Below are 57671 nucleotides of genomic sequence, written 5' to 3' on the forward strand. Positions count from 1 at the left end.
ACCGTATTACCGGCACTACCGATTACAGCGGTTTTAAACACATAGATTTAGTGATAGAAGCCGTATTTGAAGATTTAGAGCTTAAGCAAGGTATGGTTGCTGATGTAGAGCAGCATTGCCAAGCGAATACTATTTTCGCAAGTAATACTTCGTCATTACCTATTTCGCAAATTGCAGCTAAAGCAGCGCGTCCTGAAAATGTAATTGGTTTACATTATTTCTCACCAGTAGAGAAAATGCCACTGGTAGAAATTATTCCTCACGAAGGCACCTCAAAAGAAACGATTGCTCGTGTAGTTAACTTTGCGCGTAAGCAAGGTAAAACGCCAATTGTGGTAAAAGATATGGCTGGTTTTTATGTTAACCGTATTTTAGCGCCATACCTGAATGAGGCGGCAAACTTAATGCTTGCCGGTGAGCCAATTGAAAAAATTGACGCAGCCTTAATTGAGTTTGGTTTTCCAGTAGGGCCGTTGGCACTGCTTGATGAAGTCGGTATTGATATTGGTTCTAAAATCGCGCCAATTCTTGAAAAAGAACTCGGTGAGCGTTTTAAAGGCCCAGATGCTTTCTCGCGCATGATTGATTCAAAACGCTTAGGCCGTAAAACGGGTCGTGGTTTTTATGAATACGACAAGAAAGGCAAAAAGGTTGATGAGTCAGTCTATGAGCTACTAGGTGTAACCCCAGCTCCACGTTTAAATAAAAACGAAATTGCTAAGCGTTGTATCTCACAAATGCTTAATGAGGCCGTTCGCTGTTTAGATGACGGTATTATTGCCAGCCCGCGTGATGGTGATATTGGTGCTATTTTTGGTATTGGTTTCCCACCGTTCTTAGGTGGCCCGTTTAGCTATATGGATAAATTAGGAGCAGGTAAAATAAGCTCTGATATGTCTACTCTGGCTAACAACAACGCTATTTTTACACCTTGTGATACTTTACTTACAATGGCTGACAAGGGCGATAAGTTTTACACAACAGCCGCTAATAAAGCTGAAGTGGAGTTAGCGCAAGGTGATGATAAATCAACTGACACTCCAAATGAGACGACTGAACAGAAAGATTAATGTTTTAAGTTAACGTAAAAAAGCCGCAAATTATGCGGCTTTTTTGTGTTCGATAATCAACAATAATACTTAATCAATCGAATTGGTAAAAGTTGCGTCTGGACGCTTATTTACAGTAACGCTTCAATGGCCTTTTTATCTTTGTCAGGCATGTTGTCGACCACCAAATTAAACGAGTTATCAATCATACGCTCAATTTCACCCTGTGGTACTGAGCCATCTAAAATCACGGTATTCCAAAGGCGTTTATTCATATGATAACCAGGAATAACGGCAGGGAAAATATCTCGTAATGATTGCGCCTCATCAGGATCGCACTTTAAGTTTAGCCACCAAATAGGCTCGCCATTTTCGTCGGTTTCACCCTCATTGCTAAGTGCAAGAGTGGCAAACATTTTATGATTTACTTTATACACATCAACATCTTTAGCAAAAGGCTGGGTTAGTTTAACTAACGGCTTGTTCATTAAATAGGTATGTACAGTTTGTTGGTTCATGAGCCATTCCTTGAGGTCATAATCGATAACTTAACCATAGCAGCTTTTTGCCACTAGATAACACGAGTTTAAGTCTAAATTACAGATTTATGAGTCAGTACGAAGTAAGAAGCTAATCATATCACTTTATTGTTGAACAAAATCAGTTTCGTGGTATGTTTCTCGCAATCAAAAAAACAATAGGAATTCACCCATGCCAAAGGCAAGTGATGTTAAAAAAGGGACGGCTATTGACTTTAATGGCCGTGTATTAGTAGTAAAAGATATCGTACGTTCTGTACCACAAGGTCGTGCCGGTGGTAGTTTATACCGTATGCGTTTATACGATGTAGTAACGGGTAGTAAAGTTGACGAAACATTCAAAGACAGCGATATGCTTAACCTTGCAGATTTAACCCGTCGTGAAGCGATGCTGTCGTACATTGATGGCGATGAGTATGTCTTTATGGATAACGAAGATTACACGCCTTACAACTTGGCTAAAGACGCGATAGCTGAAGAGATTCAGTTTGTTAACGAAGAGACCCAAGGCGTGCATGTTATTGTGATTGATGGTGCGCCAGTTGGACTTGATCTTCCTTCAAGTGTTGAGCTTGTAGTTGAGGAAACCGACCCTTCAATTAAAGGTGCTTCAGCCAGCGCGCGTTCAAAGCCTGCTCGTTTATCAACCGGCTTAATTATTCAAGTGCCAGAGCATATTTCTACGGGCGATCGCATCCGTATTAATACCGCAGAGCATAAGTTTATGGGCCGTGCTGACAAGTAAGCCGCTATAAATCTATGATGATTAGCCGAGTATTTAAGTTGCTCGGCTTTTTTGTGTCTGATTTGCCCCTCAAATTGATTAAGCATTATTGCTGATTAGCAGCATGCGTTGCTTCAAATTTAGCCAGTTTAACGCTATTATACGCGCCTTATTTTTGAGCTGGTTGAGGTGGTGGTGTTATTTATTTTGCTTAGCGGTGTATTTATAGCGCTTATGTATTTAGAAACCATTAAAAAGGGCATGCCTGTTAAACGCTGGTTATTTTTAGGTGGCGTGTTTGGTCCTGTTGCTTGGTGCTTGTTTAATATGCATTATCGACGTGCATTGATACGCAATATAGGTGTAAATGCGTGTCTATGGCGTGCTTAACTGGTCGCTCTAATTAAACTGAGTTTTGATTGGCTTTGTTGTTGTTTTAAAAACGCAGTAAATTCATCTTTTGAGAGTGGTTTAGAGTAGTAATAACCCTGCAGTGTTTCACAGTTTAGCTCTTCAAGTATGCTTATTTGCGACGCTTGCTCCACCCCTTCGGCAACTACATGCAAATCAAGGTTATGCGCAATAGTGACGATAGAGTCCACCATATTGCGGCCACGTTCAGTCTTCATATCATCGATAAAGGCTTTATCTACCTTAAGCGTATTGAGTGGAAACTGCTTTAAATACGCAAGTGATGAATAGCCGGTACCAAAGTCATCCATTGCTAAGTGAATACCACGGGCACTTAAAGAGCGCATAATCGCAATGGCTTCTTGTGGATCGTCCATTACGGTGCCTTCAGTTATCTCAAGCTCTAAAAAGTACGAGGGCAGTTCATTTTTTTGTAAAATCACATCTATGCGCGAGGTTAGATCGGGTAGGCTAAATTGTTTTGCTGATAAGTTAACAGCAACACGGGCATTAAATAAGCCTGCATCTAACCACTGTTTTACATCGCGACAAGCTTTGTTTAAAACTACTTCACCAATTTCAATAATTTGCCCTGTTTCTTCGGCAATTGGAATAAATACCCCTGGGCTAATAACCCCCTTTTTCGGGGTAATAAAACGTACCAACGCTTCCATTCCAGCAAGCTTACCAGTACGAATATTCATTTTAGGCTGGTAATACACCTCAAAATGATCTTCTTTTAAGCCAAAGCGCATTAGGTTTTCTATTTGCAGTCGTTTTACTGCTTGGCGGTTCATGGTGTCATTAAAGAACAGGTAGCTATTGCCTTTCTTTTTAGCATGATACATCGCAGTATCGGCGTTCTTTAATAGTATTTCGGGGGTGTTACCATCTTCGGGGAACAACACTATACCAACGCTTGAGGTGATAGCAAGTTCATGGCCTGCCATTTTAAATGGTGTAGCTATGGCCGCCAAAAACTGTTTAGCCATGCGAGTGATAGTGAGAATATCGTTGGTGTTTGACATAACTAGCGCAAATTCGTCGCCGCCAAGGCGATAAAATACGTCATTTTCACGGGTGAGCTTATTTAAACGCATAGCAAGCTTTGCCAGTAAACTATCACCTAATTGATGGCCTAATGAGTCGTTTATTTTTTTAAAGTTATCTAAATCAAATACGAGTAATGCATGATGAGAGTGCTGCTTTGCGAGTTTTTGTAAGTCAGAAAAAAACAAATTACGGTTAGGTAAGCTGGTGGTGCGATCTCGGTTTGATAAATTATTCAGTTCAGATTCGGTCTTTTTACGTTCGGTTAAATCTGAATACACCACCACATAATTGGTTATTTGATTTTGTGCGTTTTTAATTTCATCTATTGAAATTTCAAAAGGCAGCAGAGCATGATCGCTATTGCGAAGCTTTACTTCTTCTTGAATATGTTCGTGCTTTCTAACGGTATTTTTTATGGATTCTATATAGCTTTTGTCGTAACCGGCTAAATGAAACTCTTTCTTTAGGTATTGCTCGCGTACGCCGCCAAACAAAGTTAAAAAGCTGGGATTAATATCCACAAGCCTAAAGTCTTTATCATAAATGGCCAGCGCATCAGTGAGTGACTCAACACATTTTGCAAATAAGTTAAGTCGATCTTCCGTTGATTTTAACTGCGAGATATCTCTGACTGTGCCAGTCATTCGCAGTGGGCTTAGGTTAGCGTCTTTTTCAATGATTTTTCCGCGGTCGAGCACCCAGTGCCATTTACCAAAGCTGTCTTTAATACGATAAGTTGCTTCAAAAAAAGTACTTTCTTCGGCAAAGTGTTTTTTTAGTAGGTAATCAACATGGGTTAAATCGCGGGGGTGGATCAAGCTTTTATTCGGTGGAAATTCTACTAGGTTATTACTATTCATCACGTATTTGTCATTGATACGAATAACTTTACCGGTTTTGATATTCCAATCCCATAGAGTATCACCACTGCCTTCTACGGTACTTTTTAATCGTTTTTCAGAAAGCTGTAATTGAGAGTGTGAACGCTTGAGTGAGTGAACAATCGTTAACAAATAAACCACAACTAACGACATTATTGCGCACACGCTCACGACCAACGCATTTAAATTCAAGTTAAACGATGACTCGAATGCACTCGCTGAGTAGGCTGTGGCCAAAGAGGCCAACAATAGAATGTATTTTATTATTTTTATTTTTTTCATTTATTTTTTCATTGTCTTACTTCTTATTAACAAAAGACAATCTAAATCAAGCGCGAGCAAGAGTCAAAGAGAATGCGAATAAAGTGGTAGTTTCTCAGACAAATTCACAGATTTGGCACTTAAAAGCTCATATCTTGGGCGATCTGCATTAAAAATTTCAGCGGCGTAGGCTTTTAAATGTTCAAGCGTTAATGCGTTTAAAGAATCCAGCAGGCGTTGCTGCATATTAAACCGATGATCGCCATTACCTATAGCAAGCCATAAACGTTGTGAACGTAAACGCAAATTTTTGTCTTTTTCAGCAATATGGGTTGTTAATCCATGTTTTTGTTGCAGCCAGTCTTGTTCTGTTAGTTCATTAATTGTTGCTAAATACTGGCTAATAAATAAATTATGCCTGTGCAGTAACGTGGTGGGCTCAAATTTTGGTGATTGTATATAAAAGGCAATACCAGCACGGGTATTAAAAGGAGCGTATCCCGCCCCTACTAAATAACCGAGTTGTTGCGTGGTTCTGAGTTCATTAAAGTAATCTTGATTAATTAAATGATTTAGCGCCATCATTTTCACTTTTTCATTAACGTCATCGCTTTGTGCTTGGTAGTAAATCACCATGGCATTATCGCTGCAGGCAAGTTCAAGCTCGTAGCGGGTCACTTTAGTAATTTCATAAAGTGGGCGCTTTAAATCGTCGATAACGGCTGATTTTTTAAGGTGCTGGGCGACCTTCTTTTGAAACTCAAGCGCATCATTCTGCTGCCAATTACCATGTAAAAAAGACTCAACATGAAGGGCATTAAAAAACGCTTGTCTAAATTCATTAAACTGATGGAAACAGGTGTCTTTGAGTGCATTTGCTAACTCGTCAGGCTGAGGATTCCACGGCATTATTTTAGCGCCTAAAATACTAAATAGCTCACTAACGGGTTTGTTTTGATTGCTATTACGCCAGTGTCTAACTAATTGCTTTTTATATTCTGCAAAGCGTTTGGCACAAATTTTTACGTTAAATAGTGCATCAATCAGCTGATCGACTAATTCGAGTTGGCTTGAAGAAAGCCCCGCAGTGTGAAGCGTTAAGCCACCTTGATGAGAGGTTAAGTGATAACTTAAGCCCGCAAGTTCCGCTGGGTAAAACTGTTCGCCAACACTGTCCATGAATAAATCTGAAAATAACCGCGTCAGTGCCATATGTTTCACATCTTTTACTGCAAAGTCAGAGTCCATGGCTAAATAAAAATGCCCTTTGGCGACTCTAAAGGTGGCGTCTTGTTTAAACCAAAAGTCAAAGCCTGCTTCTTTTACCAGTAATGTTGGATATCGTTGCTGTGATTCAACCGGATATAAAATGACATCTTTAGCTAAATAAGGATTAGCCGTGGGCAATAGCATTTCACTTTGTGGCTGGCTAATCTGTGCAAGTGCTTCGAGCCAATGAAGCGACAATTTTTCAATTTTATAGGGGGTATTATACCAAGCAGCTGTGTGTTCAGGCTCTACATCAGGATGAATAAGCACTAAACGCATGTTGTGCGGAGTTAACCACTGCATCGCCATTTCATGCGTGCTGGCTTTAAAGCCCTCCATTAAATAGTCACCCTGTAAGTAATTAACTTCATCGTAATGTTGCATGTTAATACTTAAATTACTGACCCAATCAATTAGGCGAGACTTTTCTTGGTTATCAAATGCGATTTGTAATAGCTTTTGCTTATCTTGATATAGGCGAGGTAGTTTACTGGTGTTGTTATTAATTAAACAAATGTATTCAAACACCATTTCAATAATATCTTCGTAGTATTCAATGCCTTCATCGGTCAGCGCCATACTAATATTAAAGTCTTTAAAATTACTGCCATTAATTCCGCCACCTGCAGAGAGGGCATTGATCCAACCTTGCTCTTTAAGCACAGAATACAACGAGCCTTGCCCCTCATAACCTAGTAAGTGCGCAATAAAGCTGACCGTTTTATGACGATAAAAATCGTCAATGTTTGGCATGGCAAAGCTAATAATCAGCTTTTGTACATGTTTGTGTGGTTCAATATGAAGCAACTTACTCAAGTCTTGGCTGCGATAAAGCGGCGCTTCTATAGGTGGCTTTAATTGGTGTTTATCTCCCTTTATCTGGGAGAAATACTGGGTTGCCCATGCCTCAAGTGTATCTAATGACTCATTGGCACAAATCACTAACGTCATCCACTGAGCTTGGTAATGCCTATTAAAAAAGTCACGTAATTCATCACTAATACAGCGCTTTCTATCTGCTAATGTTTGCAAGTTTCCCACTGAGAACTTGGCAAAAGGATGTTCTGGGTTAACCGTTTCTTTATGCACTTGATAAATTCGACGGCCATCGTCTTTAATTTTTAATTTAAACTCAGCCTCAATAGCATTACGTTCTTTTTCTGTTTCAGCGGGGTTTAGTGTGGGCGCTATAAAAAACCGACTAAATTGTGCTAATGCTGTTTCAATATGATGGTTATTAATATCAAAGAAATAGCAGGTATGCTCTGTGCCAGTCCACGCGTTGGTATTGCCACCAGACTGCGAGACAAAATTATTAAAACTTCCTGATTCAGGATAAAGGTCAGTGCCTAGAAACAACATATGCTCTAAAAAGTGCGCTAGGCCTTGTCTATCAAGCGGATCATCAAAGTGACCAGCGTTAACAGCCATGGATGCGGCAGCTTTTGCTGAGTCTTGATCGTGCACTAAAAGTACTTTTAGACCATTGTCCAGTGTTAGTGTGCGGTAAGCTCTGTTATCATTGGTGCTGATTTTCAAATGATGCTCCTGAAACTAAACGTATAATTGTTAACAACAGATGATAACTTCAGGAATGCAATGCTATTTACCTGAACATCATGAAAGAACTATTTTAAGAAAATAAATAGGTTTGAGTTATTAATATAGCGGAAATTCGAGCAAACTGGCTACTGTTTTATATTCTTTAATTGGTTGATTTTTTATGAAAACAATCTTGATAATGCGTCATGGTGAAGCAATACCGATGCACTCTGATGATGTCAGTAGAAATTTGACTCCTTTGGGCCATCAGCAGGTAGAAAAAATGGGGCTGTGGTTACAAAAAAAGCATGCTCCAACGGGGTTATTAGTGAGTCCTTATGTAAGAGCGCAGCAAACAGCTGAGGGTGTTAAAAAAAATAATACCTTTTTATTTGAAGAGACCTGCCAAGATATTATTCCTGAAGGTAACCCGCAGGTTGCTGCAGATTATTTAGAAACGTTAATCGCGCTTCATCCGGAATGCGATACTTGGCTTGTGGTTGCCCATATGCCTATGGTGAGCTATTTGGTTGATCAGTTGTGTGCTGGGCACATGCCTATTTTTAATACCGGCGCTGTTGCACAAATTAGTTATGATGAAACTCGCCATAAAAGTGATTATATCACCATCAATGCACCAGCGAATGTAGATGCATAGCGTGTAAACTAGCATTTAGCTAAGCCACTTTCTGTTAGATAAATGCCAATACTTTTAGGTATTTGTCTACAGTAGAATTGTTAACCACATACTAAAACTCACCACACTCAAAACTGTCGATAAAACAACCGCACTGGCTAACGTATCTTGATGTTGTTTTATTTGGCATGCAATTAAGTACGCATTAACTCCCAAGGGCGATGCGCTCAATAATACGAGTACTTTTAAGAGTGACTCATTAATAGCAAATACGTGTGTGCCTAACACTAATACTAAGGCGGGCAATATAACTAGCTTTAACAGGCTGGCAATAGCTGCCGCTTGCCAGTTATCGCTAATTTTATAAAAAGCTAAGTTTGCGCCTAAAACAAATAACGCACAGGCAATGGCAGGTTTAGCTAAAAGCGCTATGCCATTAGTTAAATCAGCAAATAAAGTAATCCCTGCTAAATTTACCAACAAACCCGTGCTAATACTCAATACGACAGGGTTGAGTAGCATATTTTTGGCAAATGTTGACCAAGAAAACGCATGACTGGCACTGTTTGCACTAATTAAAAAGGTAAGGGTGAACAATAGCGCGCTATGAAAGGTGATGATCATAAAAATAATGCCCATCATTTGCTCACCCATGGCGGCTATGATAATGGGCAAGCCCACCAATACGGTATTTGAATAACTACTGCCAAGGGCAAATACACTGTGACGTTCATATTGAGGATGTTTAGAGAGAGTGTAGCGGTCAATAATGAGCGCAAAAAAATAAATTAAAATAACGGGAATATAAAAGCTTAAAAAGCCATTCAAGCTCACGCTGGTTTTTAAGTCTGCCTGGGCCATATTTAAAAATAAAAAACTGGGTACACTAATGTAAAAAGTAAATTTACTGAGCCCTGTTATATGAATGCGTTCTAAAAACTGACTTCGGCTTGCTATGTAGCCGCATAACACAATAAAAATAAGCGGAAATATAATCGAAAATATATGCACTAAAAAAGACTCTTATTGATTGGCTCTAGTGCTCAGCGTCTAAACTCATCACTTTGCGGTAAGTTAATTAATATGAGTACCGCCCCTTTACCGCCATACTCAAGCGGAGCTTGGTGCATAGCAATTACATCGGGGTGTTGCACTAAATATTGCGGTACTTTATGCCTGAGGATATGGCCGCCAATTCCGTGTACAACACAGGCACAATAGTAATGCTTTTTTTTACACTCATGAATAAGCCCTGCGAGTTCATCTTTGGCTATCTCTTTATTTAAGCCATGCAGGTCGAGGGTTAAATCAGGAATAAAATCCCCTCGACGAAGTTGTTTGGCTAAAAAACGATCCTGACCCTGTTGTACATAATTAACGGTACCATGCGTGTCTATATCGGGTACATATTCATCAGAAAAGAAAAATTCTGACTGTTGTTGCTTTTTTTGCTGGGCAAATTGCTTCGCTTGTGACACTTTAGGTTTATTGCTAAAACGGTGAGTGTCTTGTTTAAATACACGCGCACCACTGATACTTTGACGAAACAAGTCAATGTCGTCAGGACTAATTAGGCTGTTTGAGTGGGGATCTTTTTTCATAGCGGCAGTCTAAACAAAAAAGCGGTAAAAATCGAGTAAAAAGGTGTGATACCCAAGCAGCTTTGAGGTGCATAGTACAGCGCCATTAGGGTTAGTTAAAAAGCGATTTATACTGCGTTATTGATTTGAACAATAGAGTGACTATTATTTGCAATCAAAGCCTTACCTAAATCGCTTTTAATACTAACTGCGCTCGCACCTAGAGGTGGCTTGGGTATACAATAGGGCAATCATGGGGCCAATGATGCGCCCCGATTGAGTTTATTTTTTTTGAAAGTAGCAGGCAGATAATACTGATGAGTGAATTACTAATAGAAGAAGCAACCCTAGATGAAGCTGTTGCAGAACTTTCAACCTTACACGATTGGCTTCGTTGGACAACTAGTCAATTTGCAAGTAGCGGTATTTTCTTTGGTCATGGCACCGATAACGCATGGGATGAAGCGGTAAGTTTGTTATTACCAGCGCTTAGTTTGCCTATCGATGCACCCAAAGAGCTGATGCATGCGCGTTTAACCAGTACTGAAAAAAATCGTTTAGCGGGCTTGATTGCCGAGCGCATTAACGATTTTACCCCAGTACCTTACCTTACCAACATTGCATGGTTTGCTAACATGCCATTTTATGTGGATGAACGCGTATTAATTCCTCGCTCGCCTTTTGCTGAGCTTATTAATAATCGCTTCACCCCTTGGTTAGAAAAACCAGAGTCAGTAGGGCGTATTTTAGATTTATGTACAGGCTCAGGTTGTATTGCTATTGCCTTGGCACAAGCGTTCGAAAATGCGCAAGTTGATGCGGTTGATATATCCTATGAAGCGCTTGAAGTGGCTGATATTAATATCACTGACTATCAACTAAGTGATCGCGTACTACCGATTCAGTCTGACGTATTCAGTGGTGTACCTGGGCAAAAATACGACTTAATCGTAGCAAACCCGCCGTACGTTGATGCTGAAGATATGGCTGATTTACCACGTGAATTCCACCATGAACCAGAACTAGGATTAGCATCGGGACACGATGGCCTTGATGTAACACGTACTATTTTAGATCAAGCTAGTGAGCATCTAACAGATAACGGTTTGTTATTTGTCGAAGTAGGTAACTCTATGGTACATATGGATGCACTGTATCCAGGCGCACCATTTGAATGGATTGAGTTTGAACAAGGCGGATTAGGGGTGTTTGTTATTAGCAAACAACAACTAGATACCTACTTTGTACAGTAACAATTAATACTAGCCATTCATCCGAAATGGCTGGGCAAAACAATAGCCGAGTTAATCCTCGGCTATAAGTCATTAGGAATGAGGAAAGTTAATGGCAGGTAATAGCATAGGGCAGTTATTTAAAGTGTCCACCTTTGGCGAAAGCCACGGCGTTGCATTAGGCGGCGTAGTGGATGGCACGCCCGCAGGCCTTGAAATCACTGAGGCCGACATACAACACGATTTAGACAGACGCAAACCTGGGCAAAGTCGCTATACCACGCAGCGCCGTGAGAGCGACCAAATCAAAATTTTAGCGGGCGTTTTTGAAGGTAAAACCACTGGTACTAGCATTGGTTTATTAATTGAAAATACCGATCAACGTTCACAAGATTATGGCAAAATTAAAGACGTATTTCGCCCAGGCCACGGTGACTATACCTACTGGCACAAATACGGCCTTCGCGATTACCGTGGTGGTGGCCGTTCATCTGCGCGCGAAACCGCTATTCGGGTTGCCGCAGGCGCTATTGCTAAAAAGTATTTAAAGCAATTTCATGGTATTGAAGTACGTGCGTGTTTGAGCCAATTAGGGCCAATTAAAGCCGAAAATTACGATTGGGATGAGGTGGAAAATAACTTATTCTTTTTCCCAGACGTTAGCAAGCTTGAAGCACTCGATGAATATATGCGCGAGCTTAAAAAGCAAGGTGATTCAGTGGGTGCCAAAGTAAAAGTAGTGGCTAAAAATGTGCCAGTTGGTTTAGGTGAGCCGGTATTTGATAGGCTAGATGCCGAACTTGCCCATTCATTAATGAGTATCAACGCTGTAAAAGGCGTTGAAATTGGCGATGGCTTTGATGTGGTTGAGCAAAAAGGCTCAGAGCACCGTGATGAGTTAACCCCTGATGGTTTTACCTCAAATCATGCCGGCGGCGTATTGGCAGGTATTTCTACAGGGCAAGATATAATCGCATCCATTGCGCTTAAGCCAACATCAAGCATTACCATTCCCGGTAATAGTATTAATACCGAAAATGAAGCGGTTGAGATGATCACCAAAGGTCGTCACGATCCTTGTGTAGGCATTCGTGCTATTCCGATTGCTGAGGCAATGATGGCCATTACTTTAATGGATCATTTACTACGTCAACGCGGTCAAAACCCACATGTTAACCACGAACATGGGCCAATTAAAGGCGCTATTTAAGCGCCTTTAATTAAAATAAATGCGGCTGATATTTGATGCCGCACTTACATAACTGACTATACTTAAATACGGTCAATGGCTTGTTTCGCAACCATATAGAGCTTTTTAATCATTAAACCTAACACCCAACGGATAAATTGAGTTGTGAGCTCTACTACCTCGTATGACGCTTTACCTACAAAAGCAAGCATATGGCCAATTAAACCCTTTAACTCTTCTGTGAGCTCTACAAACTTAACCACAGATTCATGTAAGCATCGCGCTAAAATATCATAAAAAGTTAACCCAACGCTAAGACCTGCTTGTGCAGAAATAAAGGCGTATTGGCCAGTTTTCTTTAAAAAAGTAATTAAGCCATCAGTAATAATTCGCTGCCATCTAAGTGAGAATGTCACGTTATAGCGCAGAGCATAGTTTAAAACTGTATGATTATAGTGAAGTGTTTTTAGTGAACTTTCCATACTTCCATAGTCTTTGTATGCTGTCACTGTATTAACATAACCTGGTGTATCTTCTTCCATTGAGTGTGCACCAATATTAAAAAAAGACCCTTCATTCATCGCCGTTTGGTATTCGCTTGAGGTATGACTAAACGGCCAAGCTGGTACGCAAGGTACAGGATCTGCACCGTGAGTTACACGGTACTGACCAATATTATGTGCAGCTGAATGCACCGAATGATTTAGCACAACCCTCGGCGCACCAAAGGTATATAAATTAGTGGGAATACCTTGCTCACTTGCCCATATTGCTGATAGTTGGGCAATCGCACCACCTAAGCTATGACCAACAAGGTGCAAACATTTAGGTTTATGTTGCTTGACATAACTTGCAAACATCGGCTTCATGCTGGTAAAGGCTTTCTCAAAACCAGAGTGCACCTCTAAGTTTTTAGGGCCATGGGTAATGGCTACGTTTAGGTTTGTTAGCCAATCGGCGCAGGAGGTAAATACGGTGCCACGTATACCAATAATATGGTGGCCTTTAAATTGTTGTGATGCACCTTCTGCAGTCAAAGCGAAACCTGTAGTTCGGTTTAGGAGTTGATTGATTAAGCCACCACTAACACCTTTGATTTGGTTGTTGGTGACTTTAAAGTTTAATGTGAAGTCGTCATGAAATGCACTTTTGAACTTCGCTGATTTTCTTATGTCATATACACGAGCTGCGATACTCGCAGCTGTGTTCGGTGAAATTTTAGGGTTCATATTGGACTTCCTTTCCTGTAAAGCGTTCTGTTAATTTATTAAAGTCACCATCATGTATGCGGTACTTTTCCTCGCCATCTTCCATGATCCAAGTTGGGATATAGTCTTCTGACCACCTACAAATACTAGAAGCCATATAATTCAAATGTTCGTTATTATTTTTTTTAAATTCAAATCGGACCCATTTATTAGTTAATTCACACTCTAGGAATGCTAATTTTTTACTATACTCGGGAATTTCTTTAATTCCTGATTGGTTTGCAACCCATAATGGAATTAAAGTGCTTTCGCTTTCAATAAATATTTCTTGGGAAATACGGTTTTCAACGATAAGTTTATTCGGAATTGAGGAAAAAATTGTTTTTTTTGGAAAATGAAAGCGGCCATCTTCATCGGTAATTGCAGTGTCACGACGGTCAATCTCATCTAAATACATTAATGATCGTATTATCTCTAAGTTGGCAATTGGTGCGCCATTTTTTGTAACAACACCATTGACTTCAGGGCTTAAAAATACTTCTTTTTTCTTTTTGAACCAGCTAAACATATCTCCTCCTTGACTAATGGCTGGGAAAATAATCACACAAACAAGAATTAATAAGATAATGAATCGAGGGCTATAGCTAGATTTATTCATAGGCAATCCTTGCGTATTTTTATGGAACTCTAATTGAGAATAAAACACATGTAAAGTGAAATGCCCACTTTTTTAACCTTTCAGAGAGCCTGTAATTTGAGCAGCCAGATTTAGAAGTTGATTGATTAAGCCACTACTAACACCTTTAATTTGGTTGTTGGTGATTTTAAAATCTCTGTCAAAACTTTGTCCTAATTCCTCTTTAAATGACGAAGAGGTTCTTATATCGTAAACTCTGGTCGCTATAGTGGCAGCTATATTTGGGGGTAATAATACTTGGACTTTTTCCATGTTAATCCTCCTTGATGTTACGTTCAGTTAAGTTATTAAAATCACCATTATTAATTCTATACTCTCTATCTCCGTCATATAACCAATATGGCATATAGTCTGTTTCCCAACGACAAATACTCGATGCTACATAATTTAAGTGTTCGTTATTATTTTTTTTAAATTCAAAAGCAACGCGTTTATTAGTTAATTCACACTCTAGGAATGCTAATTTTTCACTATACTCGGGGATTTCTTTAATTCCTGATTGGTTTGCAACCCATAATGGAATTAAAGTGCTTTCGCTTTCAATAAAAATTTCTTGCGAAACACGGTTTTCAACTATTAGCTTATTGGGTATTGAGGAAAGAATCGTTTTTTTAGGAAAGTGAAAACGTCCATTTTGATCTGTGCTTACAGTATCTCGGTGGACTTTTTCATCTATGTAGATTAATGAGCGAATTATTTCTAAGTTGGCAACTGGTGTGCCATTTTTTGTAACAATACCATTGACTTCAGGGCTTAAAAATACTTCTTTTTTCTTTTTGAACCAGCTAAACATATCTTCTCTTTGACTAATGGCTGGGAAAATAATCATACAAACAAAAATGAATAACGTAATGAATCGAGGGCTATAGCTAGATTTATTCATAGGCAATCCTTGCATATTATTGGACTTTAAAAGTGAGAGTACACGTATTTATAATGAATCAACAGTAAGCTTTTATATAACCTCGAACTTTGATACTTTTAGTGAGAATTAGCGCGTTTATTATGTACAGGCTATACATCTATATTGCCGCTCAATAATTTCCATGTGCTTAGCGCACCTAAAAATAAAGAGCAGTCATTATGCAAAAAAATAATCAATCTCACGTTACACAAGCTGAATATAAAGCCACCATAAAACGGCTTGAAGAGTTTAGCCGCTTTACCGACAGCAGCATTGGTATTCCGTTTACAAAATTTAGTTTCGGTGTCGAATCATTGATTGGGCTATTGCCAGTGGTAGGCGATTTAGCCGGGCTTATTTTATCTGGGTATGTACTAATTGAAGCGCAGCGATTAGGTGTTAGTAAGCGAGTAAAAAGCCGGATTATTTTAAACATGTTAGTTGATTTTGTAGGTGGGTTTATTCCATTTTTTGGAGATATTTTTGATGCCATGTTCAAAGCAAATACGCGCAATACCCGCATACTTAAAAAGCATTTAACCGATAAGCTAACCACAAATCCATAAACCATTTAAGTTATTAAATGTGTAATTAGCCCCGTTATTAACTATTTATTTGGTATCAAAGAAGTACTTAGCGATGACTTGTTTTTGTTGCCCAAACTGATCAGAAATTCCAATTCCAATCCCAATTATTTCACCTTGTGCTTGCGGTGGCTCAGCTTGCATGACTTTATTAAACGCAGCCAATGCAGGGTTTTGCTCATTTGCAAGTAGGGTTAAATGTGGCTGAAAGTTTTGAAACACATTTGGGCTACCATAACGCTCAAAGGCCACGAGTTTATTAGGGTAATGCTTTACCCAACTTGGTACTGGCGCTTGATGATCGCGAAGTGGCTCAAGTTTAAGTGTCACTTCATCGGCTAAGCGTTGTAACTGATAAGATTTTTCTAAGTCTATAAAGGCCCAATTACTGGCAGATATACTAAACCCATTGGCTTTAATTTCAAAAGGTTGATGTTTCTTTACAATACGCTCCACCACCTGCTTAATTTCATTTTGTGCCTCTTGCGGATAATCAGTCAAATATAATGTGGCATGCACGGGTAAGCCTTGCTGATAAAACGTGGTTATTTGCTGTTTGGCTAGTTCATTGCTGGTTGTAGCCATGAGCTCAACAATTGGCAAAGAGGGAATAGCAAACACGTTAATACTCACGCTTTTTGCATAACTATTGGCAGAGGCACTCAGTAGCGCTAAAAAAGTAAGAATGCTAATTGGCCATGCTTTAGTGGTGTGTTGTTTAACCATAAGAGTGTATTCATTTAGGTTTTTAGTTTGCATATGGTAAGCGCAATTAGATGTTCAGTAAATAAAGGCATAAAGTTTTTAAATTTCTGATTTTGTGACTAATATTATTTTAGCTCAAACAATTAATGATTAACTTACTTCATAGGCTTTGAATATTGCTAAATTGCAATTTTCAACGACGTATATTTACTGCTTTTAAAAGTGTCGCAAGGAACGTTCAATGATATTTAAAGCGCTTAAAAAGTTAACAAAAACAGTACGCTTTTCTATTCGTTTGACGGTTGTGGCAGTATTTGTGTTGGCAACGTCTATTACCGCTATTATAGCCACGAGCTTACAGTATTATTTCAGTGAAAAAATGGCGCTCGAGTCGAATGTGCAACACTTTAATATGACCACTCAATCGGTTGCTGATTACCTAACACGCATTAATGAAAAATCTGAAAATACTTTATATATGATGGTAAAAAACACCTCGTTAGTCGGTGAAAACCTTTCAGATAAAACAGAGCTACGAAATGTATTAAGTGAAATGATGGATTTGAACCCTTTGTTTTATGCTTTTTATATGGGCTATAACAATGGTGACTTTTTTGAGGTTATTAATCTTGAAAGTAGTGCGATGGTTCGTCAGCGCCTTGGTGCAACTGATAATGACCGCTGGGTCGTTATTCAAATAAAATCTGAAGAAGGGCAAAGAATACAGCAAACGCTTTATTTTGATGCGTCATTTAGCTTAAGAGAAAAAACCAAAAAACCGACGTATTTTGATCCCCGCGAGCAAGCATGGTTTAAGCAAGCAAACTCACAGCAAGTAAACAAAACCAAGCCTTATCTATTTACCCATTTACAAACCTCTGGGCAAACGTATTCGATTAAGATAGCAGGTAAAAACCATGTGCTTGGCTTAGGGATTATCGTTGATAACATGTCTAATTATTTAATCGAACAGCAACAGCGTTTGGAGATGCACAGCTCAACACAGTTACTTATTTATAACCGAGAAGGAGAAATTATTGCATCAAATCAGCCCTTTAGCTCAACGGTTGAGGCAAGGCTAAATCGGTTGGTACTGGATGAGCAACAGCAAAAAATAGTTGCCAAATATCCTACTATCACAGTTTCAAATGAAACCAATTGGGCACCTATGGATTTTAGTGTCAGTGGTAAGCCTAAAGGCTACAGTGTTGAATATATAAATGCGATTGCTGAACTGTTGGGTATTAAGGTTAATTATATTAATGGACTCAGTTGGCAAGAATTACTTAATTTATTTGAAAATAAGCAGATAGATGTGATTCATCCGGTACTTAATACAGCATCGAATAATGCATTGGGTATGCTCAGCACACCCATGGTAAGTTTGCCTTTGAGTATTGTTAATCAACAAAACAATCCACCAATTACCCATATGCAGCAACTTGCTGGTAAGTCAGTTGCGGTGGGAGAGGGCTGGTCAATTGTAAAAATATTACGAGCGCAATTTCCAGAAATTAACCTCGTGGAAGTTCCCAACACAAAGGCGTTGTTAATGCATGTTGCCAATGGTGATACTTATGCGGGAATAGACAGCAAAGCCGTATTGCAATATATACAGCAGCAATTTTTTATTGAGGGGATCCAGTACAATCCGCTTGATGAAGACAGTGCCGCGCTTTTTTCAAATGACTACCATTTATTGTTTCAAAACCAAGACGCACAATTAAAAGCTTTGTTTGATTACGCCGCCACGCAACTTCCTCTGCAATTTAAACAACAGCTTAGTGATAAATGGCTCAATACTAACTCAGGGAAAAAATCAAAAATTGTAGGCACTGTTCCTGATGAGCAATTAATCACTTTATTGGATGATGATAGTAACTTCTCTAAGCTACAGTTAGTGAACATTAATGGTAAAGAACAGTATGTTTTTATTAAGCCACTATCTGATTATTTAGCGCTAGCTAGTACGGGCTATTTAGCCATTATGGTTTCTAAAGAAGATGTATTGAGCTCCACAAGAGAAAAAATAAAGCTTTCAATAATAATTACGGTTGCCTGCTTAATTATGATGTTACCAGTGTCGTGGTTTTTTGCATCCCCCATTGTCGGTCCTATTAAAACGCTGGTGGGTGAAAACAATAAAATTAAAAATCGGCAGTTTAAACAAGTCTCGACTTTAAAAAGTCATATTAAAGAAATTAATACGTTAGCTTACTCTATGGTTGATATGAGTAAGTCGATACAGCAACATGAAGACAGTCAAAAAGCACTCATGGCGTCGTTTATCGAGTTAATAGCACAAGCCATTGATGATAAATCTCCCTATACAGCGGGGCATTGCGAGCGCGTACCTGAACTCGGTATTGAGCTTGCTAAGGCCGCTTCAGAGTCAGAGTTACCCGCTTTTAAAGGGTTTAAGTTTAAAAATGATGATGAGGTTGAAGAATTTAGTTTAGCCGCTTGGCTACATGATTGCGGTAAAATAACCACTCCAGAGCACATAGTTGATAAAGGCACTAAGCTGGAGACTATTTATAATCGTATTCATGAAATTAGAACGCGTTTTGAGGTACTTTGGCGAGATGCCGAACTTGATTACTATAAATCATTGCAACACAGTCCTCAAAATCAGCTCGACTTAACCAAGCAGTTGGCAGCTAAACAGCAACAGTTGCTGGACGACTTTGCTTTTATTGCACAATGTAATATTGGCGGCGAAAAAATCACAGAAGCTGCCCTTGAGCGTTTAACTGCGTTGAGTAATATTACTTGGCAGCGTCATTTTGACGATAAGTTGGGGCTTTCACCAGTAGAAATGTATCGCTATGAAGGGACGGGTGACACGCTTCCCATCACAGAAAAATTACTCAGTGATAAACCTTGGCACTTAATTCCTCATGATAAGCCGATTGAATATGATGAGCGTTTAGGGATTAAAATTGCCCCATGTAAATATAAATATAACCTAGGGGAGCTTTATAATTTAACAGTTTCAAGAGGCACTCTTACTAAAGAGGATAGGTTTAAAATTAATGAGCACATGATAAGTACGATACGTATGCTCGATACACTGCCGTTCCCTAAAGAGTTGGAGCGTGTCCCGCGTTATGCCTCTACCCATCACGAAACATTAATCGGCACAGGCTATCCGCGTAAACTCAATGCGGATGACTTATCGATACCAGAACGAGTATTGGTGCTAGCTGATATTTTTGAAGCCCTAACGGCGGCCGACAGGCCCTATAAAAAGGCAAAAACACTCAGCGAGTCGATGAGTATATTAGCCAAAATGGTGGCCGATCATCATGTTGATAAAGCCGTGTTTGAACTGTTTTTAAGTTCAGGTATTTATCTTGATTACGCTAAACGCTACCTCAGTGCTGAACAAATAGATGAGGTAGATATCTCTCAATACTTGTCATAACAACAATGAGCATGACTCAGCGTGTGTAAACTTAAAGAGATTTATGTGAACATCGCTTTAAATTGCTAGCTTTTTACTTTGTGCAGAAAAGTACGTACAATTCGCCTCGTTTTTAGTGCGCTTTATATTAGTTTTATATGGCTGTAAAGCATCGGGTTCAAACGAGTATACGAAATATTTATGCATCAAATAGCGGATTTAATTTCTATTTTCGAACACACTTTTTTCCAAAGCTATAATACGCGTTTGGTAAAAGGTGAGCACGAGCCTATCTACATTCCCGCAAATGATACAACGCCTTATCATCAAATTGTATTTGCCCATGGTTTTTACGCCAGTGCGCTGCACGAAATAGCCCATTGGTTAGTGGCAGGTTCTCAGCGCCGCTTAGTTGAAGATTATGGTTATTGGTATTGCCCCGACGGGCGCGATGCTTCACAGCAAGCAGAGTTTGAATCTGTAGAGGTAAAACCCCAAGCAATAGAGTGGGCGCTCAGTGTGGCCGCGGGATTTGATTTTAACGTATCGGTAGATAATTTAAATGGTGAACAAACCTGTCGATTTGCGTTTCAATCGCGTGTACATGCAAAGTTATTACAGCTGCTGCAAGACGAATTTAACCCACGTACTACAAGGTTACTAAAAACACTGTGTAAATTTTATAACACAACGTGGCCTTTAAATGCTGCGCAGTTTTCATGGCATTCTCCCGAGGAGCTAAAAGATGCAGTTTAAGTTAGGACTGATTGTAAACCCGGTTGCAGGATTGGGCGGTAGCGTGGCGTTAAAAGGCAGTGACGGCGAAGACACCGCCGCTAAAGCCATTGCATTAGGCGCTGAGCCTAAATCAAATAGCCGCACTAAAGCTGCACTTGAAGTGCTTGTACCTCATCAGTCAAATATTACTATTTATACTGTTAATAATGAAATGGGGGAGCAAACAGCAAAAGCGTTGGGCTTTAATACGCAAGTGGTTTATCAAAGTAACTCACCCACAACCAGTGACGATACCGAAGCGGCAGCTCGTTTATTACAGCAACAAGGTGTAGATTTAATCTTATTTGCTGGTGGTGATGGCACTGCACGTAATATTTGCCATGCGGTAGAAGACTCTGTACCTGTGTTGGGCATTCCTGCAGGGTGTAAAATTCACTCTGGAGTATATGCCATAACGCCAAAAGCCGCAGGCCGTGTAGTTGAAATGCTGGTAAAAGGTGAGCTGGTAACATTAAGCGATGCCGATGTCATGGACATTGATGAAGTGGCTTTTCGCCAAGGAACAGTAAAAGCAAAACGTTATGGCGAAATGCAAGTACCCAGTGAAGTGCGCTATGTACAAGCGGTTAAAAATGGCGGTAAAGAAACCGATGAATTGGTACTTGCTGATATTGCCGCTTATGTGGTCAGTGAAATGGATGCCGATACCCTCTATGTAATGGGCAGTGGCTCTACCGTTGGCGCGGTGATGGAAGAAATGGGGCTTGAGAATACGCTGCTCGGTGTTGATTTAGTTGAAGATCAAGCTTTAGTAGGCCAAGACTTAACAGCTCAACAATTACTTGAACTTACGACAGGGCGTGAGACAAAATTAGTGATCACTCTAATTGGCGGTCAAGGGCATATTTTTGGTCGAGGTAATCAACAACTCAGTCCTGCGTTAATTAAAGCGATAGGCCGCGATAATATTATTGTTGTGGCTACTAAAACAAAATTACAGGCTTTAAATGGCCGACCGCTAATTTGTGATACCGGCGATAGCGAGTTAGATGATGAATTAAGCGGTTATATCCGTGTAACCAGTGGGTTTAACGACCATATTATGTATGCAGTAGGTCATCAAGATGGGCTGCACCTTGAGGAGAAGTAACACATGAGTTTAGTAAATTACATAGATGCTGCGCAGCAATATTTTGATGACTTAGTGATTAAAGCCACTGATGATGAGCTATTTGCCGGCGGTTATTTACGTGGTCACTTTGATTTAGCGGTAGGGTATGCCCAAGTTGAGGAGCTAAATTTAGAAATTACTGAGCTAAACGACACCGTTGAAAAAAGCCTAGTAAAAGCCTATCGCAATGGCGAACTTAATGAAGACGATAAAGCACTCGTAGTAAGAATATGGGATGAAGTAAAAGCACTCGCATAAGCTTTTTTATTCATTTATAACTGCGCGGCCACTGAGCCGCGTTTTTTTGTGCCTAAAAAAGAACTTGTTTATTCAGTTAAAATTTACCTCATTCCTTAGATACGCTAAAGTAGCACAGTCTAAATTCTAGGGAACAAGTGAAATGAATAACAATAATGATGCGACAATGCCAACGGGCATAGTTGCGCGATTTTTAAATTTTGTTGAGCGGGTAGGTAATAAGCTGCCTGATCCAGCAATTATCTTTTTGTTTGCCATGTTATTAATCTGGTTTTTGTCTTGGTGGTTTTCAAGCGTCACATTTGATGCAATAGACCCTCGTACTGGCGAAGCCATTATCATTAATAACATGCTTGCCAGCGATTCGTTGGCCACTTTTTTATCTTCTATGGTAAAAACATTCACCGGTTTTGCACCACTGGGTGTAGTGCTGGTTGCAATGCTAGGTGTGGGCGTTGCAGAGCATTCGGGCTTTATTAATACCGGCCTTAAATTAATGCTCAAAGTAACGCCTAGAAAATTACTAACACCCTCAATTATTTTAGTGGCTATTGTGAGCCATACGGCTACCGATGCAGGGTATGTGCTGGTTATTCCACTTGCTGGGGTAATATTTTTTGCAGCAGGTCGTCATCCCCTTGCCGGTATTGCAGCGGCATTTGCCGGGGTAAGTGGTGGCTTTGGGGCTAACTTTATTCCATCTGGAATTGACCCATTACTGCAAAGCTTTACGCAAAGTGCAGCACAAATTATTAATCCAACAATGAGCATTAACCCGCTTAATAACTGGGGCTTTGCTTCAGCATCAAGTTTATTTATTGTGATGCTAGGTTGGTATATCACTGATAAAATTATTGAACCACGTTTAAAAAATTCACCCGTTGATGGCGAAACTCAAGACCTACCAGCATTTGAAGATGCGCGCAGTGACGAAAAGCGCGCCTTTTTTATTGCTAGTTCCGTAATGATTGCAGGTATTGCGTTATTAGCGTATGTATCTGCACCAGCTGATTCAGCGATGCGCAGCAGCGATGGCTCTTTAACAAACTTTAGCTCACCACTAATGCAATCAATAGTACCGCTGATATTTTTGTTATTTTGGATCCCAGGAGCAGTATATGGTTTTACCGTAGGCACCTTTAAAACCTCTAAAGACATGATAGATGCAATGAGCAAAGCCATGAATGGTATGGCGTATTACATTGTTATGGCATTCTTTTGTTCATTATTCATTGCTGCATTTAGTAAATCAAACCTAGGTGCATTGCTGGCAATTGAAGGGGCTCAAGTATTAAAAGCAATGGAGTTACCGAGCTCTGTAACGGTCGTAGGGATTATTTTCTTAACTGGTTTTGTAAACTTATTTGTTGGTTCAAGTTCGGCTAAGTGGGCACTATTAGGTCCGGTATTTGTGCCTATGCTAATGCAACTCGGTATTTCGCCAGACTTAACGCAAGCGGCGTACCGTGTGGGAGATTCTAGCTCTAATATTATCACCCCGCTCATGCCATACTTCCCACTAGTTGTGGTGTACTGTCAAAAATACGTTAAAGGCACAGGCATAGGTACGCTTATCGCGATGATGCTACCGTATTCAATCGCCTTTATGATTGGCTGGAGTATCTTCTTGCTAGGCTACTGGGCACTAGGTATCCCATTAGGGCTTGATGCCAGCTACGTGTACCCAGCAGTAGCGCCTTAACTTAAATCTTGATTCATAAACCTCACTCACTCGAGTGAGGTTTATATAAAAGTGCTGTAATATTCAAAGTAAGTCTAAGTTACCTTTCTAAATCTCTCACTATATAGCCAAACAAACTGGCCTCACCAAGAATATAAACATAATCGTTTTTGTTATTGATTATTGTAGACTTATCTTCGTACCATCTAAAATCATGAGTTTCGTTTGTTTTAGGATCTTTAAAATATAAACGAGTACAACTATCTTCATAATCAGAACCACACTTTTGTACATCAGTTAGGATATATTCATTATACCAATAGTCGCCTTGCGTGTAGTAAGCCCATAATTTAATGGGGGCAGAGAATAAAAAATAGAGACTTGCATAGATTAACAAAGGGATTAATGGGTACGCGAATATTAATGATAATTTCGTTTTTGTATCTGAAAAACTATATTTAAGATGCTCCCTGTATTTACTGCAGCGTCTATATTTATTGAATACAAGTATATTTAAATAGATGAATGATGCGCCACAAATAATAGGGAATGCTATAAAGAAAATAACGTCGTATATTTCATTTGTGATAAATGGTGGATCTGTAAAGTCCATTAAGATAGGAATAATGATACATAATAAAATAGGGAACATTATTGCTACAAAGAGTAAGTTGTCGTAATTTCTTTTCAATTTTTAATTCGTCCATGAATTATAGCCTTTACTTAGTTTACATAAATTTTATTGTTTTAAAAATCAAAGAAAACATGTTTATACACATTAAGTAATCTGAGTTATTGGGTAATAAAGCTATCTCAAGCAGCTTTTTCAACGCTCATTGCGTTGAATTTACTTACAATAGGCTAGTAATTGACGCGTAATTTCGCCTTGTTTTCACTGCAATCTCTGGTTAGAGAAAAAATATATTTTAATTCAATATGTTAGTTAAGTACCTAATACTGGCTTGCGGCTTCAAGTTAGGGAAATTAAGCTGATAGCTGAATTCCAGACACAAAAAAGCCTTGGCACTTTCATGCCAAGGCTTTTTTCTAAAGAGTCGTTGCTTACTTAGCGGTAAAGCTAACTGGGCGACGTTCTTTACGAGGGCCGCTACGCTTATCAGGGCGTTGACCATCTTTATTAAAGCTACGCTTCTTGTCACCAGCAGGGCGTTCAGAACGCTCGCCGCGTGGCTCAGAAGGGCCTTGATCTTGTGTTAATGTCATACCCATTGGGCGTTTACAAATAAACACTTTCTGGAAGTGATCAAGTACATCTTTAGGCATGTTTTGCGGTAATTGTACCGTACTGTGACTGTCGTGAAGACGAATGTCACCAATAAACTTGCTTGAAATGTCTGCTTCGTTAGCAATTGCGCCAACAATGTTCTTGACCTGAACACCATGCTCACGACCTACTTCGATACGGTATGTATCCATAGGGCCTGCATCACGGCTGTTACGCTCGCGTGGTTTACGCTCAGGGCGTTCACCACCGCGTTCAGGGCGTTCGTTACGACGACCACGGTCATTGCTACGAGGATTACGATCATTACGTTCGTTACGCTCACGCGGTTGAATCTTAACTTCTTCAACTTTAATTGGTGATTGTTGCTGTGCTAAACACAGTAACGCACCCGCTAAGTCTTCAGGAGCAAGCTCAAGTTTTTGTGCCATGTTAGCAGCCACTTCATTGAAGAAAGTAATATCTTTGTTTTCAAGAGCAAGCGTAAGCTTTTCTTGTAAGGCATTGATACGTTTTTCTTCAACAACTTTAGCTGTAGGTAATTCAACTTGTGCGATTTCAGATTTAGTATGACGAATGATATTTTTAAGTAAATAACGCTCGTTATGCTTAACGAAAAGAATCGCTTTACCAGTACGACCAGCACGACCTGTACGGCCGATACGGTGAACGTAGGCTTCAGAGTCTTGTGGAATGTCGTAGTTGATAACTAAGCTTAAACGGTCTACATCAAGACCACGTGCCGCTACGTCTGTTGCAATAACAACGTTTAGCATGCCGCTTTTTAAACGATCAACCGTGCGCTCACGCGCTTGCTGGTTCATGTCACCGTTAAGTGGCGCTGCAGAGAAACCTTCGCGCTCTAATAACTCAGCAAGTTGCACTGTGTCGTTACGCGTACGTACGAAAACAATAGCACCTTCATATTGTTCAGCTTCTAAGAAACGAACAATCGCTTTATTTTTATGAACATGGGCATTCCAAAACACTTGCTCAACTGATGATACAGTCGAGTTGCGCGCAGAAATATGAACCTGTTCAGGGTTATTCATATATTTGCTGCTGATGTTTTGAATTTGCTTAGGCATAGTCGCAGAGAAAAGACATGTTTGCTTTTCACGCGGTGTTTTTTCCATGATGCTTTCTACATCATCGATAAAGCCCATACGTAGCATTTCATCGGCTTCATCAAGTACAAGGGCTTGTAAAGCATCAAACTTGATAGTGCCACGGTTTATGTGATCGATTAAGCGACCTGGTGTAGCAACGATAATCTGTGCGCCACGACGAAGTGCGCTCAGCTGGATGCTGTAGCTCTGGCCACCATAAAGTGCCAATACTTCAACACCACGAGTGTGTTTTGCATATTGTTCAAATGCCTCAGCTACTTGGATCGCAAGCTCACGGGTAGGTGTGAGTACAAGGATCTGTGGCTGTTTCACAGACGGGTCAATATTATTTAGTAATGGCAGTGCAAATGCTGCTGTTTTACCTGTACCCGTTTGTGCTAGTCCCAGTACGTCCTTTCTTTCTAGCAATAACGGTATACATTGAGCTTGGATTTCAGATGGTGTCTTGTAACCCAACTCTTCAACTGCCTTTAAAATTGCAGGAGAAAGATTTAGAGATTCAAACGTGACTGGTTCTGACATTAATACGCCTCAACGAATTTAAAGAGGCGCGCATTGTATAGGAAATGCGAGGCAAATGCTTGTATAAATTACAACTAATTTATATGTGTTTGATGTTGGTCGAAATTTAACCAGCTTCAATTGTGCGTTAATTGAGCTGGTTAACACTCTGTCTACAAAATTACTGGTAAAGGCCTAGGTTTTCTTTAGCATAAGCTTCAAATTCAGTGAATCCACCAATATGAGTTTGGTCTACAAAAATCTGCGGTACGGTTGGGCATGGTTTGCCTGCAGACTTCTCTAAATCTTCCTTACTGATACCTTCTTTGATGATGTCGATGTAGCGGTATTTAAAATCATCGCGATCATTAGCAAGTTGCTCTGCAACATCTTTAGCGCGAACACAAAAAGGGCAGCCTTCACGGCCAAAAATTACTGTTAACATAACGCTCTCCTCAAATTAGTTAACCCTAGTGTAACTAATTTCATTTTTTATTACAGTGCAAAAAAACGATTATTGCGTTCGCTTTTTTTAGGGCCTGTAAAAAAATAAAAATATTTTATAAAAAAATCTTGAAATAAAATTGCCCGCCCATAAATAGTTATCTGAGGACGCCTGATGGGTCTTCAGTAAATCAGAACTATTTGAAAATTATATTATTAATTAACTTTTGCCGTTACTTGTTCAAACGAAAAGTAGCAGCAATATATCGCTTAAATATGAGGATATTATTATGCGTACAGTAGATTTATCACCCCTATACCGTTCATTCATTGGTTTCGATCATTTAGCATCATTAATGGATGCCGCTGCACGAACTGATAAGCAGCCAAGTTTTCCTCCTTATAACATCGAAGCGCTTGATAAAGACAAGTACCGTATCACTATGGCAGTCGCTGGATTTAGTGAAGACGAGTTAAGCTTGCAATCTGAAAACAACACTTTGGTTGTATCAGGCACTAAAGCAGGTAAAGAGCAAAATGATGAGCGCAAATTTATTCATCAAGGGATTGCCGAGCGTAACTTTGAGCGTAAGTTCCAGTTAGGCGACCACGTTAAAGTACTTGGTGCAGACTTAGCCAATGGCTTACTAAGCATCGACCTTGAACGTGAGATCCCAGAAGCCCTTAAGCCACGTAAAATCGAGATTGGCTCAGGCAATATGCTAGAAAGCAAATAGTTAAGCTAGCACACGTATTTTCCCTGTGAAAAGCCGCCATTTGGCGGCTTTTTGCGTTGTTAGTCTTTTAAGTTTATTTGCATTTGTTTTAAAGCGTTAATTTTATCTATCGCAACTTGCAGTTCTTCTTGTGAAAGCTTTTTTTGTCGGCCTTTAGCCAGTAATTCTTCAAGTTTTAATATTTTGGCTTGTGCAGCAATAATAAAACGTTGCTCTAGCTGTCTTTGCTGTTCCAGGTGGAAATCTTGATATGCCTGGTGATTATTTAAATCACCGCTGTACTGAGCAACTGGCTGAGTATTTTTTACTATGTTGGGTAAATAGGCAGGAGAGGTTATTGGTGGCAAAGGCTGAGGGCTCGTATTGTTAGTTGTAACCGTGTTTAATTGCGTGCTTTTCAGCTCTTGGGTCATGTCAGCAGTAGTCAGCTCAAGTGACGTTATTTGCTTAACACTTTTAGCTTGGTTAAGGGAATCAATATTCTTTATCGTTGGTTTACTAGTATATTGAGTAAAAAGTGCGTACATACCAACACAAGCTACAACAACAGAAACGAAAACTTTTTTGCTCATAAAATTACTCCTGTCTTATTTTGCCACTTGAGCCAAGTATCCTCATACTGTTGTACCGCTTTTTGTTTTGCGATGGCCTTTGTTGCTTGGTATCGAACGGTTTCATCTTCTGGCGAAAAGTACTCAAACTGATGCTCATAACTGTGTATCACCACCCATTCACCACTGGGTGTACGTATAATAGGAGAAATAGTGTTTTCTTTAGTTGTGAACGCAAGTTGTACAACCCAGCTACTTTTGTTTTTACGGTTTAATTCACTGTTGTATTGAGCATATATATCTTGTTTTCCTGATATTACTAATGCTTGTTTTAGCGTTTTGTTACCGGCCAACGTGCGAAAACTTACAGCATTGGCTCGATGAGCAAATTGAGCTCCATGGGCTTTTACGTGGCTTAAAAATTTAAACTGCGATTTATTGGCTTGATAAAACGCTTTAATTTCGTTTTTATTTACTTGTTTCTCTAGTTTTTCAAGAACGGGGCTTTGCATATGCATCATTGTATTTATGCCTAGCCAGCTTTGAATGGAGGGGCGCAGAATATCTCCTTTAGCTATTTCATACAGATGTTCAATATCAATATTCTGTTTTGCCAAAATCGGTTTGGCTTTTGAAAACGCTATATTGAATTGCCGTTTTTTTATTAATTCACTTTTGAAAAGTTCACTATCTCCTTTGTGGAGTTTAAAGCGTACCTGCATTGATAGTGAATCGACAAATTCATATAAATTAATAGCGTTATACAAAAGAGGGGTTAAATCAAACTGCTGCATTTTTTTGATGGCGCTTTGCACATACTGGCCATTTTTAGGGTAGGGCCCTAATGTGTGTTTAAGCCATTGGTTATCATAAGTTTTAAGCTTTATCGGGCTTGACTGTGCGCTTATAGCTAATTGTGAATCGAACAGATTTTTTAAGTAACGTTCAACATGGTATTGAGTACTAAAACCAACGGCAGATTGTCGTTTTATTATCGCAGGGGTTTTTAGCGCAGCTTGTTGTAATAAAAACTGATTCTCATACAGACGAGTTCTAACTTCATTGATTGTAATATCAGGGTTGTGCTTTAAATAAGCACGATGCATAAAGTTAATTTCATCACTGCTGTATTGTGTAAAGGATGCCATTACTAGGGAGTGGTAAAACACACCTAGTAATGTAATCACTAAAATAGCCATTTTTTTCATTAGCGAGCAACCATGGCGTGGTTTAATAAGTGCACCACCATTGCTATTGCATGGGGCACGACCTGCTTAGCTATATTAAGGCGATCAAAATGATCTTCTGAGTTGAGTACAATCCCACCTTGTGCATAAGAAAATGAACCGCCTTGAGTTAATAATGGGCGAACATCTTGGCTATTTTTATCTAAAGGCGAGAACGTTTGCATTGCTTGAGTAACGAGTGATAAATCGTTGAGCTGCTCTTGGTCATAGTAATCGTTTACCCAACTTTCCCAACTAGAATGATTTAGATCTGATGTGGTCCACGTGTGGTGAGGCTGTAATAAATCAGTAGTATGGAACACAAACCCTAATACTTGCGGATTGCCGCTCTGTAAGTAACTTTGATACCAATATTGCCCTAAATTATCGATAGGTTGAAATGGCATTTCTTCAAAGTCATCGTACATAGAATAGGTTGAGTTGCTATCGATTCTGTAGTGAGATTCTGTTACACCATAACTGTTATATTTTGAAGAGTCGGCATTGAACCAACCTGTTTCTCCCCCTTTACCATCATCAAGATAGTCACCTTTAAGCCAAGCAGATGCAAGATTATCAATAGTGCCCCAAACGGTGAGCTTTTCATAATTATAACCACCAAAATCGTTTCCATGTTGGTCTGCACCTTGGGTATGATTTTGAAAATGCCAATAGCTTGTATATTTAACTATACTTTGCGCTGCTCCCCATACTGGCGCTTGAACACATGAACCTGTAATAGCACCACAGAAAAAAGTGTCTTCAAAGTCATCTACATCATAAGCAGCTTGTCCAAGCAGCTCGGCTAATTCAGAGATTGTCAGATTGTTTTGTTCGGCGTACTGACGAAGGGCTGCATATTCAGTACTCGTTGGGTGCTGCTGCATATAATTTACGGCATCAAGAACAATACGTTTGTGAGTTTCTTGACTAAAAGCTTGAGCTTGGCTTGTACCGAGCAATAAAAGTGTCGCTGCCATTAATTGTTTTTTCATTTTATTCTCATCATAGTCTGGAGTAAGAGGTGCTATTAAAAAATAAGCTCATTACACTGACATGACAAATAAATTAAACATTTAATTAACAATATTACCTATTTTGGTACTTTAATATTAACTATCAAGAATGCTGCCGTCAATTGACGGCATTTATATTTAAAGCTTTTCAATATTATTTAAATAGTTGTTAGCTTGCTCTAAGGTTTCTTGGCGCAATGATTCATCTTGTTTATCCCAATTGCGATAAACCATGCCTATCCGTGGATTTTTTTCAAGCCGCTCTCGGTGTGTTTGCATAAATTGCCAATAGAGGCTATTTAACGGGCAAGCGTCTTTTCCTACTTTTTCTTTCACCTTATATTGGCAGCTTTTACAGTAGTCGCTCATTTTATTTATATAGTTGCCGCTAGCCGCATAAGGCTTGGTAGCAATGATGCCATCGTCAGCAAATTGGCTCATCCCTCGTGCGTTAGGCATTTCTACCCATTCAATAGCATCGATATAAACACCCAAATACCATTCATCCACTTCATCAGGGTTAATAGCGGTTAGTAAACAAAAATTACCTATTACCATTAAACGTTGAATATGATGGGCATACGCGCTGTCTAAGCTTTGTGTTAATGAGTGGCTTAAGCAGTTCATTTTTGTTTTACCATTCCAAAAATAACGTGGCAGTGCACGGGTTGCATTAAGCTGGTTTTTGTTAGCGTAATCGGGCATGTTTTTCCAATACACGCCACGCACATATTCGCGCCAACCCAGTACTTGACGAATAAAGCCTTCAATCTGAGAAATAGATATTTCATCTTGGCGTTGTTGGTATTCTTTGACCACACGGTCGATAACATAGCGAGGGTGTAAAATTTTGGCATTTAACGCAAATGATAACCGGCTGTGATAAAAGGTATCTTTATCAGGGCATTGATCTGTCATCGCATCTTGAAATTGACCAAAGCGGGGGAGTAAATGTGCACAAAAGTGATCAAGTGCGCTTATTGCTTGTTTACGGGTCGTTGGCCAGCTTAATTGGGTTTCTATTTGCCCAAAGTATTTTATTTTATGTTTATCTAAACGCTCAATGATGGTGCTAACATCATTTTTAAATAATTTGGGTTTGGGGATATCGGCTAAATCGCTTTTTGAAAACTTATTACGGTTATTCGCATCAAAATTCCATTGACCGCCATGAGGTTTGTCATCGTCCATTAAAATATCAAACTGCTTTCGCATTGCCCGATAAAAATGCTCCATAGTGACGTGTTTATCTTTTTTAAAGCGTTTGTCTATATCGTTAAATGCTAATAAAAAATGCTCGCTGTCACAGGCAGTCACAGCTAATTCGCTGTTAGTGGCAAAGTCGTGCAGTTGTGTTTTTAAACGGTACTCATCTGGGTATTGATATTCAATTGAGGTGCATTTATGCTGCTTAGCTAATCGAGTTAAAAGAGCGGGTAGGTCATCATCGTCTTTGGTGTCATCTAACGTTAAATGCAACACGTTAAAGCCAGCATCTTTTAAGGCGTTAGCGAAGTTTTCCATGGCTTTAAAAAAGGCTGATATTTTTTGCACGTGATGTTTTACGTACTGCGCTTCTTGCATGAGCTCGGCAATAACAAACACCGTGTCATCGGATTTATCTTTAAACCAAGAATGAGCGGGGTTTAGCTGGTCACCTAAAATTAGTTTTAAGGTTTTGAATTTTTTCATAATGAGCCAAAATTATTTTTATACGCTGTATTTTAAAAAGCGATCGATTTCTACATGTCGTTTTAATCATAGAGCAAAGCAATAAACAGCATTGCTTTTTTTATCAACTTATTACTTATTGTGGTTGCTAATTTAGGTGTACATCTTTATAATAGCGGCCATTGTTTAGTAGGTTATAAAATTTACTAACAGCGATATTAAGTTATTAACTTTTTATCTATTGGCGCGGGATGGAGCAGTCTGGTAGCTCGTCGGGCTCATAACCCGAAGGTCGTTGGTTCAAATCCGGCTCCCGCAACCAATCTTAATAGTAGGTTTATACTTACTACTTTATATCGCGCATTCTAAGTAATGCGCGTTTTGCGTTTAAGCTAATGAAGTTTAATTTGGTCAGGGTACTGACTCGCAACCAAGCTTGGCCCTAGGCCACACAGTTTTGCGTTTTTTGGTGTGACGCCCCGCTTGGTTCGGGGCGTTGTTGTATCTGCACCGTTTGATTTAATGTTTATCGATTAAATCAAAATTTAAACTCAGTATTTTAGGGCTATAAGCCCTTTTTTTGTTTGTATGGAGGATTTTCGTGACAAAACTTGAACAAGATTTAGTAACCATGTTAACGCCTGCGGTAGAAATGTTAGGCTTTGAATTACATGGGCTTGAGTTTGTACAAGCGGGTCGCCATTCTACCTTAAGAGTATACATTGCTCATGAGGATGGGATTTCAGTTGACAACTGCGCCGATGCAAGTCGTCAAATTAGTGCGATTTTAGACGTCGAAGACCCAATTACAAACGAATACGATTTGGAAGTGTCGTCTCCTGGTGTTGATCGTCCATTATTCAAACAAGATCACTACGAGCAGGCGCAAGGAGAGGAAGTACGCGTGCGTACTAAGCTTCCACAAGATGGTCGCCGTAATTTTAAAGGCGACTTAATAGCAGTTAGCAGCGATATGATCACACTATCTAGCGATGGTGCGGAGCATTTAATCATGCTTAGTAACATTGAACGTGCGAACATAATCGCAAAGTTTTAATTCGAGTGCGAAGGAATAGGGCAAGCGAGGCATTACCCATGGCAAAAGAAATATTATTGGTTGCTGAAGCCGTTTCCAATGAGAAAGCGGTTCCAAAAGAAAAGATTTTTGAAGCTCTAGAGTTCGCATTAGCGACAGCGACAAAGAAAAAGCATGATGGTGAAATTGATGTACGTGTTGCAATTGACCGTAAAACCGGCGATTACGATACCTTCCGTCGCTGGCAAATAGCTGAAGTTTTAGAAGATGGTTCTTTAGAGAATCCATACAGCGAAATCACGTTAGAAGCTGCTCAAGTTGAAGAACCTGACTTGAAAATGGGCGACTACGTAGAAGAGCAGATTGAATCAATTAAATTTGACCGCATAACAACACAGATGGCTAAGCAAGTGATCGTACAAAAAGTACGTGAAGCAGAGCGCGCCTTAGTCGTTGAAGCATATAAAGATCAAGAAGGCGAGCTGGTAACGGGTGTTGTTAAAAAAGCAACCCGTGATGCAATCGTACTTGATTTAGGTAACAACGCAGAAGCGGTTATTTATCGTGACGACATGCTGCCACGTGAAAACTTCCGCCCGGGTGATCGTATCCGCGGTCTTTTATATGAAGTGAAGCCTGAAGCACGCGGTGCACAATTATTTGTAACCCGTTCTAAACCAGAAATGCTGATGGAATTATTCCGCATTGAGGTGCCAGAAATTGGCGAAGAAATGATTGAATTACGCGCTGCAGCACGTGATCCAGGTTCACGCGCTAAAATCGCGGTAAAATCTAACGATAAGCGTATTGACCCTGTTGGTGCGTGTGTTGGTATGCGTGGCGCACGTGTTCAAGCGGTATCGTCAGAACTTGGCGGTGAGCGTGTTGATATCGTACTTTACGATGACAACCCAGCACAGTTTGTTATTAACGCAATGGCACCAGCAGAAGTGGCTTCAATCGTAATGGATGAAGATACGCACTCAATGGATATTGCTGTTGAAGCTGATAACTTAGCACAAGCTATTGGTCGTAATGGTCAAAACGTACGTTTAGCAAGCCAGTTAACTGGCTGGGAATTAAACGTAATGACCGTCGATGAAATGCGCGCTAAGAACGAAGCTGAGTCAGATAAGTTAATTAACTTATTTACTGAAAACTTAGATATTGATGACGAATTTGCATCATTACTTATCAACGAAGGTTTCTCAACACTTGAAGAAGTTGCTTATGTTCCGGCTTCAGAGTTTTTAGAAATCGACGGCTTAGATGAAGAAACAGTGGACGTATTACGTTCACGTGCAAAAGATGCATTAACAACGAAAGCCCTTAAAACGGAAGAAAGCTTAGAAGGCGCTGAGCCTGCTGAAGACTTACTTGCGCTTGAAGGCTTAGAGCGTCATTTAGCATTTGTTATGGCAAGTAAGGGTGTAGTAACACTTGAAGACTTAGCTGAGCAAGGCATTGATGAGCTTGTAGATATTACAGAGCTATCTTCAGAGAAAGCGGGCGAGCTAATTATGGCTGCACGTAATATTTGTTGGTTTGCAGACGAGTAATTTATTAACGGAGGTATTAGAGACTATGGCAGAAGTAAATGTTGAAAAACTAGCCGGTGATATAGGTACAACTGTTGATAAATTACTACAGCAGTTTTCACAAGCCGGTATTACTAAACAAGCAGGCGATAATGTAACTGAAGCTGAAAAAGCGACGTTACTTGATCACCTAAGCAAGCAACATGGTGGCACGGGCTCTGAAGGCCCTGCTCGCATGACATTGCAACGTAAGAGCAAAAGCACATTAAGTGTGACGGGCTCTACGGGTAAAGCAAAAGCTGTGCAAGTTGAAGTTCGTAAAACACGCACTTATGTGAAAAAAAGTGCTGTTGAGCAAGAACAAGAACAGCAACGTCTAGCCGCTGAAGAAAAAGCACGTCTTGAAGAGCAGCAAAAAGCTGAACAAGCCGCTGCTGAATTAAAGGCAAAACAAGAGGCAGAACGTAAAGCAAAAGAAGACGCTGATCGTAAAGCCAAAGAAGAAGCTAAACGCAAAGCAGATGCTGAGCGTAAAGCGAAACAACAGCAGATGACCCCTGAGCAAAGTGCTAAGTCTGAGAAAGATCGCATCGAAGCTGAGCGTCTGCAAAAAGAAGCAGAAGAGGCCGCATTGAAGAAAGCTGAAGAAGAAGCGAAACGTCAAGCAGAAGAGGCAAGAAAGCTAGCTGAAGAGAACTCAGCACGCTGGAAGAAAGAAGAAGAAGAACGTAAGAAACGCGAAGAAACCGCGGATCACCACCTTACGACTTCAACGTACGCACGTGAAGCAGAAGATGTAGCTGATGCTCGCGAAGAGCAAGGCTCTCGCCGTGCGAAGAAAAAGAAAAAAGCGCCAGCAAAAGATAAATTTGCAGCGTCTAAAGGTAAAAAAGGTAAGCTAAAAGCGCCAGCGTCATTACAGCACGGTTTCCAAAAACCAACGGCTGATGTTAAAAACGAAGTGCGTATTAGTGAAACAATTACAGTTGCTGAGCTTGCATCACGCATGGCGGTTAAAGGTGCTGAAGTTGTAAAAACTATGATGAAAATGGGTGACATGGTTACTATTAACCAAGTTATTGACCAAGAAACTGCGCAACTTGTAGCAGAAGAAATGGGCCATAAAGTTATCATCGTTAAAGAAAACGAATTAGAGCAAACCGTACTTAATGACCGCCATGAGGATGGTAAGTCAGAGCCACGTGCGCCAGTAGTAACTGTTATGGGTCACGTTGACCACGGTAAAACATCGACGCTTGATTACATTCGTTCAGCTAAAGTTGCATCAGGCGAAGCCGGTGGTATTACACAGCACATTGGTGCATACCACGTTGAAACTAACGGCAACATGATCACTTTCTTAGATACTCCGGGTCACGCCGCATTTACATCAATGCGTGCTCGTGGTGCAAAAGCAACTGATATCGTAATCCTAGTGGTTGCAGCCGATGATGGCGTAATGCCACAAACTAAAGAAGCGGTACAGCATGCTCGCGCAGCTGGCGTTCCTTTAATTATTGCTGTTAACAAAATGGATAAAGAAGGCGCAGATCCAGATCGCGTTAAAAACGAACTAGCTCAGCTAGACGTTATCCCAGAAGAGTGGGGCGGCGATACACAGTACGTGCACATTTCAGCAAAAACTGGTTTAGGTATTGATGACCTGCTAGAAGCTGTATTAATGCAATCTGAGCTTTTAGAGTTAAATGCGCCGACCGAAGGTATGGCTGCAGGTGTTGTTATTGAATCACGTCTTGATAAAGGCCGTGGTCCTGTTGCGTCTATTCTTGTTCAGTCAGGTACGCTTAATCAAGGTGACATTGTATTATGTGGTCTTGAATACGGCCGTGTTCGTGCAATGCGCGATGAAAACGGTAAAGACATTAAGTCTGCCGGTCCTTCTATCCCAGTTGAGATTTTAGGTCTGTCTGGTATTCCAGCTGCCGGTGATGAAGCAACTGTAGTTAAAGATGAGCGTAAAGCACGTGAAGTTGCACTTTACCGTCAAGGTAAATTCCGCGATGTTAAACTAGCGCGTCAACAAAAAGCGAAGCTTGAAAACATGTTTACTAACATGACTGAAGGCGACGTATCTGAAGTTAACGTGGTACTTAAAGCAGACGTTCAAGGTTCAATCGAAGCAATTTCAGACTCACTAACTAAGCTTTCTACTGATGAAGTAAAAGTGAAGATTGTTGGTTCTGGTGTTGGTGGTATCACTGAAACTGATGCAACTCTTGCGGCAGCGTCTAACGCGATTGTGGTTGGCTTTAACGTTCGTGCTGATGCATCAGCGCGTAAAGTGATTGACTCTGAAAACCTAGATCTTCGTTACTACAGCGTAATCTACGCGCTAATCGAAGAAGTTAAGCAAGCCATGTCTGGTATGCTTGCTCCTGAGTTTAAACAAGAGATCATTGGTCTTGCTGAAGTACGTGACGTATTTAAGTCTCCAAAAATTGGTGCAATTGCCGGTTGTATGGTTACTGAAGGTACTATCAAGCGTAGCGCACCAATTCGTGTACTTCGTGATAACGTGGTTATTTACGAAGGCGAGCTTGAGTCATTACGTCGCTTTAAAGATGACGTTGCTGATGTTCGTAACGGCATGGAATGTGGTATCGGCGTTAAGAACTACAATGATGTTCGCGTTGGTGACCAAATCGAAGTATTTGAAACAGTTGAAGTACAACGTACTCTTTAATTGTTATTAGGTGGTGTTGGACATTCAAGGTTGTACCTCGATAGCCCAACATAACCTATGCTAAGATTTTAAATGGGGGCTCAGCCCCCATTTGTGTATCCATTATTTAGTTAGCTTATTATTATTTTTCAATAAGTTATAATTTTAGGAAAGTGAAATGAGAGAATTTTCTCGCACTGATCGTGTTGCTCAGCAAATTCAAAAAGAAATTGCGGTGATTTTACAACGCGAAATTAAAGATCCACGCTTGGGCATGGTGACAGTGTCTGCGGTAGAAGTATCGCGCGATTTATCTTATGCCAAAGTTTTCATTACTGTGTTTAACACCGAAGATGAAAATGCAGCCAAACAAAGTGCCAAAGTACTGAACGAAGCAACGGGCTATATCCGTTCGTTGCTAGGTAAACGTATTCGTGCGCGAATCATGCCTGAGCTTAAATTTGTGGTTGATAATTCATTAATGGAAGGGATGCGAATCTCTAACTTAGTGGACTCTATCATTCGTGAAGATAATGCTAAGCATGTTGATGATGAAACAGATAGCGAAGAAGGCACTAAAGACTAATGGCAAGACGCAGTAAAGGCCGTCCAGTTGATGGTATTTTGTTGTTAAACAAACCAGAAGGTATTTCATCAAACAAAGCACTGCAGCAAGCGAAAGGTATTTATTTTGCTCAAAAAGCGGGGCACACTGGTGCGCTCGATCCGCTTGCGACCGGTATGCTGCCTATTTGTTTTGGTGAAGCCACTAAGTTTACCCAGTTTTTACTCGATACAGATAAAACCTATGTTGTGCGAGCAAAACTGGGTGAGCGTACTACCACGTCAGACTCTGATGGTGAAGTGGTCGAAACGCGTGATGTTAATGTTACTGCTGAACTGCTTACACAGGAAATTGCTAAATTTTTAGGTGAGTCAGATCAATACCCATCAATGTACTCAGCGCTTAAATATGAAGGCAAGCCTTTATATAAATATGCGCGTGAAGGCATAGAAGTTCCTCGCAAATGTCGAAAAATTAACGTATTTAGCTTAACGCTTGATGAGTTTGATGAGCAAGCCAACGAAATACAAATGACTGCCCATGTATCTAAAGGCACATATATTCGTACTATCGTTGATGACTTAGGTGAAAACCTTGGCTGCGGCGCGCATGTGATTATGCTGCATCGTAGTGCTGTAGGGCATTACCCAGCAGATAAAATGGTCACACTTGAGCAGTTAGAAACGTTATTAAATCAAGCGAAAGAACAAGACGTTGCGCCTTCTACTTACCTTGACGAACTATTATTGCCAATGGATACCGCGTTAGTTGATTTACCTGTTGTGGAAATTACTAAAGAGCAGGGAATAGCATTTAGCCATGGTCAAGCTGTGGTGCTAGGTAAAGAATTACCTGAAGGTGCAATAAAAGTTCTGGCTGACGGAATCTTTATTGGTACTGGTGAACGTAATCCTGATGGCCATCTAAAATCAAAACGTGGCTTGTCTAATCAGCAACCAGAGTAAAGTTTAACTTGTAGTTATGCTGATAATTGGTAGAATACGCCCGCTTAATCGTTTTGGCTGAATTAGTGATCGGCTAAAGCACCTATTAAATTTAACTTTTGGAGTTATTATGTCACTAAGCAATCAAGAAAAAATCGATATCATTGCTAAATTCGCACGCGCTGAAGGCGACACTGGTTCACCTGAAGTACAAGTAGCATTACTTACTTTTGATATCAACAAGCTTCAAGGTCACTTTGCTGATCACAAGCATGACTTCCACTCACGTCGTGGTCTGCTTCGTAAAGTAAGCACTCGCCGTAAACTGCTTGATTACCTTAAAGGTAAAGATATCTCGCGTTACACTGCGTTAATCAAAGAGCTTGGCCTACGTCGCTAAGAACTTGATTATCAAAAGGGGAGCTTTTTAGCTCCTTTTTTTGTGCTTAAATTTTCTCGTCTTCCCCAGTACTTCTTAGTAAACCCCTTGAAATATCGAATAAAAGCCATACTATTATCTTTCACAAAGCGAATGTTTTTGACATTGCTGCAAGCACTATTTTATCTCGGTGCTAAGCTCGCAATTTTACCTGACTTTGTTATATACTATGGCGCGTAGATAAAAAGGTTTATCTACGGTTATTTACATCATTGCCAATTGTAGTACTTAATTGATTTCCAACTGAATACAATTATGTACTGTAATTGGTACTTTGATGAAAACTTAATTAATACTAAAAATACATTTAAGGAATATTTTAAGTGCAAGCAATTATAAAAGAATTTCAACTAGGTCAACACACAGTGACGCTAGAAACAGGTGCTATCGCTCGTCAAGCAGACGGCGCAGTACTAGCAAGCATTGGCGACACGTCAGTACTCGTAACGGTTGTTGGTAAGCGTGAAGCTCAACCAGGCCAAGACTTTTTCCCACTAACAGTTAACTACCAAGAGCGTATGTACGCTGCAGGTCGTATCCCAGGTGGTTTCCTTAAGCGTGAAGGTCGTCCTAACGATGGCGAAACGCTTATTGCACGTCTTATTGACCGTCCAATTCGTCCACTTTTTCCAAATGGTTTCGTAAACGAAGTACAAGTTATCGCGACGGTTGTTTCTGTAAACCCTGAAATCCAACCTGATATGGTTGCGATGATTGGTACATCAGCAGCACTTGCTATCTCTGGTATTCCGTTCAGCGGTCCAATTGGTGCATCACGTGTTGGTTACATCAACGGTGAATACGTACTTAACCCAACACTAAAAGAGCTTGAAGAAAGCCAACTTGATTTAGTTGTTGCTGGTACTGATAACGCCGTACTTATGGTTGAATCAGAAGCAGACGTACTTGCTGAAGACGTAATGCTAGGCGCAGTTGTATACGGCCATGAGCAATCACAGTCTATCATCAAGGCAATCAACGAATTTAAAGCAGAAGCAGGCAAGCCTACTTGGGATTGGACTGCACCTGAGAAAAACGTTGCATTAGAAGAGAAAGTAGCAACACTTGCTGCTGATAAAGTAGGCGAAGCTTACCGTATTACTGATAAAGTAGCGCGTAAAGAAGCATTAACTGCAGCAAAAGATGCCGTAGTTGAAGCGCTTACTAGCGAACTTGCTGAAGGCGAAACGCTTGATAAGCAAGAAGTAGGTAAAGTATTCGGTTCACTTGAGAAGAAAATCGTTCGTGGCCGTATCGCTGCTGGCGAAAAACGTATCGATGGTCGTGAACCAGATATGATCCGTGCACTAGATGTAATGACTGGCGTACTTCCACGTACTCACGGTTCTGCAATCTTTACACGTGGTGAAACGCAAGCATTAGTAACAGCAACACTTGGTACAGAACGTGACTCACAGTTAATCGATGATTTAACTGGCACGCACAAAAACCACTTTATGCTTAACTACAACTTCCCTCCATTCTGTGTAGGTGAAACGGGTTTTGTAGGTTCTCCTAAGCGTCGTGAAATCGGCCACGGTAACCTAGCTAAGCGTGGTATCCAAGCTGTAATGCCAACATTAACTGAGTTCCCTTACTCAATTCGTGTTGTATCTGAAATCACTGAATCAAATGGTTCATCTTCAATGGCATCGGTTTGTGGTACGTCTCTAGCGCTTATGAACGCGGGTGTACCAATTAAAGCCTCTGTTGCGGGTATCGCGATGGGCCTAGTTAAAGAAGAAGAAAACTTTGTAGTACTTTCAGATATCTTAGGTGATGAAGATCACTTAGGTGACATGGACTTTAAAGTAGCGGGTACAACTAACGGTATCACTGCACTACAAATGGATATCAAGATTGAAGGTATCACGCAAGAAATCATGCAAATCGCGCTTAAGCAAGCGAAAGCAGCTCGTTTACACATTCTAGGTGTGATGGACGAAGCGATTTCTGCACCTTCTGAAGAGTTATCTATGTTTGCTCCGCGTATTTACACGATGCAAATCCCACAGAAGAAAATTGCTGAAGTAATCGGTAAAGGTGGCGCAACTATTCGTCAACTTACTGAAGAAACAGGTACTACGATTGAAATCGGTGATGATGGCACAATCAAAATTGCTGCTACAGACGGTGAAAGTGCAGCAAATGCAATTAGCCGTATTGAGCAATTAACTGCTGAGCTTGAAGTTGGTACTATCTACGAAGGTAAAGTTGTACGTATCGTTGACTTCGGTGCGTTTGTAAATATTCTTCCTGGTAAAGATGGCCTAGTGCATATCTCACAAATCAGCACAGAGCGTGTTAACAACGTTGCTGATCACCTTAGTGAAGGTCAAGAAGTTAAAGTTAAAGTACTAGAAGTAGACCGCCAAGGCCGTGTACGTCTAAGTATTAAAGAAGCAATGGAATCAGCAGCACCTGCAGCTGACGAGTCTAAAGACGCGTAATTGCTAATCTTTCATCCAGATAATTACTGGATAGTATAAAAAGGGGCTGTTTAGCCCCTTTTTTTATGCTTTAATGTTAGCAACCTATTATGTTCAAGACGTTAAGTAACATATAACAAGAATGAACCTTACAAGACAGCTTATGTCTTATCTATTTGCTACTTACCTCGGTATTAAGGATTTTAATGAGACTTAAACATTTAGCCTTGGCATCTTTTGCTATTTTGTCTTTAAGCGCTTGTCAGGCTACTACTAAACCCGCTGCTATTATTAATGTGCCATTTACTGCGCCACTTGCATCAGACTTTAGAAATGAAATTGCCATTGCTCGTTTTTCAGAGCTATTAAATAGAGCAGACTTAAGTACAGAGCAACAAGCAAAGCTCTATTATGACCGTGGTGTGCTGTTTGATAGCTTAGGCATGACCACTTTATCGCGAATTGATTTTAATCGAGCGGTTAAGCTTAAGCCCGACTTGGCTGAAGTGTATAATTTTTTGGGGATTCAACATACCTTGATGCAGCAATACGAAAAAGCATACGAGTATTTTGATTCAGCCATAGAGTTAGACCAAGAACATGAATATGCGTATTTAAATCGTGGTATTGCTTTGTACTATGGTGATAGAGCCACGCTTGCAAAGGATGACTTTAAAACGTTTTTGGAGCGCTCTCCTAATGACCCTTATCGTGTGCTGTGGCTTTATTTAGCGCAGGCCGCACAAGATAAAACTCAGGCACTCGCTTCGTTAAAAGCTAATGCGGCGGCCCTTGATGAAAATGAATGGGCGTACCAGCTTATTGCCTTGTATGTAGGTGATATGAGTGAAAAAGCATTTTTTTCAGGGATAGCCGATGGTGTAAGTTCACAACAAGAATATGCTCAACGTTTATGTGAAGCTTATTTTTACTTAGCTAAACAGCACCAAGCCGCAGGTGAGCTTTCAATTGCAACAGATTACTTTAAGTTGGCGCTGGCCACGAACGTTCATGAATTTATAGAATATAAATATGCACGTTTAGAGCTTGAGTTGATGGCAAGTGAAAGCGCGGGCTAATTTTTTTAAATTAAGCATTTTATTACTGTGCACTAGCTTAATTAGTGGCTCCAGTAATAAACAAAATAGCATTGGCTTTTGGCAAGTATTGCACGCCAAAGCCAATGTGATTGATAGTTATTGGCAATTCCCTAGTTACTTTGCATCTCATATTTTACAACTCCCCCCGACCTCATTAGCCACCTTAGCACGCAATAAAATAGCCCATGCACAATACGGATATGGGTTATCATTAATAGCCAATAATCAAACTGAAACCGCCAAGCTCTTTTGGCAAGCAAGCCTCGATGAGATAACAATTAAACAACAAAAACATCTCGCAGCTTCATTGCTTGCTCAACAGCGTTGGCAAGATTTAGCGTTATTAAAAGCTCACAATAAGTTACCTAAAGGGGATGCCTTTTATCATTTACAGTTACAGCAGCATGCTCCCTTCGATGCATTAAACCACTCCTTTATGAATAAATTAGGGTTTTTGGTAGCGAGCGAGCAAATTGAGATACAAAAGCAATGCACATTTAATGTGCTAATGCTGAGCGATCACCGTGATGGTTTATATAGGCTCAACCACTTTGTGAAAAAATACGCACAACACCCAGAGCCTAGTAGTAATGCATTTTGTTTTTCAAAGCCTATATATGTTGGTAATGCAATTGCTTGTAACAGCACTAAAGCAACGCTTGCGCAGTGCGATTGGCAACAGTCATCACTTAAGCAGCGGCTTCCTAAAGGATTCGATTTTGCGATTATGATGCCCAAGCAAGGTACTGCCAATGTGCATCAGGGCTTAATGCATATTAACTCGCAGGCTAATTATACAGTCTTTTTACATGAATTAATGCACTTTAATGGTTTTGAAGATGAATACGCTTTACCAGCAAAAAAACAAGCTTGGCTTTGTCAGCTTGAGGGGTTGGTTGCCCCTAACTTGTTTATTGCTCATAACACTGATGCGCCAAAAGGATGGCACAAAAGCAAAAGCTGTCAGCAAGGAGGTGTTGCTTATAAGCCAAGCGCACAGTGGTCTATTATGCAATATCAACAGGTTGGACTTTCAGAGCAATATCGGGCTTTGTGGCAAACTCATATAGAGCAACATGCAGATTTATTCCCGCGCTTTTAATCATTAAATAGAGTGCTTTTAGGTTGTTTAACCAATGATTATATGAGCCTATTAAAACTGCTTAAAAGCTGAGCCGGTTTTATCCCAGTTCATTAATTTATAGACTTTTTTGTTTGATTATTGCCCCGCTAGAAGCGCTTTCTATAGACAAAAACCGTGTTTATCAGTATAACTGTACGTATTAATGTTGTTAAAAAACAGATATAAAACGTATACCCAAGTCACTTTGGTATTTAATAATAACAAGTAGCGAATTGATAAACTTTATGATTCAAAAAGGCCCTTCATTATGACTTTGCTCTGGATACCCCTGTTATCCTTATTAGGCAGTGTTATTTCTGCATGCACCGGCAAACTTTCTCGAAATCAGGCAACGAGCCTAACGGCTATTGCGCCTTTAGCCGCGCTTGCAATTACACTTTATCATGCGCCTGCGGTTCTCGCGGGAGAAACCATTCGTTTTAGCGCGCAGTGGATACCTGCTTTAGGGCTGGATATTTCCTTACGCTTAGATGGTTTGAGTTTACTGTTTTTATTTATGATTTTAGGAATAGGGCTGCTGGTTATTTTGTATGCCCGTTATTACCTAAGTCAAAACGATTCACTGCCAAAGCTATTTAGTTACTTAATGTTATTTATGACCGCCATGCTGGGCATTGTTATGTCAAACAATGTGATTCAGTTATGGGTATTTTGGGAGCTAACCAGTATTAGCTCGTTCTTGTTGATTAGTTACTGGTGGCATAAATCAGAGGCGCGCAAGGGGGCGCGTATGGCACTGGCGGTAACCGGTGCGGGTGGTTTAGCATTACTGGGCGGCTTAATGCTGCTAGGTGATATTGTTGGAAGCTACAACCTAGACACTATTTTAGCTAGCAAAGCGATTATTCAATCACATGATTTATACGAATTAGCGCTGGTGCTAGTATTACTAGGCGCCTTTACCAAGTCTGCACAATTTCCGTTTCATTTTTGGTTACCCCATGCCATGGCAGCACCTACACCGGTTAGTGCCTATTTACACTCTGCCACTATGGTAAAAGCGGGTATCTTTTTACTTGCGCGTTTTTATCCAGCACTGGCGGGTACCGACACTTGGTTTTTATTAGTCGGTTTGACGGGTTTAACTACACTTTTATTTGGCGCTTACATCGCGCTATTCAAACATGATTTAAAAGGCTTATTAGCCTATTCAACAATTAGTCATTTAGGCCTAATTACTCTATTACTCGGCCTAGACACACAACTTGCAACCGTAGCCGCTATTTTTCATATTATTAACCATGCTACGTTTAAAGCGTCGTTATTTATGGCCACGGGTATTATTGATCATGAAACCGGCACGCGTGATATGCGCAAACTCAATGGCATGTGGCGCTACTTACCTTATACGGCCACATTGGCGATGGTGGCCGCTGCCGCTATGGCGGGTGTACCGCTATTAAATGGTTTCTTATCTAAAGAAATGTTTTTTGCTGAAACACTGCATCAGCAAGTACTTGGCTCTATGTCGTGGTTAATTCCTGTGCTGGCAACCGTTGCAGGTGCGCTGTCGGTAGCGTACTCATCTCGCTTTATTCATGACGTGTTCTTTAATGGTGAACCGATAGACTTACCACGCACCCCTCATGAGGCGCCACGTTATATGCGTGTGCCTATCGAAATTTTAGTGGTGCTATGTATTTTAGTGGGTATTTTTCCGCACTTTGCAGTAGATGGTATTTTATCGGCTGCTTCATTGGCCGTACTTGGCCAAGCTATGCCTGAGTACAAGCTAACTATTTGGCACGGTTTCAATTTACCTCTACTTATGAGTGGTATGGCGGTGATTGGTGGTTTATTTATTTACGTTAATCGTAAGTACTTGTTTCAGTTTCAGGCGTCGTTACCTCCTTTTAACGCTAAAAAAATCTTCGAGCGTTTTTTAGCGGTTGTGGTTAATTGGTGTCAAAACAAAATCCAATCAACAGAAAATGGCTCATTACAACGCTATGTATTTATTATGTTAGGTGTTGTATTACTTGCCTCAGGTTGGCCATTATTTGAAATGAAACAGCTAGCTGGCAGTGTACCTAACACCCCAGTTGATATTCAAAATGCTATAGGTGCAGGGCTACTGATTATTGGTGCTATTGCTACCGTTATTTGGCATCGAATTCGGATGGTGTCGTTATTAATGCTGTCGATTGTGGGATTAATGGTGTCGGTAGCGTTTACACGTTTTTCAGCGCCTGACTTGGCCTTAACGCAACTTACAGTAGAAGTTGCGACCATCATATTATTAATGTTGGCACTGTTTTTCTTACCGCAAAGTACGCCAAGAGAGTCAAGCTCGTTGCGTATTTTACGTGATGTGGTTATTTCCTCTACGGTGGGGGTAATTATTGCTAGTATTTGTTATGCATTACTGACCCGTCCTCTTAATTCAATTTCTGAATTCTTTGTTGCTAATGCTAAAACAGGCGGTGGGGGTACTAACGTTGTTAACGTTATTTTAGTTGATTTTAGGGGCTTTGATACCTTAGGTGAAATCACCGTGTTAGGGATTGCAGCACTGGGTATATTTAAACTGTTATCAAGAATTCCGCTTTATATGCCAGCAAGCGACAGTGAAGGGCGCCCATGGTCTAAAGACCGTCACCCTATTTTATTGGCTTGTATTTCACAAAGCTTATTACCATTGGCGCTATTAGTATCCGCTTATATTTTCTTACGTGGTCATAACTTACCGGGCGGTGGATTTATTGCCGGTCTCGTGACCTCTATTGCCTTTATTTTACAATATATGGCCCATGGTACTGCGTGGATTAATGAACGTTTTGATGTTAACTATCGAAAAATTATTGCATCAGGTATCGCTATCGCCATGTTTACGGGTGTCGGAAGTTGGTTCTTCGATAAACCATTCTTAACTACCTGGTTTGATTACTTTGATATTCCGTTTGTTGGTAAAACAGAGCTAGCTAGCGCCATTGTATTTGACTTGGGCGTGTACTTAACCGTCGTTGGCGCGACGCTAATGATCCTTGCGAGCTTAGGTAATATGACAGCGAACGCAGAGAAAGAAGAGGTAAATATTTAATGGAACTGTTATACGCATCTTGCGTTGGCGTGCTAGTCACCTGTGGTGTGTTCTTATTATTGAGAGCGCGCACATTCCCAGTGGTATTGGGGCTGACAATGATTTCTTACGCGGTTAATTTGTTTTTATTCTCATCAGGGCGCTTAACTATCAATAAAGCGGTGGTACTTGGAACTGGCGCTGATTACGCCGATCCGCTGCCACAAGCCTTAGTATTAACAGCTATTGTGATAGGATTTGCCATGACTGCGTTTGTGGTTATTTTATCGATACGAGGGCGAGCAGATTTAGGGAATGATCATGTTGATGGCACCCTAACCAGAAGTAAACGCAAGGAGAGAAAATGATTCAGCATTTAGCATCTTTGCCTGTTTTAATGCCTATGCTAGCGGCAATCATTCTGCTACTGCCACCGTGTGGCAAAAGTTTATTTGCACGGCGATTAACTTCAAGCCTAATGGCTATTTTAACCTTTGTAATTACAGTATTACTGCTGGTTCAGGTTAAAGATAACGGGATTATTGTTTATGCAATCGGTAACTGGTCAGCGCCGTTTGGTATTGTACTGGTAGCAGATATGCTCTCAACTTTACTGGTTACTTTAACCGCCTTTTTAGGTCTTGGTGTGGTTTTATATGGGTGTGCCGGCGATGACGAGCAAGGCAGCTTTTTCCATCCCTTGGTTCATTTTTTAATATTAGGGGTAAATGGTGCGTTTTTAACGGGTGATTTATTTAACGTCTTTGTCTTTTTTGAAGTGTTACTAATTGCTTCTTATGCGCTATTAATGCACGGCGGCGGTAAACCAAAAACACGTGCAGCACTGCATTACGTTATTTTAAACTTGGTTGGCTCAAGTGTATTTTTAATCGGCTTAGGTATTTTATATGGGGTATTGGGTACCCTAAACATTGCTGATATGGCTAATAAAGTACCGCAGTTAACTGGTGATGATGTTTATTTAGCTAAAGCGGGCGGGTTACTATTGCTTGTAGTATTTGCCCTTAAAAGTGCACTATTACCACTGCATTTATGGCTCCCAAATGCCTATTCAAGTGCGACACCCGTGGTTGCTGCATTATTCGCGATTATGACCAAAGTAGGTGTTTACGCCACTTTACGCGTATATACAGTGGTATTTGGTGAACAAGCCGGTGAACTTGAGCATATGGCGCAGTCTTGGCTATGGGCGTTGGCCATTGCTACTATAGTGATTGGGGCAATCGGGGTGTTGGCAGCACAAGATTTACGTAAGCTTACCGCAAACTTAGTACTGGTTTCTGTGGGTACTTTAGTGGCACTGGTTGCACTTCAAAATATAAACGCCACAGCTGCACTATTGTATTATTTGGTGCACTCAACGTTAGTGACTGCAGCACTATTTTTACTGGCTGATTTAATTGCAACTCAGCGAGGTAAAGCCGGCGACAGATTAGTTGGCGGACGCGCAGTTAAACAACCATTCTTGTTGGGGGCGTGTTTTATTATCGCTGGACTAACCGTCATAGGTATGCCGCCACTTTCAGGTTTTGTAGGTAAAATTTGGATTTTAAAAACCACCTTAAACAGTGAGCAAGCACTGGTATTTTGGCCTGTTTACTTAATTATGAGCTTAGCGTTAATTGTTGCTATATCACGTGCAGGCACGAGTTTGTTTTGGGAGCATAAAGACAAAGGCGGTGAGGCTGCTGATGTTGCTAATGCACATCCGTTGCAAGTTATCGTACTTGTTGGCCTGCTCACAAGCTCAATACTGTTGGTTGTTTTTGGTGATTTGGCAACGCAATATGCACTTGAAACAGCAACACAACTTCACGATATTAGTGGTGGTATTAATGCGGTACTCAAGGGAGGTCTGTAATGCGCTTAGAAGCTCGTTTTCGTTGGTTACCCACACCGTTTCGTAGTCTATTTTTATTTATAGTATGGCTATTATTAAATAACAGTGTGTCTGTAGGGCATATTATATTGGGTGCATTGTTAGCACTGCTTATTCCTTTATTCAGTATGTCATTTAGAGATCCACAACCACTCATATTAAAGCCTGGCTTGGCGTTTAAGCAGTTACTTATTGTGCTTTACGATATTATTGTGGCTAATTTACAAGTGGCCTTATTAATACTGGGCCCTTCAAAAAATTTACGTCCAGGTTTTGTTAAAGTGCCTATCGATTTAATGCATGAAATGCCAATTACTATTTTGGCTAGTTGTGTGTCTTTAACGCCGGGTACAGTAAGTGCTGAGGTTTATCCTCTCATTAAGTCACTTAATGAAGATGATGAACCAGCGCAGCGATATTTATTAATTCACGTGTTGGATTTAGATGATGAGCAAGCACTTATCAAACAAATAAAAGCACGCTACGAAGCTCCCCTAAAGGAGATATTTCAATGTTAGATACAGTATTACTGATTGTTTTTTCAATGGTTGGATTGTCATTACTACTAAATTTATGGCGACTTATTATTGGTCCATCAGTACCAGATCGTATTTTGGCGCTCGATACAATGTATATTAACGTTATTGCATTGATTATTTTATATAGCATCAGTATGGGAACAGGTTTATATTTTGAAGCCGCTTTGCTTATCGCAATGTTAGGCTTTATAAGTACCGTGGCAGTATGTAAGTATTTACTTCGTGGCGATATAATTGAGTAAGGTATTAAAATGATAAGTGAATGGATCGTATCAATATTGCTGTTGTTAGGTGGGCTCTTTATTTTAATTGGCTCTATTGGCTTAATTAAACTGCCGGACTTTTTTATGCGTTTACATGGGCCAACTAAAGCAACCACTTTAGGGATGGCAAGTATACTCACGGCTGCGATGGTATTTTTTGCCAATTCAGCTAGTGGCTTAAGCGTAAAAGAAATATTAATCACTATATTTTTATTAATCACGGCGCCCATTAGTGGTTATATGCTAATTAAAACCGCTATTCATCATAAGTTAAAAGCCAAAGATGGAACGAAAGGACTCGATAATATCGAAAAAGATTAACCCTAACAAACGACAAAAAGCCGAATAATGGTAGTTATTCGGCTTTTTGTTTTTTTGGTTGTTCCCATTTACAACACTTATTGAACATGTGAGTATGGCGTAAATTCAAATACAAAAAGGATATTAATATGGGTAAGGTATTACTTTTATCACTACTTATTTTTTCAACTAGCCTATATGCAGCGCAAACTACTAAGCAACAAAAAATTGATGAGCTGGTAGAGGTGATGGATATGGACGCTATGGTTGACTCTATGTATTCTCAAGTTGAGGGCATGATGCAAAATATGTCGGTGCAAATGGGGGTAAAGCCAGATGAAAAGCCAATATTTGACAAATATTATGCCGATATGACTAAGGTGCTAAAAACCAAAATGAGCTGGCAAAAAATGCAGCCTATGATGGTTAACCTTTATGATAAGCAATTTAGTGAGCAAGAGATTAGCGATATGCTCGATTTTTATAAAACAGAGTCAGGGCAAGCTATTTTGAAAAAAATGCCACAGGTGATGCAAGCATCTATGCAAATGTCACAATCTCTAGTGCAAGAAGCCATGCCTGAGATCCAAGCAATTGCTGGGCAGCTAGGTGAAGCACTTAAACAATCGCGTAGCGAAGCAAATTAAACTATAGTTAACCTAACTCGTAGCAAAATAACGTCTACATTTTCTAGCAGTCACTATTTTGTGACTGCTGTATTCTTCCTCTTCTTTAAGCAAACGTAATCACTTATTTAATGTGCCGATAACGCATTCCCTGAGTTTTAAAATAGCGGTTGACCTGTGTGTTACACATAGGTTTATTATATCACTACTAAAACCCGATGGAGTGAGTTATGTATGTTAAACAGCTAGCTGAAATCATGGGAGTGACCCAAGATACAGTGCGGCACTACACGCGTATAAAGTTACTTAACCCCATTCGTAGCCAAAGCAATGGCTATCAAGTGTATACCGCTGCCGATCAACAGCGTTTAAAGTTTATTATTAGTGCACGGCAACTTGGTTTTTCTATTAAAGATATTCAGCAAATAGTTGCTCAGTCGGAGCAAGGGAATTGTCCGTGTCCACTGACACGACAATTAATAACTAAACGGCTCGAAGAAACAGAGCGGCTATTTCAAGAAACACTCAAACTAAGAACGCGTATGCAAGCAGCGGTAAAACAGTGGGAAAACTCAAGCGATGGTGCCGCAAGTGCTGATATATGTAGTTTAATTGAGACCTTTGTAGATCCCCTTAACGAACAAGTGAGTTCCGAGGAAGCAAAATGAGCAACAATAAAGACACAGTGCAAAATTTTATAATTGAAGGTGCCAATTGCGGCAGCTGCGTCGCAAAAATAGAAAAAGCGCTAAAAAGCGTATCAGGTGCGCAGCGTGTTGAAATGAACTTTGCTGATCGCAGTGTGCAAGTTGAAGGCAATGCGCCATCAGCTGAGCTGATTGAAGCAGTCGAAAATATTGGTTACAAGGCTAAGCCAATGAAAAGCGAGTCGGAGCAAGACGCGCTAGATGAAAAAGCCAAAGCCGATAGCGCACACTATAAAAAGCTAATGCGAAATATGGTATTGGCGCTAGGCGTTGGCGCTCCGCTTATGTTGTATGGGCTTATTTTTGATATGAGTGTTACCACCAACGCGCAGCGCATTGGCTGGTTTATTGTTGGTATAGTCACTTTAGTGGTTATGGCCATTGCGGGTAAACAGTTTTACAACGGCGCATGGCAGTCATTTAAAAACCACACCGCCAATATGGATACACTGATTGCGTTGGGCACAGGTACCGCGTGGTTGTATTCTATGATGGTAGTCATTGCGCCAAGCGTGTTACCCGAGGTGGCTAGGCATGTTTATTTTGAAGCCTCAGCGATGATCATCGGTTTAATTAGCCTAGGCCTTGCCTTTGAAGTAAAAGCCCGCGGTCGTACTTCTGAGGCGATAAAACGCTTAATCGGTTTGCAGCCAAAAACCGCTCGGGTAGTGCGTGATAACAAAGAGCAAGATATAGCTATTAGTGAGGTACTAAAAAACGAGACTGTGCGTGTACGCCCCGGTGAAAAAATCCCCGTGGATGGTGAAGTCATTGAAGGTAGCAGCTCAGTGGATGAGTCAATGCTCACGGGTGAGCCTATGCCAGTGAACAAAAGTGAGGGCGATACCGTTGTTGCAGGCAGTATTAATAAAAGTGGCACGTTGCTATTTAAAGCCACCCATATTGGCAGTGAAACCACACTTGCCAGTATTATTAATATGGTTAAACGAGCACAAAATTCTAAACCCTCCATAGGGCGTTTAGCCGATGTAATATCCGGCGTATTTGTTCCTACGGTAATGATTATTGCAGTGCTCGCGGGCCTTGCATGGCTTAATTTTGGCCCCGAGCCGAGCATTGCTTATGCGGTAGTAGCCGTGACCACGGTGCTTATCATTGCCTGTCCGTGTGCGCTGGGTTTAGCAACCCCTATGTCAATTATGGTTGGGATAGGTAAAGCCGCTGAATCGGGAATACTTATTCGTAATGGAGAAGCGCTGCAAACCACCTCTAAAATAACCACCATGATTTTAGATAAGACTGGCACGATCACAGAAGGAAAACCCACCGTTACCGATATCATTAATTTTAATGACAGCGATAAAGTACACGTGCTAAAGCTTGCCGCTAGTCTTGAAAGCGGCTCTGAACATCCTTTAGCGCAAGCTATTGTAAATTATGCTGAAAATGAAGATATCACGATTGAAAAAGTCAGCGATTTTAACGCTGTGACGGGGCAAGGTGTTACAGGCAGATTAAATGGACAAACTTTATTGTTTGGCAATGAAGCGCTTATGAGCCAACACAATATCAGTATTGCAGAGGCAAAAGAGCAAGCTGAGCAATTAGCCAGCGCCGCTAAAACGCCAATGTATTTTGCTATTGATACCCAACTACAAGCCATTATAGCGGTAGCCGATCCGATAAAAGACGATTCAGCAGAGGCCATTAAACGTCTACAAAACAAAGGTATCCATGTTGTTATGCTGACCGGTGATAACCAAGCTACCGCCAGAGCCGTCGCTAACAAAGTCGGTATTAAGGACTTTATTGCCCAAGTAATGCCTGATGACAAAGCCAGTGAAGTAACTAAACGCCAAGCTAAAGGTGAAATAGTCGGTATGACTGGTGATGGTATAAACGATGCGCCGGCAATGGCACAGGCTGATGTTGGGTTTGCTATTGGCACTGGCACCGATGTGGCGATAGAGAGCGCTGATATCACCTTAATGCGTGGTTCATTACAGAGTCTTGGCGATGCCATTGCGATTAGTAGCGCCACTATAGTCAATATTAAGCAAAATTTATTTGGTGCATTTATTTACAATGTGGCAGGTATTCCAATTGCTGCGGGGCTGTTATATCCATTTTTTGGTATATTACTCAACCCGGTTGTTGCAGGTGCTGCTATGGCGTTGTCATCACTAACTGTGGTCACAAACGCCAATCGCCTGCGCTTTTTTAAACCCAGTAAATCGTAATTTTATAAATAGGAGTAGCATTATGTTGATGATCAATATACTCGGCGCGTTGTTAATTGCGGTTATTATTTACTGGTTTTGGCTATACAAACCTAAGCAAGTGCAGAGTAATAATAACAAAATAACGATAGTGGTTAATAACGGCGTTTATTATCCTGCCCATATTAAAGTGGCTGCTGATAAAAAAGTAACGCTGACGTTTAATCGACAAGACAGCGCCCCATGCGCCGAAACGGTGGTGTTTCCTTCACTCGATATCAGTAAAACGCTCGCTATGGGTGAGAATAACACTGTTGAGCTACCAGCACTTAAAGTGGGGGAATATGCTTTTCATTGCCAAATGCAAATGTATAAAGGCACGTTATTAGTGTCTTGAATATCAGATTAATAAAACTAAAAATGGCTCTGATGCGTATGTTCAAGCAGAAAACTTAGAAGGCGTAGTATGAATAAATTAAATCCTAAAAAACTGCTTAATAGTAAATGGACAGCGATCCCAGCAATTAATAAGGAAAAACATTTTATTATTGTTGAGGTTGAGTTTGATGAAGACGGCAACGTCATTGAATGTATCACTGAGGCGGTAATGTCAAAAAACCAATACCCAATCCAGTGGCGCGATTTAAAAGATCAACAAAAATGGCTGCAAGGTTGGAAATAAAGCAGACTTTGTAAAACACATTGCTCATGCTCATAGCCCTTATGAGTATGAGCGACTAGTTTATTGATTTTTAGAGCAACACATAGCTAGCGACTATTCTCTTATACAGCTTTTTTCATCCCAATTCGCCATTTGGCAACAAAACGATAGTTTTTAATTCGCTCTTAAAAAATTTTTATAAAAATAATAGAAATATTATTTTAGTTATTATATTTCAATGCGTTATGCGTATTATTTTATACCGTTAAAGTAAGTATGTCGGATGTGTTCAGAGTCGGTTTATTCTCATAACTGCTCTAAACATGATTTTTCCGGTTTTTTCATTCCCATGTCTCTTTTTATTATAATTTAACTTATTGATTCTAAATGTTTATTTATTTCAGCCTCAGTGGTTGTTGCTAAAAAGCAACAAAATCATGGTTTATTTTTATTAAAATGCTTCAAAATCATTCTAACTTCATGTTTTTAAATAACTTTAAAAACATGGCATCGAAGTTGTACTACCTAAGCTGTATTTAGCAAAAAACGTGATAAAGCATATCGCTTTTATCGCACAACCTAATGAAGGAATTACATTATGAAAACACTTAAATCAACACTGGTATTAATGGCTTTAGCTTCTTCATCAGCGGCTTTTGCAGCAACCGATTTTGACACACTCGATGTGGATGGCAACGGCGCTATTAGCCAAGCTGAAGCATCAGTTGACGCCTCACTTATGAGCCAGTTTACTGAGCTTGATACTGACCAAAACGGTGAGTTATCTAAAGCAGAGTTTTCTAAGGCGTAACCAGCTTTAGTGCTCAATACTACCACTGATTCTGAGTTGCCCAAGACAACCTAAATAGGCAAGGGAGCCTATGACAAAGAATCGCAAGGATATGAGGTTGATAGTTTTGAGCCAATTATTTTTTATTTGACGAACATTGCACACTTTGAAGGATTATATTATGAAAAAGTTACAATCAACACTGGTATTAATGGCGCTTGCTTCTTCATCTGCAGTATTTGCAAGCACAGACTTTGAAACGCTTGATGTAGATGGCAGTGGCACCATCAGCCAAGCAGAGGCATCGGTTGCTGCTGAGCTTATGGAGCAATTTGCAGAGCTAGATGTAGATGGTAATGGTGAACTTTCTAAAGACGAATTTTCAGCGTACTAGTTTCCCTTAAGGATCTTTGAAAAGGACTTCTTACCATTTTAATTAAGGCATTTAGCCTAAGGATTAATTATGAAAACATTTACTAAAACACTCGCTTTAATTGCACTTGCTTCATCTTCAGCGGCTTTTGCTGCGGTTGACTTTGATTCTTTCGATACTGATGGCGACGGCGTTATTAGCCAGTCTGAAGCACAAGCTAACTCACAACTAGCTCAATTATTTGATGATTTAGATGTTGATAGCAACGGTGAGCTTTCAAAAGAAGAGTTCGCAAAAATTCAGTAATTACATTACGGATGAAAGCGTTTATGTAATTTATAAACGAGACATAAAAAGTAGCTAAGTAGTAAATACTCAGCTGCTTTTTTGTGCGTGGCGAGAAATAGTGTGTGCAGTTGTCACTAAAATAGTGCAATGGCATCAATGTATTTAATTTAATCTATTGATTTTTATATTCTTTAATTTTTGGTTTTAAACTTGCTTAGCTGTTGATTAGGGTATTCAAGGAGCCTAACTATGGCGAGAATGAGTTATATAAGTAGTGTTGAGCGCTATAACGAATATGAGCAGATAATACATAGCTTATTAGAATCAATTTTAATGAGTATAGATGACGGCATCGCTAATAATCGTGATATGCGCTATTTAACAAAGCATTATCCTTTTTTAGAATTACAATACTGTTTGGACGAGAAGGGCTCACAACAGGGCAATAACGTTTGTTTTAAACGTGCCTACAATAAAAAATTAGCACAGAGAGGCAATAATCAGGATTTAAGTGAGCGGCCTTATTTTTTAAATGTAAAAGCCTGTAATGCTATTTGTTTTACTGCGCCTTATATTTCTATTGCGACCAACCATTTATGTATATCTGCGATTAAAGAATTAAACAAACCTATCAATAATCAACATTATTTAGTTGTTGATGTAAGTTTAACGCAGCTTATTGAGTTTGTGATGGGTGATACTGCTCGTGCGACTATGTCACCTTATTTTAAAGCAGGTTATGGCATTATTGTGGCGTGCTTATTTAGTTTGGTGCTTTTTTTACTCAACATCGTATTTATCGACATCTATGAATTAATAACTCACTTAAATAGTTCGTCCGATCCCCTAGAACCCTTTAGTATCATTATTTATATCACGTTAGCATTGGCTGTTTTTGATCTTGGCAAAACAATTCTTGAGGAAGAAATCCTCATGCATAAAGATATTTTTAGACACTCATCAACACGACGAACCATTACCCGGTTTATCTCTACCGTGTTAATTGCTATATCAATTGAAGCACTACTCACTATGTTTAAAGCCGCATTAGGGCAATCAGAGTATTTAATGCCAGCTATAGCGATGATGCTTGCAGTGGTGGGACTTTTAATTGCTTTAGCGATATATGTGTATTTAGGGGCAAAAGCTGAAACATTGCTTACACAGGCACGGGTAAAACTAAAATCCTCCGAGTAGGAGGATTTTAAGTAACCTGAACTCTGGTTAAGAGATTTACTAACGTATTGAATCAAAAATGATATTTATGTTTATTTTTCTCTACCAGAGATTTCCAGTGAAAACAAGGCGAAATTACGCGTCAATAGCTAGCCTATTGCAAGTAAATTCAACGCAGTTAGCGCTGAAAATAGCTGCTTGAGATAGATTTATTATCCAGAGTTCAGGTTAAGTAGTAATGTTTAATTGTATTTATTTTTTGTCAGCGGTGCGTTTGGCTTTAAAGTCAGACTCGCTTGTCCATTTTGGCCAATCACCGTTATTCGCCAGTTGTGAGGCTATATCAACAATCAGTTCTACATCTTTTTTTACCCCACCTAATGACCAATCTGCTGAGTAATCGTCAGCTTCTTTATGGTATTTATGAGTGATGTAGTCAGGATCGGTATCACCTAGGCTCATAAACAGTAAGCTTGGCACACCTTGTTTGGCGAGTGAAAAATGATCCGATCTAAAAAATAAGCCATTTTGCGCACGAGGATCCAGTTTAACTTGACGTCCTTGCGCGTTTGCGGCTTTAGCTAAATAGTGTTCCATAGTCGAGAGGTCTTTACCGTACTGTAAAATATAGTCGGTGCTATCGAGTACGTTCATCCCATCAATATTTAGTAGGGCAACCATATTCTTTGTTGGGATCACGTCACCAGAGGCAAACTGCGCTGAACCAATTAAA

General features: G+C 40.1%; 54 protein-coding genes and 1 tRNA gene (2 of these 55 running past the window's edge). 38 read left to right on the plus strand and 17 right to left on the minus strand.

Going from position 1 to position 57671, the window contains the following annotated elements:
• Positions 1–1070 carry the 3' portion of a fatty acid oxidation complex subunit alpha FadJ gene (gene fadJ, locus QL986_RS04960; protein ID WP_290191279.1) on the plus strand. It extends 1123 nt beyond the left edge of the window, so 1070 of the gene's 2193 nt are visible here — the last part of the coding sequence; its start codon lies beyond the left edge, outside the window; its stop codon occupies positions 1068–1070.
• Positions 1071–1180: 110 nt separating this feature from the next.
• On the opposite strand, the gene QL986_RS04965 is transcribed toward fadJ, so the two are convergent.
• Positions 1181–1567: an MmcQ/YjbR family DNA-binding protein gene (locus QL986_RS04965; protein ID WP_013464512.1), complete on the minus strand. Its 387-nt coding sequence runs from the start codon at positions 1565–1567 to the stop codon at positions 1181–1183.
• Between the two features lie 193 nt (positions 1568–1760).
• Here QL986_RS04965 and yeiP point away from each other — a divergent pair, with 193 nt between their 5' ends.
• Together yeiP and QL986_RS04975 are read left to right on the plus strand one after the other, a co-directional pair.
• The gene (gene yeiP / locus QL986_RS04970) at positions 1761–2333 is read left to right on the plus strand and encodes an elongation factor P-like protein YeiP (RefSeq protein WP_128583224.1); all 573 of its coding nucleotides are present in this window, start codon (positions 1761–1763) and stop codon (positions 2331–2333) included.
• 174 nt (positions 2334–2507) lie between these two features.
• The gene (locus QL986_RS04975) at positions 2508–2702 is read left to right on the plus strand and encodes a hypothetical protein (protein WP_024602809.1); all 195 of its coding nucleotides are present in this window, start codon (positions 2508–2510) and stop codon (positions 2700–2702) included.
• Here QL986_RS04975 and QL986_RS04980 read toward each other — a convergent pair.
• Together QL986_RS04980 and QL986_RS04985 are read right to left on the minus strand one after the other, a co-directional pair.
• Positions 2699–4939, minus strand: a complete 2241-nt coding sequence (locus QL986_RS04980; protein WP_033103870.1) for an EAL domain-containing protein — start codon at positions 4937–4939, stop codon at positions 2699–2701. The genes QL986_RS04975 and QL986_RS04980 overlap by 4 nt on opposite strands.
• A 63-nt stretch (positions 4940–5002) precedes the next feature.
• Positions 5003–7726, minus strand: a complete 2724-nt coding sequence (locus QL986_RS04985; RefSeq protein ID WP_024602807.1) for an insulinase family protein — start codon at positions 7724–7726, stop codon at positions 5003–5005.
• Positions 7727–7910: 184 nt separating this feature from the next.
• On the opposite strand from QL986_RS04985, the gene sixA reads away from it, so the two are divergent.
• On the plus strand, positions 7911–8387 hold the full coding sequence (sixA, locus tag QL986_RS04990; RefSeq protein WP_024602806.1) for a phosphohistidine phosphatase SixA: 477 nt from the start codon (positions 7911–7913) through the stop codon (positions 8385–8387).
• Between the two features lie 66 nt (positions 8388–8453).
• Here sixA and QL986_RS04995 read toward each other — a convergent pair whose 3' ends face one another.
• Both QL986_RS04995 and smrB read right to left on the minus strand, forming a co-directional pair.
• Positions 8454–9377 carry an AEC family transporter gene (locus QL986_RS04995; protein ID WP_024602805.1) on the minus strand — a complete coding sequence of 308 codons (924 nt, stop codon included), beginning with the start codon at positions 9375–9377 and terminating at the stop codon, positions 8454–8456.
• A 32-nt stretch (positions 9378–9409) separates the two neighbouring features.
• Positions 9410–9967 carry an endonuclease SmrB gene (gene smrB / locus QL986_RS05000; RefSeq protein WP_016899440.1) on the minus strand — a complete coding sequence of 186 codons (558 nt, stop codon included), beginning with the start codon at positions 9965–9967 and terminating at the stop codon, positions 9410–9412.
• 296 nt (positions 9968–10263) lie between these two features.
• Here smrB and prmB point away from each other — a divergent pair, with 296 nt between their 5' ends.
• Both prmB and aroC read left to right on the plus strand, forming a co-directional pair.
• On the plus strand, positions 10264–11199 hold the full coding sequence (prmB, locus tag QL986_RS05005; protein WP_024602804.1) for a 50S ribosomal protein L3 N(5)-glutamine methyltransferase: 936 nt from the start codon (positions 10264–10266) through the stop codon (positions 11197–11199).
• A 91-nt stretch (positions 11200–11290) separates the two neighbouring features.
• A complete protein-coding gene (gene aroC / locus QL986_RS05010) occupies positions 11291–12388 on the plus strand; it encodes a chorismate synthase (RefSeq protein WP_013464521.1) in 1098 nt (365 codons plus the stop codon).
• Positions 12389–12450: 62 nt separating this feature from the next.
• On the opposite strand, the gene QL986_RS05015 is transcribed toward aroC, so the two are convergent.
• The 4 genes from QL986_RS05015 to QL986_RS05030 all read right to left on the minus strand — a co-directional run bounded on the left by QL986_RS05015 (position 12451) and on the right by QL986_RS05030 (position 15155).
• On the minus strand, positions 12451–13596 hold the full coding sequence (locus tag QL986_RS05015) for a lipase family protein (RefSeq protein ID WP_024602803.1): 1146 nt from the start codon (positions 13594–13596) through the stop codon (positions 12451–12453).
• On the minus strand, positions 13586–14233 hold the full coding sequence (locus tag QL986_RS05020) for a DUF6795 domain-containing protein (RefSeq protein WP_024602802.1): 648 nt from the start codon (positions 14231–14233) through the stop codon (positions 13586–13588). The genes QL986_RS05015 and QL986_RS05020 overlap by 11 nt, the downstream gene beginning before the upstream one ends.
• Before the next feature lie 72 nt (positions 14234–14305).
• Positions 14306–14524 (minus strand): hypothetical protein, encoded by a 219-nt coding sequence (locus tag QL986_RS05025; RefSeq protein WP_024602801.1) that lies wholly within the window; start codon positions 14522–14524, stop codon positions 14306–14308.
• A 1-nt stretch (position 14525) separates the two neighbouring features.
• On the minus strand, positions 14526–15155 hold the full coding sequence (locus QL986_RS05030; protein ID WP_024602800.1) for a DUF6795 domain-containing protein: 630 nt from the start codon (positions 15153–15155) through the stop codon (positions 14526–14528).
• Positions 15156–15355: 200 nt separating this feature from the next.
• Between QL986_RS05030 and QL986_RS05035 the strand changes: the two genes are divergently transcribed.
• Positions 15356–15742, plus strand: coding sequence for a DUF4112 domain-containing protein (locus QL986_RS05035; protein ID WP_290191280.1), 387 nt, complete (start codon positions 15356–15358; stop codon positions 15740–15742).
• 45 nt (positions 15743–15787) lie between these two features.
• Here QL986_RS05035 and QL986_RS05040 read toward each other — a convergent pair whose 3' ends face one another.
• Positions 15788–16486: a 2'-5' RNA ligase family protein gene (locus QL986_RS05040; RefSeq protein WP_024602798.1), complete on the minus strand. Its 699-nt coding sequence runs from the start codon at positions 16484–16486 to the stop codon at positions 15788–15790.
• Positions 16487–16706: 220 nt separating this feature from the next.
• Here QL986_RS05040 and QL986_RS05045 point away from each other — a divergent pair, with 220 nt between their 5' ends.
• The 5 genes from QL986_RS05045 to QL986_RS05065 all read left to right on the plus strand — a co-directional run bounded on the left by QL986_RS05045 (position 16707) and on the right by QL986_RS05065 (position 23740).
• A complete protein-coding gene (locus QL986_RS05045) occupies positions 16707–19892 on the plus strand; it encodes an HD domain-containing phosphohydrolase (RefSeq protein WP_024602797.1) in 3186 nt (1061 codons plus the stop codon).
• Between the two features lie 180 nt (positions 19893–20072).
• On the plus strand, positions 20073–20627 hold the full coding sequence (locus QL986_RS05050; protein ID WP_290191281.1) for an elongation factor P hydroxylase: 555 nt from the start codon (positions 20073–20075) through the stop codon (positions 20625–20627).
• Complete coding sequence (locus QL986_RS05055) at positions 20617–21759, plus strand: ATP-NAD kinase family protein (RefSeq protein ID WP_024602795.1); 1143 nt, start codon at positions 20617–20619, stop codon at positions 21757–21759. Before QL986_RS05050 ends, QL986_RS05055 begins: the two co-directional genes overlap by 11 nt.
• A gap of 3 nt (positions 21760–21762) precedes the next feature.
• Positions 21763–22038, plus strand: a complete 276-nt coding sequence (locus QL986_RS05060; RefSeq protein ID WP_024602794.1) for a YfcL family protein — start codon at positions 21763–21765, stop codon at positions 22036–22038.
• A 142-nt stretch (positions 22039–22180) separates the two neighbouring features.
• Positions 22181–23740: an AbgT family transporter gene (locus QL986_RS05065; protein WP_024602793.1), complete on the plus strand. Its 1560-nt coding sequence runs from the start codon at positions 22181–22183 to the stop codon at positions 23738–23740.
• Positions 23741–24781: 1041 nt separating this feature from the next.
• Here the strand turns inward: QL986_RS05065 and QL986_RS05070 are convergent.
• Positions 24782–26614: a DEAD/DEAH box helicase gene (locus QL986_RS05070; protein ID WP_290191282.1), complete on the minus strand. Its 1833-nt coding sequence runs from the start codon at positions 26612–26614 to the stop codon at positions 24782–24784.
• A 160-nt stretch (positions 26615–26774) separates the two neighbouring features.
• Positions 26775–27038, minus strand: a complete 264-nt coding sequence (locus tag QL986_RS05075; protein ID WP_008114535.1) for a GrxA family glutaredoxin — start codon at positions 27036–27038, stop codon at positions 26775–26777.
• A 289-nt stretch (positions 27039–27327) separates the two neighbouring features.
• Here QL986_RS05075 and QL986_RS05080 point away from each other — a divergent pair, with 289 nt between their 5' ends.
• Complete coding sequence (locus QL986_RS05080) at positions 27328–27774, plus strand: Hsp20 family protein (RefSeq protein ID WP_016899448.1); 447 nt, start codon at positions 27328–27330, stop codon at positions 27772–27774.
• Between the two features lie 59 nt (positions 27775–27833).
• On the opposite strand, the gene QL986_RS05085 is transcribed toward QL986_RS05080, so the two are convergent.
• The 4 genes from QL986_RS05085 to QL986_RS05100 all read right to left on the minus strand — a co-directional run bounded on the left by QL986_RS05085 (position 27834) and on the right by QL986_RS05100 (position 32259).
• A complete protein-coding gene (locus QL986_RS05085) occupies positions 27834–28346 on the minus strand; it encodes a hypothetical protein (RefSeq protein WP_290191283.1) in 513 nt (170 codons plus the stop codon).
• The gene (locus tag QL986_RS05090) at positions 28343–29533 is read right to left on the minus strand and encodes a peptidylprolyl isomerase (protein WP_290191284.1); all 1191 of its coding nucleotides are present in this window, start codon (positions 29531–29533) and stop codon (positions 28343–28345) included. The genes QL986_RS05085 and QL986_RS05090 overlap by 4 nt, the downstream gene beginning before the upstream one ends.
• Entirely contained in the window at positions 29533–30546 is a 1014-nt protein-coding gene (locus QL986_RS05095; RefSeq protein WP_290191285.1) for a phospholipase, read from the minus strand. Before QL986_RS05095 ends, QL986_RS05090 begins: the two co-directional genes overlap by 1 nt.
• Positions 30547–30705: 159 nt before the next feature.
• Positions 30706–32259: a cryptochrome/photolyase family protein gene (locus tag QL986_RS05100; RefSeq protein WP_290191286.1), complete on the minus strand. Its 1554-nt coding sequence runs from the start codon at positions 32257–32259 to the stop codon at positions 30706–30708.
• A gap of 224 nt (positions 32260–32483) precedes the next feature.
• Between QL986_RS05100 and QL986_RS05105 the strand changes: the two genes are divergently transcribed.
• The 25 genes from QL986_RS05105 to QL986_RS05225 all read left to right on the plus strand — a co-directional run bounded on the left by QL986_RS05105 (position 32484) and on the right by QL986_RS05225 (position 56959).
• Positions 32484–32560 (plus strand) — tRNA-Met (locus tag QL986_RS05105).
• Between the two features lie 279 nt (positions 32561–32839).
• Positions 32840–33295, plus strand: coding sequence for a ribosome maturation factor RimP (gene rimP / locus QL986_RS05110; protein ID WP_008114543.1), 456 nt, complete (start codon positions 32840–32842; stop codon positions 33293–33295).
• A 38-nt stretch (positions 33296–33333) separates the two neighbouring features.
• Entirely contained in the window at positions 33334–34833 is a 1500-nt protein-coding gene (gene nusA, locus QL986_RS05115) for a transcription termination factor NusA (RefSeq protein ID WP_013464535.1), read from the plus strand.
• A gap of 25 nt (positions 34834–34858) precedes the next feature.
• Positions 34859–37516 carry a translation initiation factor IF-2 gene (gene infB / locus QL986_RS05120; RefSeq protein WP_013464536.1) on the plus strand — a complete coding sequence of 886 codons (2658 nt, stop codon included), beginning with the start codon at positions 34859–34861 and terminating at the stop codon, positions 37514–37516.
• A gap of 157 nt (positions 37517–37673) precedes the next feature.
• Entirely contained in the window at positions 37674–38081 is a 408-nt protein-coding gene (gene rbfA, locus QL986_RS05125; RefSeq protein ID WP_008467148.1) for a 30S ribosome-binding factor RbfA, read from the plus strand.
• Positions 38081–39025 (plus strand): tRNA pseudouridine(55) synthase TruB, encoded by a 945-nt coding sequence (gene truB, locus QL986_RS05130; RefSeq protein WP_013464537.1) that lies wholly within the window; start codon positions 38081–38083, stop codon positions 39023–39025. Before rbfA ends, truB begins: the two co-directional genes overlap by 1 nt.
• A gap of 109 nt (positions 39026–39134) precedes the next feature.
• Positions 39135–39404, plus strand: a complete 270-nt coding sequence (gene rpsO, locus QL986_RS05135) for a 30S ribosomal protein S15 (RefSeq protein ID WP_006793376.1) — start codon at positions 39135–39137, stop codon at positions 39402–39404.
• Positions 39405–39766: 362 nt separating this feature from the next.
• Positions 39767–41893 carry a polyribonucleotide nucleotidyltransferase gene (pnp, locus tag QL986_RS05140; protein ID WP_013464538.1) on the plus strand — a complete coding sequence of 709 codons (2127 nt, stop codon included), beginning with the start codon at positions 39767–39769 and terminating at the stop codon, positions 41891–41893.
• Positions 41894–42078: 185 nt separating this feature from the next.
• Complete coding sequence (nlpI, locus tag QL986_RS05145; protein WP_013464539.1) at positions 42079–42951, plus strand: lipoprotein NlpI; 873 nt, start codon at positions 42079–42081, stop codon at positions 42949–42951.
• Positions 42935–44074, plus strand: a complete 1140-nt coding sequence (locus tag QL986_RS05150) for a hypothetical protein (protein WP_290191287.1) — start codon at positions 42935–42937, stop codon at positions 44072–44074. Before nlpI ends, QL986_RS05150 begins: the two co-directional genes overlap by 17 nt.
• A 289-nt stretch (positions 44075–44363) precedes the next feature.
• Positions 44364–47156: a monovalent cation/H+ antiporter subunit A gene (locus QL986_RS05155; protein WP_028835352.1), complete on the plus strand. Its 2793-nt coding sequence runs from the start codon at positions 44364–44366 to the stop codon at positions 47154–47156.
• Positions 47156–47503: a Na+/H+ antiporter subunit C gene (locus QL986_RS05160; RefSeq protein ID WP_013464542.1), complete on the plus strand. Its 348-nt coding sequence runs from the start codon at positions 47156–47158 to the stop codon at positions 47501–47503. The genes QL986_RS05155 and QL986_RS05160 overlap by 1 nt, the downstream gene beginning before the upstream one ends.
• Complete coding sequence (locus tag QL986_RS05165) at positions 47500–49017, plus strand: monovalent cation/H+ antiporter subunit D (protein ID WP_024602786.1); 1518 nt, start codon at positions 47500–47502, stop codon at positions 49015–49017. The genes QL986_RS05160 and QL986_RS05165 overlap by 4 nt, the downstream gene beginning before the upstream one ends.
• Complete coding sequence (locus QL986_RS05170; protein ID WP_016899457.1) at positions 49017–49553, plus strand: Na+/H+ antiporter subunit E; 537 nt, start codon at positions 49017–49019, stop codon at positions 49551–49553. Before QL986_RS05165 ends, QL986_RS05170 begins: the two co-directional genes overlap by 1 nt.
• Positions 49547–49816: a K+/H+ antiporter subunit F gene (locus tag QL986_RS05175; RefSeq protein ID WP_008114565.1), complete on the plus strand. Its 270-nt coding sequence runs from the start codon at positions 49547–49549 to the stop codon at positions 49814–49816. The genes QL986_RS05170 and QL986_RS05175 overlap by 7 nt, the downstream gene beginning before the upstream one ends.
• Positions 49817–49825: 9 nt before the next feature.
• A complete protein-coding gene (locus QL986_RS05180) occupies positions 49826–50158 on the plus strand; it encodes a Na+/H+ antiporter subunit G (RefSeq protein ID WP_013464546.1) in 333 nt (110 codons plus the stop codon).
• Between the two features lie 128 nt (positions 50159–50286).
• The gene (locus tag QL986_RS05185) at positions 50287–50784 is read left to right on the plus strand and encodes a DUF2059 domain-containing protein (protein ID WP_013464547.1); all 498 of its coding nucleotides are present in this window, start codon (positions 50287–50289) and stop codon (positions 50782–50784) included.
• 209 nt (positions 50785–50993) lie between these two features.
• Positions 50994–51431: a MerR family transcriptional regulator gene (locus QL986_RS05190; RefSeq protein WP_024602785.1), complete on the plus strand. Its 438-nt coding sequence runs from the start codon at positions 50994–50996 to the stop codon at positions 51429–51431.
• A complete protein-coding gene (locus QL986_RS05195) occupies positions 51428–53671 on the plus strand; it encodes a heavy metal translocating P-type ATPase (protein WP_024602784.1) in 2244 nt (747 codons plus the stop codon). Before QL986_RS05190 ends, QL986_RS05195 begins: the two co-directional genes overlap by 4 nt.
• Before the next feature lie 22 nt (positions 53672–53693).
• The gene (locus tag QL986_RS05200; protein WP_024602783.1) at positions 53694–54047 is read left to right on the plus strand and encodes a cupredoxin domain-containing protein; all 354 of its coding nucleotides are present in this window, start codon (positions 53694–53696) and stop codon (positions 54045–54047) included.
• Positions 54048–54116: 69 nt separating this feature from the next.
• Positions 54117–54332, plus strand: a complete 216-nt coding sequence (locus QL986_RS05205) for a TIGR02450 family Trp-rich protein (RefSeq protein ID WP_008467123.1) — start codon at positions 54117–54119, stop codon at positions 54330–54332.
• A 577-nt stretch (positions 54333–54909) separates the two neighbouring features.
• Positions 54910–55122 carry a calmodulin gene (locus tag QL986_RS05210; RefSeq protein WP_008467122.1) on the plus strand — a complete coding sequence of 71 codons (213 nt, stop codon included), beginning with the start codon at positions 54910–54912 and terminating at the stop codon, positions 55120–55122.
• 160 nt (positions 55123–55282) lie between these two features.
• The gene (locus tag QL986_RS05215) at positions 55283–55495 is read left to right on the plus strand and encodes a calmodulin (protein ID WP_008467121.1); all 213 of its coding nucleotides are present in this window, start codon (positions 55283–55285) and stop codon (positions 55493–55495) included.
• Positions 55496–55564: 69 nt separating this feature from the next.
• Entirely contained in the window at positions 55565–55780 is a 216-nt protein-coding gene (locus tag QL986_RS05220) for a calmodulin (RefSeq protein WP_013464551.1), read from the plus strand.
• 231 nt (positions 55781–56011) lie between these two features.
• A complete protein-coding gene (locus tag QL986_RS05225; protein WP_290191288.1) occupies positions 56012–56959 on the plus strand; it encodes an EAL-associated domain-containing protein in 948 nt (315 codons plus the stop codon).
• A gap of 231 nt (positions 56960–57190) precedes the next feature.
• Here QL986_RS05225 and QL986_RS05230 read toward each other — a convergent pair whose 3' ends face one another.
• Positions 57191–57671, minus strand: partial view of a M28 family metallopeptidase gene (locus QL986_RS05230; protein WP_290191289.1) — the 3' portion only. It continues 1133 nt past the right edge of the window; 481 of the gene's 1614 nt are visible here — the last part of the coding sequence; the start codon falls outside the window, past its right edge — the gene reads right to left on this strand; its stop codon occupies positions 57191–57193.

This window comes from Pseudoalteromonas sp. APC 3250, from assembly GCF_030407915.1.
GTDB classification, from domain to species: domain Bacteria; phylum Pseudomonadota; class Gammaproteobacteria; order Enterobacterales; family Alteromonadaceae; genus Pseudoalteromonas; species Pseudoalteromonas tetraodonis.

Coding starts and splice junctions, on each gene's coding strand:
- QL986_RS05170 (WP_016899457.1), top strand. CDS start 49,017: ATGCGCTTAGAAGCTCGTTTTCGTTGGTTACCCACACCGTTTCGTAGT.
- rbfA (WP_008467148.1), top strand. CDS start 37,674: ATGAGAGAATTTTCTCGCACTGATCGTGTTGCTCAGCAAATTCAAAAA.
- infB (WP_013464536.1), top strand. CDS start 34,859: ATGGCAGAAGTAAATGTTGAAAAACTAGCCGGTGATATAGGTACAACT.
- QL986_RS05195 (WP_024602784.1), top strand. CDS start 51,428: ATGAGCAACAATAAAGACACAGTGCAAAATTTTATAATTGAAGGTGCC.
- nlpI (WP_013464539.1), top strand. CDS start 42,079: ATGAGACTTAAACATTTAGCCTTGGCATCTTTTGCTATTTTGTCTTTA.
- QL986_RS05185 (WP_013464547.1), top strand. CDS start 50,287: ATGGGTAAGGTATTACTTTTATCACTACTTATTTTTTCAACTAGCCTA.
- QL986_RS05030 (WP_024602800.1), bottom strand. CDS start 15,155: ATGAATAAATCTAGCTATAGCCCTCGATTCATTACGTTATTCATTTTT.
- QL986_RS05065 (WP_024602793.1), top strand. CDS start 22,181: ATGAATAACAATAATGATGCGACAATGCCAACGGGCATAGTTGCGCGA.
- QL986_RS05225 (WP_290191288.1), top strand. CDS start 56,012: ATGGCGAGAATGAGTTATATAAGTAGTGTTGAGCGCTATAACGAATAT.
- QL986_RS05095 (WP_290191285.1), bottom strand. CDS start 30,546: ATGAAAAAACAATTAATGGCAGCGACACTTTTATTGCTCGGTACAAGC.
- QL986_RS05200 (WP_024602783.1), top strand. CDS start 53,694: ATGTTGATGATCAATATACTCGGCGCGTTGTTAATTGCGGTTATTATT.
- QL986_RS05050 (WP_290191281.1), top strand. CDS start 20,073: ATGCATCAAATAGCGGATTTAATTTCTATTTTCGAACACACTTTTTTC.
- QL986_RS05215 (WP_008467121.1), top strand. CDS start 55,283: ATGAAAAAGTTACAATCAACACTGGTATTAATGGCGCTTGCTTCTTCA.
- QL986_RS04980 (WP_033103870.1), bottom strand. CDS start 4,939: ATGAAAAAAATAAAAATAATAAAATACATTCTATTGTTGGCCTCTTTG.
- QL986_RS05205 (WP_008467123.1), top strand. CDS start 54,117: ATGAATAAATTAAATCCTAAAAAACTGCTTAATAGTAAATGGACAGCG.
- QL986_RS05025 (WP_024602801.1), bottom strand. CDS start 14,524: ATGGAAAAAGTCCAAGTATTATTACCCCCAAATATAGCTGCCACTATA.
- QL986_RS05210 (WP_008467122.1), top strand. CDS start 54,910: ATGAAAACACTTAAATCAACACTGGTATTAATGGCTTTAGCTTCTTCA.
- QL986_RS05190 (WP_024602785.1), top strand. CDS start 50,994: ATGTATGTTAAACAGCTAGCTGAAATCATGGGAGTGACCCAAGATACA.
- QL986_RS05015 (WP_024602803.1), bottom strand. CDS start 13,596: ATGAACCCTAAAATTTCACCGAACACAGCTGCGAGTATCGCAGCTCGT.
- QL986_RS05070 (WP_290191282.1), bottom strand. CDS start 26,614: ATGTCAGAACCAGTCACGTTTGAATCTCTAAATCTTTCTCCTGCAATT.
- prmB (WP_024602804.1), top strand. CDS start 10,264: ATGAGTGAATTACTAATAGAAGAAGCAACCCTAGATGAAGCTGTTGCA.
- QL986_RS05060 (WP_024602794.1), top strand. CDS start 21,763: ATGAGTTTAGTAAATTACATAGATGCTGCGCAGCAATATTTTGATGAC.
- QL986_RS05020 (WP_024602802.1), bottom strand. CDS start 14,233: ATGAATAAATCTAGCTATAGCCCTCGATTCATTATCTTATTAATTCTT.
- truB (WP_013464537.1), top strand. CDS start 38,081: ATGGCAAGACGCAGTAAAGGCCGTCCAGTTGATGGTATTTTGTTGTTA.
- QL986_RS05100 (WP_290191286.1), bottom strand. CDS start 32,259: ATGAAAAAATTCAAAACCTTAAAACTAATTTTAGGTGACCAGCTAAAC.
- rpsO (WP_006793376.1), top strand. CDS start 39,135: ATGTCACTAAGCAATCAAGAAAAAATCGATATCATTGCTAAATTCGCA.
- QL986_RS05040 (WP_024602798.1), bottom strand. CDS start 16,486: ATGGTTAAACAACACACCACTAAAGCATGGCCAATTAGCATTCTTACT.
- QL986_RS05160 (WP_013464542.1), top strand. CDS start 47,156: ATGGAACTGTTATACGCATCTTGCGTTGGCGTGCTAGTCACCTGTGGT.
- sixA (WP_024602806.1), top strand. CDS start 7,911: ATGAAAACAATCTTGATAATGCGTCATGGTGAAGCAATACCGATGCAC.
- QL986_RS05220 (WP_013464551.1), top strand. CDS start 55,565: ATGAAAACATTTACTAAAACACTCGCTTTAATTGCACTTGCTTCATCT.
- QL986_RS05165 (WP_024602786.1), top strand. CDS start 47,500: ATGATTCAGCATTTAGCATCTTTGCCTGTTTTAATGCCTATGCTAGCG.
- aroC (WP_013464521.1), top strand. CDS start 11,291: ATGGCAGGTAATAGCATAGGGCAGTTATTTAAAGTGTCCACCTTTGGC.
- QL986_RS05045 (WP_024602797.1), top strand. CDS start 16,707: ATGATATTTAAAGCGCTTAAAAAGTTAACAAAAACAGTACGCTTTTCT.
- QL986_RS05155 (WP_028835352.1), top strand. CDS start 44,364: ATGACTTTGCTCTGGATACCCCTGTTATCCTTATTAGGCAGTGTTATT.
- QL986_RS04965 (WP_013464512.1), bottom strand. CDS start 1,567: ATGAACCAACAAACTGTACATACCTATTTAATGAACAAGCCGTTAGTT.
- QL986_RS05090 (WP_290191284.1), bottom strand. CDS start 29,533: ATGAAAAAAATGGCTATTTTAGTGATTACATTACTAGGTGTGTTTTAC.
- QL986_RS05085 (WP_290191283.1), bottom strand. CDS start 28,346: ATGAGCAAAAAAGTTTTCGTTTCTGTTGTTGTAGCTTGTGTTGGTATG.
- QL986_RS05080 (WP_016899448.1), top strand. CDS start 27,328: ATGCGTACAGTAGATTTATCACCCCTATACCGTTCATTCATTGGTTTC.
- QL986_RS05180 (WP_013464546.1), top strand. CDS start 49,826: ATGATAAGTGAATGGATCGTATCAATATTGCTGTTGTTAGGTGGGCTC.
- smrB (WP_016899440.1), bottom strand. CDS start 9,967: ATGAAAAAAGATCCCCACTCAAACAGCCTAATTAGTCCTGACGACATT.
- QL986_RS05175 (WP_008114565.1), top strand. CDS start 49,547: ATGTTAGATACAGTATTACTGATTGTTTTTTCAATGGTTGGATTGTCA.
- QL986_RS05075 (WP_008114535.1), bottom strand. CDS start 27,038: ATGTTAACAGTAATTTTTGGCCGTGAAGGCTGCCCTTTTTGTGTTCGC.
- QL986_RS05035 (WP_290191280.1), top strand. CDS start 15,356: ATGCAAAAAAATAATCAATCTCACGTTACACAAGCTGAATATAAAGCC.
- nusA (WP_013464535.1), top strand. CDS start 33,334: ATGGCAAAAGAAATATTATTGGTTGCTGAAGCCGTTTCCAATGAGAAA.
- QL986_RS05055 (WP_024602795.1), top strand. CDS start 20,617: ATGCAGTTTAAGTTAGGACTGATTGTAAACCCGGTTGCAGGATTGGGC.
- yeiP (WP_128583224.1), top strand. CDS start 1,761: ATGCCAAAGGCAAGTGATGTTAAAAAAGGGACGGCTATTGACTTTAAT.